Source organism: Dysgonomonas sp. 520, from assembly GCF_010501095.1.
Lineage (GTDB): Bacteria > Bacteroidota > Bacteroidia > Bacteroidales > Dysgonomonadaceae > QVMP01.
Map to the genome: position 1 here is coordinate 57,672 of NZ_QVMP01000006.1, position 57,671 is coordinate 115,342.

Genomic DNA, 57,671 nt, shown 5'->3' on the forward strand with positions numbered 1-57,671 from the left:
GCCCTACACCAATTGATTTCGGATCAATTTTAACCAACTCGGCCAAAGGGTCCATCAGTCGTCTGCCGATGGAGACAGCTCCACGCACAGTTACATCATAGTCGGGAAATTCTTCACGGGCAACTTTTGAGGCTGAATAGACGGATGCTCCGTTTTCGCTGACAACAAATACCTGAACCTCTTTTTCGTATCTCAGGTTTGTGATGAAATTTTCCGTTTCACGGCTAGCCGTACCGTTTCCGATGGCAATAGCATCAATATTGTATGTGGAAACAAGTTTCACTATCTTATTCCCTGCTTTTACATATTCGTTTTGAGGGGGATGAGGATAGATTGTTTCGTTGTGAAGCAAATTTCCCTGAGCGTCGAGGCATACAATCTTGCAGCCGGTTCTGTAACTGGGGTCAACGCCCAAAACCCGCTTTTGACCTAAAGGTGCAGCCAATAGCAATTGCCGTAGGTTTTCCATGAAAACACGAATTGCTTCTTCATCTGCCTTTTCTTTCGAAAGGGCAGCAAATTCGGTTTCGATAGATGGCTTCAACAGGCGTTTGTAGCTGTCTTTTATAGCATCTGCCACATATCCGATAGCTTCGGCATTGCCGTTTTTAAGGAAACGTTTGTCCAATCTGTCCAGAGCATCGTCTTCGTCAGGCGAAATACTCACCCGAAGAAATCCTTCGGCTTCACCACGACGCATAGCCAATAATCTGTGTGAAGAACAGCGGCTCAACTTTTCCGACAGATCGAAGTAGTCACGGTATTTATCACCCTCTTCTTCTTTACCCTTCACCACCTTAGATGTAATAATGGCTTCACGCTCAAACAGGTTACGGATCGAGTTTCTTGCATGTTCGTCTTCGTTTACCCATTCGGCTATAATATCGCAAGCGCCTGCCAAGGCTTCGTTAATATCTTTTACATCACCCTTTACAAAAGGTAATGCTTTCGATTCTACATCAAAGTTTTGTTGAGTCATAAGGAGTTTAGCCAAATCTTCCAGACCTTTTTTACGTGCTATTTCGGCACGAGTCTGGCGTTTGGGTTTATATGGCAGGTATATGTCTTCCAACTCGGTAGAATCCCAACAACCCTCTATTCTCGATTTTAATTCCGGAGTTAATTTTTCCTGATCTTCTATTGATTTTAAAATAGTCTGCTTCCTTTTCTGAAGCTCTTTAAACTTGTCATTTTGCTCCTTAATAGCAGCAATCTGTACCTCGTCCAGACCACCCGTAACTTCCTTCCGGTATCGGCTGATGAAAGGAATTGTGGCTCCATCTTCCAGAAGTGCAATTGTTTTTTCAATTTGTGTCTCCCTGATATTAAGTGCTGATGAAATTAGTCTTGAGATAGTCATAATTTGTAAAAAATAAAGAAATTGAAAGAAATAAATAATGCGAATCAGTAATTGAAAAATGTTGGTTTAGATTAGTCGTTGTTCGGGTGGAGTAGAACCCCACCCCCTACAATAAAATTTATTGATGTAGGGGCAGGCCTCTGGTCTGCCCGAAAGTAGGGGCGTAAATTTTTACGCCCGAATATCAGGGCGAATGTTTATTCGCCCCTACAATCGTTATTATTGAAAATAAAAGAACATTTTTGCGAATACTGATTGGCATAATATAATATGTTCCGTTTTATAATTTGGTTTGATTTTTTATTAGCCAAAGCAACGAAGAGGTCTGTGCCCCCCTTTGATGAGGCAAATATATGTTATAAATAATTAATCACATAATCATTTTTGAAGTCATTGTGATATTTTTGTATTTCAGAATATAGTTAGTTGTTATATTGAAGTAACAGATGCTTCGTTTTACTCAGCATGACAAAAATAAATAATCATATATCTCCATTATGAATCTATTCAAAAAAATATTGCTTTTCTTATTTGGGATTTTCCTGATTGCTTTCGGAAACAGGGAAGCGATAGATACGCTTGTTAATGGTGGTGCCGAAAATAAGGATACAGAACCGACAAATTCCGTTGAAAATGGGGAAGGGGTGAAGCAAGAACCTATTTCATCAAACGAAAGTAGTAATGGTGGGGAAACAACTGTGGAACCGGATAAAACAGAAGACGCAACTGCAACCGAATAATTGAATGTTGTATAAAACACAGACTCGAAAACTGTTTCATGCCCACATAAAAATAAAGTTTCCTATCTATTACGGAGATGAATTGTTTGACGAATTGTATGCCATTCTGGAAGAAACAGACAGGCTTTATAATTCATATTCCGATTGGTCGTATATTCGCCGGATAAATGAAAATGCGGGAGAGTTTGTTGAGGTTGACGATGAAACAACTGATATTCTGAGGCGGGTTGCCATCATATCTGATTTCTTTGATGGAGAATTAGATATAACGATAATGCCTCTTATCAGGCTGTGGGGTTTTTATAGAAACGAGCAAGTGATAGTTCCGGATGAAAAAGACATTCGGGTTGTGAAAAAACTTGTTGACTATAAGCAGATTGAAATAGATAAAGGAAAAGTTAGGGTAGGGAAGAATCAGGAGATAATAACGGGAGCTTTTGTCAAGGCGTATGCTGTGGATAAAATGATTGTGCGAATGCAGGAAATAGGCATTTCCGATGCGATAGTAAATGCAGGAGGAAGCACCATAAAGGCTCTGGCAAACGAAAATCATCCCTTTTGGACTATCGCTGTGAAAGATCCGGAGAATCTAAAAGGGCTATTTACATTAAAATTGTCCAATAAATGTTTTTCTACTTCGGCACAAAATAAGACATTTGTAGAGATAAATGGTGAACGATACGGGCACATTCTCAGTCCCCGGACGGGGTTTCCGTCAACAAACATACAAGTGGGGATTATTTCGGACGATTGTTTTACGGGAGATTTGATTTCCACCGGATTATTCAACCTTGTGGGCGACGAGTTTGTGGATAAGATGAAACATTTATCAGATATGTTTAATATCGAGGGTTTTATGATAGACAAGAACAATAATATATTTTTTTCGGAAAAGTTTAAACAATACATAATTGAGGATGCTTTATGATGCATATCTTTTCGGCTAAAAGCAAGACTAAAAAGGAGAAAATCACGGATTTGAAAGATGCTCCTGTTTTTTATATACCAATGTTGCAAAATATTGGCACTCCGGCTACACCAATAGTAAAAGTTGGCGACACGATAAAGAGGTTTCAACTGATAGGAGAGGCAACCGGGCATTGTTCGGCAAACATTCATTCTCCAATATCCGGAGTGGTGATTGATATATGTCCGCACCCTTTGGCTGATGGAACGGTGGTTGAGACAATAATTGTTGAGAATGATTATCTCAATACGGAAATAATGCTGGGTGCAGAAAAAGACGTTGATTTGAAGAAAATGTCTTCCGAAGAAATATTGTCTGCCATAAAAGATTGTGGCATTGTTGGGGAAGGTGGCGCTCAGTTTCCTACGCACAACAAATACGACATAAAGGATAAGGAGATAGACACTTTCATCATAAACGGAACAGAATGTGAGCCGTTCTTGACAGCCGATTATGCCCTGATGAACGAGTTTCCCAACTTGTTGTTTACGGGTATTAAAATGATTAATAAAGTGCTGAAAGCGAAGGAAGTTGTCATCACGGTTGAAGCTCAGAATAAAGATATTATGGATAGTTTCAATTATCTGATGAACAAGCCAGAGTACAGCAATTATAAAGTGATGATTTTTCCGGATAAATATCCGCAGGGAGGTGAATTGCAGTTGATAAAATCTGTGACGGGGAAAGAACTGGGCAAGGGAAAACTTCCGTCCAGTATTGGATTGATAGTTAGCAATGTGGGAACCGTGATTGCGGTTTATAAAGCTATCGTAAACCGTAAACCTTTGGTGGAAAGGGTGGTAACTGTTTCGGGCGACTTTCTGCAAGGTGCGGGCAATTATAACATAAAAATAGGGACTCCCGTTCAGCATATTATTAAAGAACTGAAGTTGGATTCGGATATTGAAAATAAGGGGATTGTTTTAGGTGGCCCTATGATGGGAAAGGCTGTGAGCAGTATGCTGGCTCCTGTTACTAAAGGGTCTTCGGGCGTATTGACTTTTAAGAAGAAGGAAGTAAGCCGAAACAATTGTATAATGTGCGGATATTGTGCCGATGTGTGCCCCATGCACTTGATGCCAATGAAGTTTGAGCAGCTCTTTCGCAGGGGGAAATATTCGTCTTTGGCTGGTTTCAGCATATCGGAATGTATAGAATGTGCTGCCTGCGAATACATTTGCCCGAGCAATGTGTCGTTGATGGAAAGTATAAAAGAAGGAAAATCACAATTAAAGAATTTGAAATAAGGTCGCAGGCCTATTTTATTACTTTGGTAAATAAAACAACCTTAACAGGTTATAATTTAGTAATATATCATTAAATTTTATTTGTTACTTAATGGAGACAGTTCAAACAAAAATATATTCACCGTTTGTAAGAGCAAAGGATAGTACTAGAAAAGTAATGGGAGGTGTTGTTATCTCCCTGATACCCTGCATCGTATTTTCTTATCTGGCTTTTGGGTATATCCCCTTGTTGGTTATACTGGTAGCTGTTGGTAGTGCTGTTGCAGCCGAATTTCTTTTTTCGGCGTTTTTCCTCAATAAGAAAGATTCAGTTAAAGACGGTTCTGCTATTGTTACGGGTGTGCTTTTGGCTTTAACTCTTGCTCCGTTTACTCCACTTTACGTAGTGGCTTTTGGCGGTGCCATGGCAGTTATTTTCGGTAAGCTGATATGGGGCGGATTGGGGCGTAATCCTCTTAATCCGGCTCTTGTGGGACGAGAATTTATGACCGTGTTTTTTCCTGCCATAATGACCTCCGGCGCAATTTGGTTCGACAAAAGCCAGATGAATTATATCGCCATAAAGCCTTTCAGTTGGTTTGGTGAAAGTCCTTTTATAGAATACCTGAATACATTGTTTTTCAAGGCATCGGGCGCCGTTGGCGAATACTCTGTCATATTCATCATTCTGGGAGGGGTATTCCTTCTCGTAAGGAGGCGCATTTCGTGGCACATCCCGTTTGCATTGCTGGTGACATTCTTTGTCTTAATACAGATATTTTCGGGTTTTGATCCTAAATATTCTTTAGGCGGATTGTTGTTGGGAACGATATTCATGGCAACAGATATGCCATCCAGTGCTACCACAAATAACGGAAAGTTATTTTATGGGGCGATGATCGCCGTAGTCGCTATCATCTGCATACTGAATGGCATCAGGTATGAGTATATGTCGTATTCCATCTTGTTGGTCAATGCATTCAACCGACCTATCAGCGATAGCTTCCTGCCCAGAGTATGGGGGCAAAAGATTGACTATAAAAAACGTCTTATCCGGTCGGGCATTCTGGTGGTTGCTATAATAGCATCAACTTACCTCGTCATACTGTTACATAATCTGGATGCGATAAGATATCTTCTATTCGCCTATATTCTTGGAACGATAATCTATTTTGTAATTAGGGGATATGATTCGAAAAAATCTTGAACAGAACATTCAAGAACTAAAGTAATCAGCAGAAATGCTGGTTTTGTCATCCTGAATGAAACGAAGGATCTGTGTGTTGTCAGTAGATTCTTCACTACATTCAGAATGACAAATTATATTTAAGATTTTCCTTACAATTCAATAAACAAGTCTTTGCTGTCTTTACGCACTTTCTTAAGATGAACGAGAGAGTCGGTTTCTTCATCCCTGTATCCCAGAGGGAGTAGTAAGACCGATGTCAGGTCTTTTTCTGACAGATTTAGTATTTTATTCAAAACAACATGATCAAAACCCTCAACAGGAGTTGAATCAACCCCTAACCGGGCAGCAGCGATGGAAGCGTAAGCCATAGCTATATAAACCTGACGGGATGTCCAGGCTACTTTTTGTTCGTCGGTCATGTCTATGATGCCTTGAAAACGAGCTCTGTAAGTTGCCAGGCTGTCTAACGGAACTTGTCTGACCTCAGAGATATGTTCAACATATTCGTCTACGGTTTCGTCCGTAACTTTTGTATAAGCGGCAAATACAAGTAGTCGTGAACAGCCGTCTAGCATCAATTGACGGGGAGCAGCCTCTTGTTCTATTTTTTTTATTAACTTCTTATCCTTTATCACAAACACCTTGAATGCCTGCAAACCCATTGATGTGGGTGCCAGCCTTATAGTTTCCAGTATTTTATCAATGTTTTCCTGAGATACTTCATCTCCGTTCATACGTTTTGTGGCATATCGCCAATTCAAACTTTCTAATAAACTCATAATAAATCGATATAATGTTAATACAAAAAAACCGCCGACCAATAAGGCAAGCGGTTCTAGCTTTTTGTCCAATTGTTTGATTAAGCCGGATGAATTGCTTCAGAAGGGCACACATCAGCGCAAGTTCCACAATCAGTACATGTATCTGGATCTATAACATAGATTTCTCCTTCCGAGATTGCACTTACAGGACACTCATCAAGACAGCTACCGCATGCGATACAGTCTTCATTAATTACATAAGCCATAATTCAAATAAATTTATTGTTAACACTGAACTTTGATCGTACAAATATATATAAGTTTTCAAATATGCCAAAACAGTATTTGTTAGATATTATTAATATCCCGATAGCGTTTATCTATCAAGGGTATCACAAGATTCTCATATTGAGAGCCAAACTGTTAATTAAAAGGAAAATTATTTCAGCCTAATTTTGAATACATCTAATTAACAACCTTACACATCAAAAGGTTCATTGCAATATTACAATATCATCCGAAAAGGTTATTACAAGCCGGATGGCTGAATTAGTATTAAATAATTTTTACAAAACGGAAAAACTAAATAACTTTGAGGCGCCCAAATGTATTTTTGTTGTAAAATTAAATCTTATCCTGATCAGTGTGAGGGATATAAATACCAAATAAGAGTTGACCACTAAATAAACATAATATCAAATGACTAATTTATCTATGAAAAAATTGAAAAGCTTAGCTTTTGTTGGATTGCTGACGCTCTCTTTGTCGGCGCAAAACAAAGTCCCGTTGTATCTGGATGAATCGAAGCCCATTGAAGACAGGATAGAGGACGCATTGAAGAGAATGACTCTGGAAGAAAAAGTAGCGATGTGTCATGCTCAATCGAAATTTAGTTCGGCAGGCGTATCTCGTCTCGGTATTCCCGATAACTGGATGACCGATGGACCTCACGGTATCCGTCCCGAAGTATTGTGGGATGAATGGAATCAGGCCGGATGGACAAACGATTCGTGTATTGCTTTTCCTGCCTTGACGTGTCTGGCTGCAACTTGGAATCCCGAAATGTCGATGCTTTACGGTAAGGCGATAGGGGAGGAAGCTCGTTACAGAAACAAGAATGTTTTGTTGGGACCCGGTGTAAATATCTATCGAACTCCTCTCAACGGACGTAACTTCGAATATATGGGTGAAGACCCTCATTTGGCATCCCGTATGGTGGTTCCTTATATACATGGAGTGCAAAGCAATGGAGTTGCCGCCTGCGTTAAGCACTATGCCCTGAATAATCAGGAGGTTTACAGGCATAGCATAAATGTAAACCTGAGCGACCGTGCCTTGCGTGAAATATATCTGCCGGCTTTTAAGGCTGCTGTTCAGGAAGGAAAAGCATGGGCGATAATGGGAGCATATAACTTGTATAAAGGACAGCATTGTTGTCACAATCAGTATCTTTTGAATGACATTCTGCGTGATGAGTGGAAATTTGACGGAGTGGTTGTTTCCGATTGGGGTGGTGTTTACGACACGGAACAATCTGCTTATAATGGATTGGACATGGAGTTTGGTACATGGACGGATGGTCTGACAGAGGGAAAAAGTTTTGCTTACAATAACTATTTTCTGGCCGATCCTTTTCTGGCTCAGTTGCGCACAGGAAAAATAGCGGAAAGTGTTGTCGATAACAAAGTTCGCAATATCCTGCGTCTTACATTCAGAACAAATATGAATAGCAAACGGCCTTGGGGTTCGTTCGGAACAGAAGAACATGCTCTTGTGGGACGGAAGATAGCCGAAGAAGGTATTGTCTTGCTCCAGAACAAAGGAAATGTACTTCCTATTGATTTGAATAAAACGAAAAAAATACTTGTTGTTGGCGAAAATGCCATTAAAGTGATGGTTGTTGGCGGGGGTAGTTCGTCGCTAAAAGCAAAACACGAGATTTCTCCGCTGGATGGTATAAAGAAACGGGTAGGTTCTTCTGTCGATGTGGTATATGCCAGAGGTTATGCGGGCGAAAAATCTAAAGCTCAGGACGGACTGGCAACAGGACAAGATATATTTGACGATAGAGCGGAATCTGTATTAATATCAGAAGCCTGTGAAGCCGCAAAAACGGCTGATGCAGTGATATTTGTGGGAGGTTTGAATAAAAATAACGGACAAGATTGCGAAAGCCATGACCGTTCGGAATTAGGTTTGCCTTACGGACAAGATAAAGTAATCAGCGCACTGAGCAAAGTGAATAAGAATCTGGTGGTGGTTATTATCTCAGGAAATGCTGTTGCCATGCCTTGGGTGAAAGAAGTTCCTTCCATCTTGCAAAGTTGGTATTTAGGGTCTGAAGCCGGAAACGCTATCGCTTCCATCCTTGTCGGAGATGCCAATCCATCAGGAAAACTGCCATTTACATTTGCCGAAAAATTGAATGATTATGGGGCACATGCTTTGGGTGAATATCCCGGCGAAAAAGGAAATGTGACATATAATGAAGATATTTTTGTGGGTTACCGTTGGACTGAAAAACAAAAAATAAAGCCGTTGTTTTCGTTCGGACATGGTTTGAGTTACACCGAGTTTGCTTACGGAAAGGCTTCAATTTCGTCAAAAAATATGGGCGAGAAAGATATTCTGACAGTTACGGTTCCTGTGAAAAATATCGGTCAGTTGACGGGAAAAGAGGTTGTGCAATTGTATATCGGCGATGAGAAATGCTCCGTGCCTCGTCCTGTGAAAGAACTAAAAGCATTTGAGAAAATCAGCCTGAAAGCAGGGCAAGAAAAAAATGTAGAGTTTAAGATTTCGATTGACGATCTGAAATTTTATGATGAGAATAAAAAAGAATGGGTTGCCGAAAATGGCAAGTTTAAGGCTTATGTTGGGGCATCGTCAACCGATATCAAGTCTGTTCTCGATTTTGAATTAAAATAAAATATAAACTCTACTAATATTCGAGTTATCTGTTTTTATTTCATATAATAATCTCTATTTTTGTGTTATATGAATAGTCAGACTATTGCTAATATACGACTGCTGAATCAGCAACTATCTGGAACACAGTTGACAACTCCTCGCGAAATTGTTTCATGGATGGGGGCGATGCAGGCGCAAGATTTTAATATGGTAAAGTGGGCAATCGGTGTGCGATTGCCCGACTCTACCGAAAAACAGGTGGAAGAATCTCTGAACAAAGGAGAGATAATACGCACTCACATTATGCGTCCTACATGGCATGTTGTTGCTGCCGAAGATATTGGCTGGATAATGGATTTGACCTCTAGGTGTGTGAAAACGCTATTGAAACCGTCTGATAAAGTGCTCGAACTGACAGCGCCGCTTTTATCTCAATGCGATAAGATTATAGAAAAAGCCCTTTCGGGAAATAATCATCTGACACGTCAGGAAATTGGCGAAAAGTTAGTTTCCGGGGGTGTTCAGCTCGACAATCGCAGGCTAAATCATATAATGTATCATGCCGAACTGAACAAACTGGTTTGCAGTGGTATACTAAAAGGTAAAAAGCGAACCTATGCTTTGTTTGATGAACGAGTTAAACAATCGAGGAACTTAGTAGAAGACGAAGCATTAAGAGAATTGGCTTTCAGGTTTTTTTCGAGTCATGCTCCGGCAACTCTGAATGATTTTAAATGGTGGTCGGGTTTATCCATGACGCAAGTAAGACAGGCTGCAGAATTGGTAAAAGATGATTTTGCAGGGGAAACAATAAACGGTCAGGTCTATTTGTTTAATAATACGACGGTTGTGCAAAATCCGGATGACGATTCTATTCTGCTACTGCCCGCTTTTGATGAATATACGGTCAGTTATAAAGACCGGAAAGATATTTTTACGTTCGGGCATTACTCGAAGGTTATAAGCAATAACGGGCTTTTCAAACCCATTATAGTTCATAACGGACAGGTAGTGGGCATGTGGAAAAAACTTTCAGGAAAAAAAGATGTTACTTTCTGTTTCGATTTTTTCGAAAAACGAGAAAAACATATTCATAAGCTGGCCGAAAAACATTCCGGCTTATATAAAACATTTCTGTCAAATTAAATATCCAATACTCAAGAATTTATGAAAAAGAGTTTAATTATTATCAGTTTATTAACTATCATGATGTATTCGTGCGACAGTAAGAAGGCTTCGGACAATCCTTTCCTTACTGAATTTTCAACACCCAATGGTGTGCCTCCGTTCGACCTGATAAAAGTGGAGCACTATATGCCTGCTTTTGAAGAAGGAATAAAACAGCAAACAGAGGAAATCAATGCAATAGCGGATAATAAGGAAGCACCAACTTTCGAAAACACTTTGGTTGCAATGGAAGAGTCTGGGAAATTATTAGATCGGGTTTCTTCTGTTTTTTATGCAATGATGGGTGCTCAGTCCGATTCAACATTACAGGCAATAGCCAAAGAAGTTAGTCCGAAACTCTCGGAACATGAAGATAATATTTATCTGAACGAGAAACTTTTTGCCCGTATAAAAGCCGTACATGATGATACAACTCGTACCGACTATACGACAGAGCAAAAACGTTTGATCGAAAAATATTACAAAAATTTCGTTCGTTCGGGTATTTTGCTCGATGGCTCTCAGAAAGACCGTATGAGAGAGATAAATAAAGAACTTGGTTTGCTTACTCTCAGCTTTGGTAATAACCTGTTGGCTGAAACGGAAGATTTTAAACTGGTCATTGAAGATGAGAAAGATCTGGCAGGCTTGCCAAAAGATGTGATTGCTGTTGCAGCCGAAGCCGCCAATGCAAACGGGCAGGAAGGAAAATGGATATTTACGCTTCAAAAACCAAGTTGGATGCCATTTTTGCAATATGCAGAAAACAGAGATTTGAGGGAGAAACTTTATAAGGCGATGTACAATAGGGGTGATAATGGCAATGAAAACGATAATAAGAAGAATATCAGCCAGATTGTAAATCTTCGTCTCGAAAAAGCGAATCTTCTTGGTTATAAAACTCATGCCGATTTTGTTTTGGAAGAAACAATGGCAAAAAACTCCGAAAATGTATTTAAACTGTTGAATCGTATATGGGAATATGCTCTACCTCAGGCAAAGGCGGAAGCTGCCGAGCTTCAAAAACTGATAGACCGTGAAGGTGGCAATTTCAAACTTGAATCGTGGGATTGGTGGTATTATACCGAAAAACTTCGTCAAGAGAAATATGCTTTGAACGAAGATGAGTTGAAGCCCTATTTCATGATAGATAATGTTCGCGATGGACTATTTACGGTCGTAAATAAACTTTATGGACTGACGCTTACCGAAATTACAGATATACCTGTCTATCAGAAAGATGTGAAAGTGTATAAAGTGTCGGACGGTGACGGATCGTATATCGGGACAATATACCTTGATTATTTTGCCCGTCAGGGAAAACGACCCGGAGCATGGATGAGCAGTTTCAGAGATCAGAGTATCAGCAATGGAGAATTTATTACTCCGGTCATATATAATGTAGGAAACTTTACGGTGCCTTCAGGCTCTGAACCATCATTGTTGTCTTTGGACGAAGTAACTACAATGTTCCATGAGTTTGGTCATGGTTTGCATGGACTGTTGTCGAAATGTACATACCCAACACTGTCGGGAACTTCGGTATCTCGTGACTTTGTGGAACTGCCATCTCAGGTTTTGGAGCATTGGGCGTTACATCCTGAAGTGTTGAAGCTGTATGCAAAACACTATAAAACAGGCGAAGTGATTCCTCAGGAACTTGTTTCAAAAATACAGAAAGCTGCTAATTTTAATCAAGGCTTCTCGACAACAGAATTTGTTGCGGCTGCACTTTTGGATATGAATTGGTATACGATTGAGAAACGAGGCGACATTGATGTGCGCAAATTTGAGAAAGATGTTTTGGATAAAATCGGACTTATACCGGAGATTATCGTAAGATATCGCAGTACATATTTCTCGCACATATTCAATGGTGGATATTCGGCCGGATATTACAGCTATATGTGGTCTGAGGTTTTAGATTCGGATGCTTTCCAAGCGTTTGAAGAAAAAGGAATCTTTGATCAGGCAACGGCAAAATCGTTCAGGGAGAATGTTCTTTCGAAAGGAAATACGGACGATCCGATGACTCTGTATGTTAAATTTAGAGGAGCAGAGCCAAATCCTGTTTATATGTTGAAAAACAGAGGGTTTGTAAAGTAAGTCAACCCTGATTATCATAAAGTAAGAAAGCCTGCATAATTGCAGGCTTTCTTGTTTCTACTGTGCACGCGGCGAGATTCGAACTCGCACATCCCAACGGACACTACCTTCTGAGAGTAGCGTGTCTACCAATTCCACCACGCGTGCTTAATCTCTCTTATTTGAAAAAGGACAGGCAAAGATAAATATTTTTTTCGCCCGAAGCAATCAGTTTTTTTATTTATTTCAACTGAAATCTTTCGGATACTGAATCCATGATTCCAAACAATTCCTCTTGCGTATTTGCCCGAAGCATTGCTACACGAGTCTGTTTAAAATCGGGAATACCTTTAAAAATATTACTTGCCGCTAAATGCCTGCGGCTGTGAATGATTCCACCACGTTCGCCAGCTTGCTCGATGTTGTTGCAAATCATTTGCTTCAATATATCCAGATACCAGATGAATGGCTTGTTCGGCAGTTGTTCGTTTGTTGCTAGAAAATGCTTCACATCTTCAAATATCCAAGGGTTTCCGATACTCCAACGTCCTATCATCACGGCATCCACGCCTGTTTCTTCGAATCGTTGCCTGCATATTTCCGGACTCGTAACATCCCCGTTTCCTATTACCGGGATGTGCATCCGTGTATTCTTCTTTACCTCTGCTATCAACGACCAATCGGCTTCGCCTGTATACATTTGCGCCCGTGTTCGTCCGTGAATTGTTAATGCTTGAATACCTGTGTCTTGCAAACGTTCGGCCAGTTCCACTATTATCTTGGAATCGTTGTCCCAACCCAATCTGGTTTTCACAGTAACCGGAATATTCACCGCTTTCACAACCTCTCTTGTGATTTCTACCATCAGATCGGGCGTTCGCATCATTCCCGATCCGGCTCCTTTTCCGGCTACTTTTTTCACCGGGCAGCCAAAATTAATATCCAGAATATCGGGTTTTGCCTCTTCGCATATTTTAGCAGCTTCCACCATAGCCGAAACCTCTCTGCCATATATTTGCATGGCAACAGGGCGTTCACGCTGATCTATTTCCAGTTTCTTTTGGGTTTTATTGACATGGCGGATAAGAGCATCGCTGGATATAAATTCAGTATAAACCATATCTGCACCAAACTGCTTACAAAGCAACCTGAAACCGACATCAGTCACATCTTCCATAGGAGCCAGAAACACAGGGTTTTGCCCGAACTCAATATTTCCTATTTTCATTAAATCCCTTTCTTGTGGTAGGCTAATAATCCCTCGACGGGAGATTTCAATATTCGGGAGATGGTTAATCCGTATTCTTCGGCAACATCTTTCAGAAAATCCTGATAAAAATAAGATATAGAACCCGTAAATGCCAGATTCAAGTCTCTGTAATTATCATATTTCACGATGTTATATTCGAAAAACTCCCTGAAGCAATCTTTTATCAGTTTGTTTATTTTTGGAACATCCTTATTTTCTAAAAGAAAAGGAGAAACATTTGCCAGAAAACGGATGGGCAAAGGTTGCCTGTATACCTTATCCATAACGGTTTCTATGTTCATATTATAAGCCAGAAGAAATCTATCCACTACATCTTCGGGCATTTGCTTTTTAAAGCACGCCCTTATAAAATACTTACCCAAAGCCGAACCTCCGCCCAAGTCGTCAAGCACATATCCTAACGACGGAACTGTGTCTATAATCTTTTCTCCGTCAAAGAGGCAAGAACTTGAGCCTGTTCCTAAAATACAGGCAATGCCTTCTTGCGAGCCAAACAAAGCACGGGCAGCAGCAACCAGATCGCTATCCACCTCTATCGAATCGCACTTCACGCTCAATGATATTGCCCTGCGGATATCTCCTTTCTTGTCAAATTCACATCCTGCACCATAAAAATAAACATGGTTTATTTTATACTCCCTGATTTCACTCATCAAGGACATTTCTATCTCGTAGGCAATGGAATCGATGGAATGGTAATAAGGATTTAGCCCTTTTGTTTCCACATGCTTCACTACTTCCCATTTTTCATTCACCAGACACCAATCTGTTTTGGTTGATCCGCTATCAGCTAATAATATCATAAGTAAGTGTTTTTTTCTTTTTCAAAGTAAAACAAAAAAGCGTAACAAAATACCTTGTTACGCCTTAATTATTTACGAGTATTTATATTTTTGTTTACTCGCTGTGATACAATGCTGTTATTATCAGTTGTTTAAGTGGTTGTTGTTAAGCAAGACTTATTGATTTGTCCAAATACACATCTTGTATGGCGTGCAATAGCTCAATACCATCTTTTATAGGTTTCTGAAATGCTTTTCGCCCGGAGATTAAACCCATGCCACCCGCATGTTTGATCACCACAGCCGTATATACGGCTTCTTTCAGGTCGGATGCTCCGTGCGATTCACCTCCTGAATTGATTAACCCGACACGTCCCATATAACCATTGGCTACTTGATAGCGACACAGGTCGATAGGGTGATCGCTGGTTAAATCGGAATAGACACGAGAATCCGTTTTACTGTAATTCAGAGCCGTGAATCCGCCATTGTTGACAGGCAGTTTTTGTTTTACTTGTATGTTCGAGAAGATACTTGGCAGAGTCTCCCAAAATTTGTTCGATTTTTGTTATCATAATACAATTTCTTTGGATTATTTATAATTAATCTAAACAAAAAAGTATTACAAAAAGTTCTCAAAATCATCTTTATTAATCAAATATCTAAGATTCTTTAACAAAGTATAGAATCCTAAAACGTAACTAAAAGTTATAAATATAAAATTTTTTCTTATCTTTGCTAGCCTCTGTTGACAAAAAGTTCAGAATAAGTATTAATATCAATCAAAGAGTAACCAGATATGCTACATGAATTTACATTATCTCGCGGTAGGGCGATGATTAATTTCACTCTAAAATATTGTGATACAAAACAAAAACTTCTAAGTAGTTACGGATTTAAAAGGGCAGTTGAGGCTTTTGTTAAAAGTTTGAAACGGGATGAAGTAATTATTTATGACCACTATGTTAAAGCATTTAAAACAGAAGAAGACTTTATAGAGTCTATTATCGAATCGTTTAAACTCCTCACTGTCTTCAATGTAGAAGAAGTGATAGCGGTGGATAACAAATATTCTGTATTTTTCGAAGACAAAGACTTGTTTATAGAGTTGATCGACCTGATGGGATTGTTCTGGAAAAAGCTGGAACGTTATACCATTGTGCGAAACAGCAGACTGGGACAAGGTTTACAGAATGTGCGCTTCATTCAGGCTAATGACATGTTCAATGAGCTTGTTTTGTCAACATGGAGAAGAATACAAGACACTGTGAATGGGTACGAGCAAAGGGTTTACAGGCAAATGACTGCCGGCGCAAACGCTAGTTTAACGCTTAATGATGTTAGTTGGAACTGTCCCATAGAATATAAAGGCCTGGCAGAAATACCGTTCATCAGCACGGTTGTTATCCAGCCTCCTTTCATATCTTACACAAAAAAGAATACACGGGATGGTATATTCCGTGAGCATCAGCAAAATCCACTTGAAAATATCGTACTGAACGAAGACGATTGGTTTGTATTTCCTGCAAAAGTGGGAAGCATGCTGACATTTGTCTATTTCCACAAAGACTTCATGGTACATGGAGTTGGATTGGCAAACTTGTTCGAGTTGGCGAAGGAAAGTGAATATATCGGAAAAAAACCGGATATTATATATGTATTTGGATATCCTGACGGAGCCGAAGAAAAACGCACATTCTACTACAAGGATAAAAAGAATGACATTTTGATTGGCTATGCCAACTATTGTGATGATATAGACTATTTCGGATATATGAAAAAAATGTTGCTGACGTTGCATAATGTTAAGCAAATAGAACATCGCAATTTGCCTATACATGGGGCGATGGTGAATATTGTTCTGAAAAACGGAAAAGAGTCTAATATTGTGATAATGGGTGATAGTGGAGCCGGAAAATCAGAAAGTCTGGAGGCCTTCCGTTCGTTGAATGCCAGCTACATCCGTCACATGAGGGTTATCTTCGACGATATGGGATTCCTGAAAAAGGAAGAAGATGGGTCGATAACAGGTTACGGAACCGAGATCGGAGCATTTGTTCGTATTGACGACCTTGATCCTGCTTATGCGTATGAACAATTGGATAGGGGTATCTATACCAATCCGGACAGAATAAACGCCCGTGTAACAATTCCGATATCTACGTACGAAGTCATAATGAAAGGTTACAAGGTAGATTTGATGCTTTATGCTAATAATTATACGGAGTCGGATAAGAAGATTGTGTTCTATGATGATTTGGATGAAGCGATCAATATTTTTGAAGATGGAGCACGTAAGGCAAAAGGAACAACAACGGAGAAAGGTTTGGTGAAATCTTATTTCGCAAATCCGTTTGGTCCGGTTCAAGAACAAGCCGAAACAGAAGTTCTGGTGCGTGAGTTCTTCTCCGATATGAAAAAAGATGGTGTGAAAATAGGTGAGATACATACATCGCTTGCCATTGAAGGTAAAGCGAAAGACGGACCACATGAGGCCGCCGTTGAATTGTTCTCATTGATAAATGAATAATAATCAGGACATACTATAAAAAGCGAAAACGGTTTCAGTGTTAACTGAAACCGTTTTTATTTTGAAAACATTACTCTAATCGGGCAATGTTTGTCAGGTATTTCTATTGTGGATATTCTTCAGGATTATCTTTTTCAACACAAAGGGTTTTACCCTCACTTATAGAATATAAATTGTTTCGATTACTTCTTATGGTATTGATACTTAAAAGATAGGTTTGGGTATATTCGCCGTTTTGGAAATATACATCATCGAAAAATTCTATCTCATGTGTTAAGTCTTCTATAATGATTTTTTTAGATGATTCTCCCGGACCGATGTCACCTAAGTCGGCAATTTTTTTTAATGTATTGTTTGGTGGTACTCTATAACCGGCAACAACATTGTAAAATGTTGCTATTTTTGAGGTGTTTTTTATTTGAAAACTCGTATGTTTCTCATCATCACTTGAGCAACCCACAAACAATGTGGCTATTAAAATAAGAGATAGTAGTTTTTTCATAATAGCTTATGACCAGAATAAATAATGTTATGATTAACTTTTAATTGAAGAATAAACACAAAAGTAAGAAAAAATTAGTGAAAATAAGAAAATTACTTATTGTAGCTGTTTTTTTGTTTTTCGTGTTTCAGGTTTTCAGCAACATTTATCAATTATTACTATCTTAGCATGTTTATCTAATGAAAAAGTTTACATAGATTGGCTTTGTACGCTTCTCTGTGTTGGCGTTATTTGATTGATAATGAGAGAAAAACTTGTAATAACTATCATAGAACAACCTCTTTGGGGAAATATTATCCAACCTGTGTGGGTGAGGGAAGAAGCATCAGATTCGTTAACCATTCTGGAAATTGCAGACGAAAAGTCTTCCTATTTTTCATCACTGAGTGCCGTTCAGCAGGAAATTGTAGTCTTGGCCGAAAAGTATTCCGTGAAATCGTTGATGAAAAGCTACTCGAAAGACAAAACAGTGACAGATTTTCAGAAGAATGTGTCGGATAAGACTATTGAACTTTACATTCGCCCTACCATTGAGAAATATCAATTACAGATAATCGACAGGCTTCCTCAATCGGGATTGGATGTTTATTATCGTGAAGGTGGGGTGAAGAAACGTACTCTCTTCGATTATAATAAAATAGAAACATCTCAAAATCATGCTTTAGCAATATTCAATTTCAGAAGAGACGAATCGGTAGGCTTGCGTTATTTTATTTCTGTGAAATGGAAACATGAAGAAATTGAACTGAACGGAAAGTTTTCGGTCATGATATGCAATGATCCTGCGGTTGTTGTGGTAGATGATAAGTTGCTTGTATTTAAAGATATAGATGCGAAAAAACTACTTCCTTTTTTTTCAAAGGAATATGTAAGTGTTCCAAAAGCATCGGAAAAGGCATATATTGAAAAGTTTGTTGCAAATTGTGTCAAAAATAATGTGGTAAATGCACAAGGGATTGATATACAGGAAATAGAACCGAAGAGTAAAGCACTTTTGTCTTTGACCAACGGTTGGGATATGTTGCCTGTTCTAAACCTTGATTTCATGTACGAGGATAAAGCATATCCATTTGATGCAACCGAAAAGAAGATAGTGGAACCTGTTGAAAAAAATGGAGAAATCTCCCTGATTTGGTTTCATCGTAACAGGGAGTGGGAAAATTCGCGGGTTAGGCTTTTGGAGGAGAATGGACTTAAGAAGGTCGGGATAAATGGATTTCGCGTCAACAAACCGGATGAGGATGAAAATATAGATTTGTTGATTGATTGGATTCGCTCGCATCAAGATATCTTATCGCATTTTACTTTTTCGCAAAATGTGGATGACAAGAAATATTTTCTGGGAGAAATTTCGGTTGATAATATTCTGGACGAAAAGCAAGACTGGTTTGACATACGCAGTGAGGCGGTTTTTGGAGAATTCAGAATACCGTTTGTTCGTTTTAAAAACCATATACTGAACGATATACGCGAATATGTTCTTCCCGATGGCAGTATTGCTATATTGCCTGCCGAGTGGTTTACCCGTTATCACGAGCTGATGTTTTTCGGCAAGAAAATTGGGGATGATATTCGTCTCCAAAAGTATCATTATCAACTGGTTGATTTGTTAAATATTGATGCTCATAAACAAGTGTCGGATTTTCACCTGAAAGAGTTATTACCTGTTCCTGACGGTGTGAATGCTACTTTGCGACAGTATCAACGCAAAGGCTTTTCGTGGTTGATGCATTTGATGGAAAATGGCTTTGGAGGTTGCCTTGCCGATGACATGGGATTAGGAAAAACATTGCAAACTATTGCTTTGTTGCAATATGTTCATCTGCAGAGAAAAAAAGCGAATACGGGGAAGAAAATAAACCCGACAGGACAATTATCTTTTTTCGAGGAAGACAATCTGGAGCAGAATACCTCAAAAGACTACCCGCCATCGCTGGTTGTTATGCCAACTTCTTTGCTGCATAACTGGCAAAACGAGCTGAAACGTTTCACGCCCAATCAGAAGGTGTATTTGTATTCGGGCGATAAGCGAATGAAAAGCAAGGATTTGGATAAGTTTTTCCGTATGTTTGATGTCATTCTTACTACTTACGGAACTTTGCGAATAGACATAGATATGCTGGAAAGATGCACCTTTCATCATTTTGTTTTGGACGAAAGCCAGTATGTAAAAAATCCTAATTCGATGACATACAAGGCGGTGAAGCGTATCAATGCGATGCACAAACTCGCGTTGACGGGTACGCCCATCGAAAATTCTCTTTCCGATTTGTGGGCGCAATTCAATATCGTGAATGAGGGGATGCTAGGCACTCAATCGGCTTTTCAGAAGACTTATATAAACCCGATAAACAGGAATAATAAAGAGAAAGAAGAGATATTGCTGAAAATAATCCAGCCGTTTATCTTGCGAAGGACAAAAAGCGAAGTCGCACCTGAATTACCTCCTCTGACCGAAGAAACTATTTATTGCGACATGAGCGAACAGCAGCAAAAATGTTACAATCACGAGAAAAATAAGATAAGGAACAACCTGATGATTGGCGATCAATTGGCAGACTCTTCAAAATTTGCATTCATCACTTTGCAGGGGTTGACAAGGTTGCGTTTGTTGGCTAATCATCCGGGGTTGCTGGAACCCTCATATACCGAAGATTCGGGCAAGTTTGAACAAGTGGTTATGTATCTGGAAACCTTGCGAAGCAGTAATCATAAGGTTTTGGTGTTCTCGTCGTTTGTCAAGCATTTGCGTTTGTTTTCCCGTTATTTTGACGAAAAAGATTGGAAATATGCGTGGCTGACCGGAGAAACTAATGTTCAGGACAGGGAAAAAGAAATAGACCGGTATATGAGAAACGAAGATGTCAACTGTTTTTTCATTTCCCTTAAAGCGGGTGGGGTGGGGCTCAACCTCACGGCAGCCGATTATGTGTTCATCCTCGATCCCTGGTGGAATCCTGCGGCAGAGATGCAGGCTATAAGCCGTTCGCACAGGATAGGACAAAATAAAAATGTGATTGTATACCGTTTTATATCGTCGGGCAGTATAGAAGAAAAAATCCGCCAGTTGCAGGAAAGTAAATCCAAGCTGGCGGAAACCTTTATTTCATCGTCCAACCCCCTGAGCAATATGAGCAAGGAAGAAATAGAACGGCTGATCAGTTAATAATGCCAATCAGTAGTTGTGTTTGTTATAGCAAAAACGTTGGTTTAAATTCAACAACATGCTGCGCGTAATCAAAGATTACTTGCATTCCTCTTGAGTCGCCTTCGCTCCTCGATTGTTGTTTCTGAGTGCAACGAAGAATCTGAACATTCTAAAAACAGATCCTTCACTCTGTTCAGGAAGACAAAAAGACATTAAAATTTACTTTTGACACACATCCGATATTATTGACATGAGGGCGTAAGATTTTACGCCCCTACTTTCGGGCAGACTAGAAGCCTGCCCCTACAACAATACCCTATTTGATTGTAGGGGTGGGTGTTGACTAAAATCCAACACTTTTCAACTACTAATTCACATTAATATTATTCGGTAGGCCACAATGACTTATCGTACCTGACGCTATCGCCTTCTGCCTCTTCGATGGGAAGCGTTGAGAATGATATCAATTTAGAGCCTTTTTCCAGAGCCTTCACTGAGTTTGCATATCCGGCGGGAATAACCAGAACTTGGCTTTTTTCTGCACTAAGCATTGTTCTTTCCGGTTTCGCATCGGGGGATGGATTATCCCAATCGTCCACTTTTACGTAAGAGACAAGGAATGAGCCTTGTATACAATAGAAATTCTTGACATCCTTTCTGTGTCCATGCCATGCACGGGTATCGTCTTCGGTTGAATTCTCAATTATATAGAATCTGTTAATATTGTCAAACTTAAAATCATTGACAAAAGAGAGCGTACCTCTGTTATCGGAGAAGACACCTCCTTCAATTATTTTTGGTTCCATTTTTTATTAGTTTAAATTTTATGAGATATATCAAAACTAAAGGTGTTATTATCACTAGCATTATCAAATATTCATTCATTGTTTCGTATAAATAAATTGTAGCGAGCGACGCAATCCCCTGCACAATGCCATAGCAAAGAGATACTACACGGTGGTCTATCTTCTGCTCGTTGCTAAGGATTTGATAGAAGTGTAGCCTGTGAGGTTTGAATATATTTTGTTTTAGATACAGCCTATGCAGAATAGTACAAACAGAATCTACACCATATACAACCAGAAAGAGAAGCCATATAATAGAATTTGTTATCAACATTAATTTTATCATTAAATAGATAATCCAAAAAGCCATGGATATGCTGCCGATGTCTCCGGCAAAGCATTTAGCCTTTTTCCTGTAATTGAAAAACAGGAATACCACGCAAGCCAATATAGGAAATATAAGAAAATCGTAATCTTCAAATTCAATGACATATTTGTTGACCGCTATGAACGAAAGCATTACTACTATCGAGTATATTCCGGTAATGCCGTTTATACCGTCCATAAAATTGTATGCATTGATGATGCCGACAGCAAATATATAGGCTATCAGGATAAGCCACCAAGGCTGGGATTGAAGCAATCCTAAATCGTAAAAGCTAATACTGATCGCAATAAACTGAACCAGCGCCCTTAATTTGTTGGGCAGGCTTTTTATGTCGTCGTAAAAACTTATAAAACTAACCATAGTTATCCCCGTGAAGAACAGATAACCGGTGTTTAAGTGTAGTGCAAAGTATATAAGAGCAGCAAACCAGAATATGATACCACCACCTCGTAAGGTTATGGCTGTATGCGAACTTCTTTCGTTTGGTTTATCAACAATGTTGTATTTATCTGCAATTTTAAAATAGATTAGTATCAAAACAGTTAGTATGCAAACAACAGCTATATAAATCATGATTTAGTTTCTTTTCTTGAACGATTTTATTGTTTTTATAATTCCATCTGAAGATGTAACCGGCAGTTTCTCAACACCGATACTCTCTTTTATTTTTTTGTTGCTGACTACATAATTCTCCGTCAGTTTATTTAATCTGAAAGTATTTAAAGGCAAATGCAAGATGTCGCCTACCTTGGCTCCTGCGCTAACCAATGACTTCGATATATTCCATATTCTGGGTTTACGATCGAGAGCTTTGCATATCAATCTTATCAACTCATTGGTTGATAAAGGCTCGTCGTCTGCAATATTATAAATACCGGTTTCGATGTCTTTATCAATTACCCGGTCAATGAAGAAACTAAGGTTGTCGATAGACGTAAATGACCGTTTATTGTCAAATGCTCCAAGAGGATAGGGGATACCCTTCTCAATGAAGCTGTAAAGTAAATTCAGATTTCCTTTGTTTCCAGGACCATGAATCATGCAAGGCCTGAAGATATATACATATTTGTCTTTTGGTAGATGTTGCAGAATATAGTTTTCGGCTGCAATTTTGCTTTCTCCGTAAGGCCCAACAGGATTGGGTATAATATCCTCGGTTAAAATATCGCTTACAACAACATCAGCGGCAGCTTTTACTGAACTGAAAAAAATAAATTTACGGGCATTTGAGTTTAAATACCAATCATATATTTTTTGAGTCAAGCCTGTGTTTATATCAAAATAAATCTGGGATTCGGTTTGGTTTTTCGTATCATGAGCCTTACCTGCCAGATGAATGATGGCATCAATATCGGGAAGTTTATCCAACTCATCCCATTTGTAGGTTTTTTCAACCCCGTCTTTAGCCGGAGTGACAATGTCTAATCCGTATATTGAATGTTTATTTTTCAGGCTGTTAACCAAATTGCCACCAACAAATCCGTGTATACCGGTTATAAGTATATTCATATTTTATTCAGAGTTTTAGTTAAGGATAAAGTTTGCCAAATCAACATATTGCTGAGTAACTACATCTTTAGAATATTCAGCCTTTACTATGTCAACTCCGCTTTTACCCATTTTTCTTAGATCTTCTTTTTTTGTATTTTTAAGGATATTTGCCATTTTTTCAATTTTTGTAGGGAAATCATTTTCTGTAATTAAGAATGCACAGTTTTTATCCTCCAGAAAGTTTGTTATAGGGGTATTTTTACTTGAACAAACCATCAAAGGACGTTCACAGGCCATAATTGTATATACTTTGGATGGAAATCCATCTTGGTCTGTTTTGGGTGACATAAATATAAATTGAATGTCAGAATATGCTATCATTGCGGGGATAAGATTCCGTGGCTGATATGGAAGTATATGAAGTTTATCCAACTGATTTGCAGTGATTTCCTTTTCAATATATTCTTTCATAACACCTTCTCCTATCACAAAAAACTCGATATCTTCATCTTTCAACGATTTTGCAAGTTCGATTAACGGAATCCAATCTTGAGCAAAACCAATGTTTCCGGCATACATCAATTTTAGAGATGTCGATTTTTTGAATATTTTATCGTCCAAATCAAGATTGTCTGTATCTAAGGGTTTGTACAAATCTGTATCTACAAAATTGGGGATAATTTTCAGTTTCGATTTGTCTTTAAACCTATCAATTATCGTATCATAAAATATTTGGTCAATTGTTGTTACAGCCTCAGATTTGTTATAAACAAATCTCTCCAGATTTTTCAATTGTTTAATAATGAAAGAAGATTTCATTTCTTTCTCTTTAATTAATAAATCGGGATAGATTTCCTGAACATTATAGATAACCTTTGCTTTTTTTAATTTTCCTAAAAGTATGTTTATTGCACCAATAGTTATAGGAGGGGATGGAGATAGAATAATATCAACATTTTTTTCTCTCAAACCTAAAAAGAAGGCGATAATATGCCAGTAAATGAATCCAATGAGACGTAAAACAGTGCTTTTAAACTTCTTTTGGGTTACGTGTTTTACCCTAATATTGTGATACATACTTTCATAATATAACCCTCCGTATCGTGAACGAAGAGGTTGCTTTGCCAGTTCTGATTTAACCAGGTTATATTGAGGAATGGTTGTTATCACAACAACTTCATAACCCTCGCTTTGAAATTTCAAAGCAATATCATTGAAAAGATATGCTGTTGAAACTCCATCGGGACTGAATACAATGGTATGAATTAATATTTTTTTTCTCATACAAAATACTATCAATAATTTATAAGTCACAATGTTGTGATAGAAATGTAAAGTATTATGTTATTCAGTGTTTTGTTATCTTTTATCATTCGCTCCAAACCACACGTTTAATATAGTCGGTATATGATAGAATAATCCTAACAACCTTATCGCTAACGTTAGGCATACTGTAATCGGCAATAGGTCGGAAATTGCGTTTTTCTCCGGTTTCTTGATATTGCAATTGAACCAAACCTTGCAAAACACGCTCAGGATTCAATCCAACCATCATCACAGAGGCCTCTTCCATAGCTTCGGGGCGTTCGTGAGCTTCCCGAATATTTAAAGCTCTGAAATTGAGTATAGAGGATTCCTCGCTGATTGTTCCGCTATCGGACAATACAGCTTTCGAGTTCATTTGCAATGCAATATAATCGCTCAAACCCATAGGTTTCATCAGGTTCACGTTTTTGTGAAACTGAATATTGTGCCTTTCAATCATCTTGCGGGTTCGGGGATGAGTTGAGACGATAACAGGAAGGTTATATTTCTCAGAAATCGTGTTCAATATTTCAACCAAATTGAAGAAGTTCTTTTCGGATGCAATGTTTTCTTCCCGGTGAGCAGAAATGACAAAATAGTTATCTTTTTTCAGATTAAGCTGCTCAAGTATTTCCGATTTTTTTACTTTAGGCATGTATTCGTTTAACACCTCATACATAGGACTTCCCGTTTTGATGACTCTGTCGGGACGCAATCCTTCGGCTAGGAGGTATTCTCTTGCTATATCGCTATACGTGAGATTTATGTCGGCGGTGTGGTCTACAATTCTGCGGTTGCTTTCTTCCGGCACACGTTGGTCGAAACAACGGTTTCCAGCTTCCATATGAAAGATTGGAATATGTCGTTTTTTTGCAGCGATGGCGCAGAGGCACGAGTTGGTATCTCCCAATACAAGAAAAGCTTCGGGTTTTACTTCTTCCAATACTGCATCAATATTGATGAGTATTTGTCCGGCAGTTTCAGTTGCATTTCTGCCTGCCGCATTCAGAAAATAGTCTGGTTTTCTTAGTTCCAGATCTTCAAAAAAGACCTCATTCAATTCATAATCATAATTCTGTCCGGTATGTACCAGTATGTGTTCTATTGCCTCAGATTGATCTAATTTTTTCAGAACACACGAAAGTCTTATTATTTCGGGCCGAGTGCCGACCACAGTCATTACTTTTAGCTTTTCCATTAGTTTATAAGTTGTAAATATCTTACTTACTATTCTCTAGGTATAATTAAACCTTGAAAAAGAATGTATCAGGTCTTTCCTGATCAAAAATTTCATTAACCCACATAACTGTAACCATGTCTGTATCGCCCAGGTTTTCAATGTTATGGGTATAGCCAACAGGAATGTCAACAACTTCAAGTTTGTCTCCCGATACGAAATATTCAATAATTTTGTCGGAGTCAATTTGCCGAAAACGGATAACACCCTTACCACTTACTACCAGAAATTTTTCATTTTTAGTGTGGTGCCAATGATTCCCTTTAGTGATGTGAGGTTTAGAAATGTTAATAGACACTTGGCCTCTGTCGGTCGATTTCAGGAATTCGGTAAAAGAGCCCCTTTCGTCGATATTCATCTTCAAAGGGTAACTGAACTGATCGGTGGGCAGATAGCTTAGGTATGTTGAATATAGCTTTTTTGTGAAAGCGTCAGCTAAGTCTGGAACCTGAAGGTTTATTCTGCTTTCTTTGAATTGATGAAGTAAATCTACAATTTCGCCAAGTTTAATTTTATGAAGAGGGGTTACCTCTTCGTATCTATTTTGCGACCCTATTTGTTTTTCGGTTAGTTTCAGTTTTTCAATAAATGATGCTACCACATCATCTATATAAACAAGGCTCATCTCAACATTCGGATCATTTACTTTTATTGGCAGATCGTTTGCTATATTATTACAGAAAGTTGCAACTGCACTGTTGTAGTTGGGACGGCACCATTTTCCAAATACGTTTGGAAGACGGTATACATACACTTGTGCTTTTGTGTCCAAGCTGTATGCAAACATCAGCTCTTCACCTGCTTTTTTACTTTGACCGTAAGGATTGTCTAGTGCCGCCTGTGTGGATGAAGTGATAAGTACAGGTGCTTTGTTGCCATATTTCTTTAGCGCTTCTAATAGCTGAGATGTAAAGCCAAAATTACCAGACATAAAGTCTTCAGTGTTTTCAGGCCTGTTCACACCTGCCAGATGGAAGATAAATTGGCATTCTTTGGCATATTCATCTAGCAATGCGGGATCTGTATCAATATCATATTTCATCAAATCGGTATAGCCTTGGTTATGAAGCTCGACAATGAGATTTTTCCCTACAAAGCCATTTGATCCGGTGACAAGAATTTTCATTTTTGGAGTGTTTCGTTAACTATATCCAACTTAAGTAATAATTTCTTCATGCCATCAACATCAAGCCTGGCTGTGTTGTGTGAATGATAATCTTCTATTTCGGATATTTCTTCTTGTCCTTCGCTAAAATACTTATCATAGTTCAAGTCCCTGTTATCGGCAGGTATACGATAATAATCGCCCATATCTATGGCTTTAGCCATTTCTTCTCTGGTTACGAGTGTTTCGTAGAGTTTTTCCCCGTGCCTTGTTCCTATGACCCTTATTTTCGAGTCCGATTTATATAGATCAACGACCGCTTTAGCCAATACATCTATGGTTGCGGCGGGAGCTTTTTGCACAAAGAGGTCTCCGTTTTTTCCATGTTCAAAGGCGTAGAGAACAAGATCAACGGCATCGTCCAATGTCATCATGAACCGGGTCATGTTAGGGTCTGTCAAGGTCAGGTCTTTTCCTGCGTGCAACTGGTCAATGAATAAGGGTATAACAGAACCTCTGCTAGCCATAACGTTTCCGTATCGGGTGCAGCAAATGGTTGTATTGGAGCCTTCCAGAGAGCGAGCTTCGGCTATGGCTACTTTTTCCATCATGGCTTTACTTATTCCCATTGCATTAATAGGGTAGGCTGCTTTATCGGTGGAAAGTACTACTACATTTTTCACTCCATGTTCAACGGCTGAATCCAATACATTTTGGGTTCCCAAAACATTTGTCCTGACTGCCTCTATCGGAAAAAATTCGCAAGAAGGCACTTGTTTTAAAGCTGCGGCATGAAAAATATAATCAACTCCCCTCATGGCATTGTTTAGGCTTTGTTTATTTCTAACATCGCCAATGTAGAATTTCACTTTTGGACTTTGTAATGAATGACGCATGTCATCTTGTTTTTTTTCATCACGGGAAAAAATACGGATTTCTTTAATGTCTGTATCTAAAAATCTCTTTAACACAGCATTGCCAAAGGAACCTGTTCCTCCGGTAATTAACAATACCTTATTCTCAAAAAGACTCATTTAAATTAATTTTTATTCGTTATACAATCTTTCAATTTCCTTCCAAATTTCTTTTTCATTAAAGTTTTCACAAACAAAATTTCTCCCATTAAACCCAAAGTTAACCCTTCTATCTTTATTTAATATTAGTTGTTCAATTTTATCTTTTATATCTAATGCGTCATGATCTACAAAGTATCCGGTTTGTCCTTCAATTATAGAATCAATACAACCCGTGGCACGGGTGGTTATGACAGGTATTTCCATCGCAGAAGCCTCAAGTATTGATGTCGGAAATCCTTCTCTGTAAGAAGGTAAGACAAAAATATCCATAAGTGAATAATAGGCTGCTATTTCTTCGTTAGGAACATAATTGGTATGTATTATGGCTGAGCTGTCGTTTATTTCCTTAATTGTGTTGATAGGCAAAGAATCTCTATCTTCAAACATGCCAACCAATAGCAATACAAGGTTATCATATTTCTTTCTTAACATTTTAAATGCGTCGATAAACTCTATGATACCTTTGTCTCTCACTAGTCGTCCAGTATATCCTATAACAAGGCTACCTTCTGAAATGTTGTATTTTGTTTTTATTTTTTTAACAAGCAATTCTTCGATGTTATTTTTATTGAATCTTTCCAAATTTATGCCATTGCATGTCCCTTTTTTTAATACAATTTGTTTTTGAGGAGGATTTAGCTTATCTCTTAAACTTATTTTAGAAACAGAGGGACTTACATTTATAATTTTCGTTGCCAATCGAGCAGTTAAACGATCTATGTTTATCATTAAAAATCGTTTCAACCCCGAAGTTGTTTCATATACCAAGCCATGCCTAAAGTATATTCTTTGAGGTACCTTCGTCAAATAAGCAGCTATCATAGACACTAGGGCTCCTTTGGGTGTATGCCCCATAACTATATCTATATTATTTTGTTTTATATATTTTGTAATATAATAAACAGATTTCAGGTCATCTATTATAGATATCTTTCGCAAGATAGGTATTTCTTTGTAAGTAAACCTTAATTTTTGTGATAAATTTTTTAATTCAGAGGATGGACTGCATATTATGTGCATATTATATCCTTTCTGATGAAAATATTTCAGTTGATCACCTAAAAAGTAAGGAATTACAAAGTATATATTTACTACATGGAGTATATTCATCTTCAAAATAAAAATTTAAGCCATAAATGTATTAAAACTTTCTGTCATAAGAAATGAAAATGTTTTATACAATATATTTATTCGCTATATTATTAATATCGTACGGTTTAGATCTGTTTCGGTATTTTGATTAAATTGACAAGAATTCACATAGTTTTTTTGCCGACACTGTCCATGTCAATTCTTCGTGAGCATATTTATATGCTTTATCTTCAAGCTGTTTTATGTTAGTCGGATTTGTATATAGGTTTAGTATATTTGTGGCAATTTCGTTCGCATCAGGATTTACAATAATACCTGTATTTTCGGGAACTTGCTCCGATAAAGCACCAACATTAGTTACTATTACGGTTTTTCCGCAAGTAAAAGCCATTGGTATTACTCCGGATTGACTAGCATCAATATAAGGAAGAACTAAAAAGTCATGTTCAGATATCAAGTCCGGAATTTCAGAGTCATCTATCCATCGATTTTGAATATTAATATAATTCTTTAAATCAGCTATCTTTTGTTGATATTTATTGAGATCTCCCCTTCCTGCAATGGTTAACGATATTCTTTTATCTTGGTTGTTTATGATCGAGAAAGCATCTAAAAGTAAGTCTATGCCTTTGTATTTCTCAATTCTTCCGAAGAATAATATTTTATAAGATAGTTGATTGTTCGTTCTGTCAATATTATAATCAATGCAAGCATGAGGTATAATACAGATGTCTTTTTCTTTTTTTTTGAAATGTTTCATTGTATGTTCTAGGAAAAATTTACTTAGAATAATAACTTTTCCAGACTTTTTCATACATGCCCAAGTCACAAATTTTATAAAGATTGATTTTTCTCCTTCATGTAAGATCGGATCATGCAAAGTTGAAACGATTTTCCTTTTAGAAAAAAAAAGATATATAAAGGGGTTGAATAAAGATATCATTGGAGCATAAATGGAATTGGGCGAAAATTCTTTTATTTGATTAATTATTTTCCAGTATTTGATGAAGTTGAAAAAAGAAATGATAAAACTCAATTTAGAGGTATAGGTATTGATTCTGTATATTTCAACAGATTCGTTTTCCTTTCCAAATTGTATCCAATCTTGAATATTATCACATTGATTTGATACAATAATCTGCAATTTTACTTTGCCTAACAACGCTTTAGCCATTTCAAACGAATAAAGTGGGCCGGCTCCTTGTCTGCCCAAATATAGCATAGTTAATTTTTTCATGAGATAGATCTTTTATCTTTAATATGCATTAAAAAGGAAAAGGGTAAAAGTGTTATACTCCAAAGAGGAAGAGAATTTCTACTCAACCCGGAAGATAAACAAAAAGAGAACCTCCAATAGTTTAATATCGCTTTTATCTTCTGAGTAAAAGGTATTTTGTGATGAAAAAACTCCTTATAATAAAGAGTCGAATATTGTGGATTATCCATCCTGATTTTAAGGATCTTTGCGGTTAAACCGTCCGGAAGATATTCACAAATATATATGCCTTTGTTTATATATAACATTTTATATTTCTCAGACATTCGATTTATGGTCAGGGCTTCGGGACAGAAAAATTCGGATGGTATATCCGGAAACTTAAATTTTCTGATTATTTCAGTTAAATATACTTCAGCCTTATCTCCTTTTACGTTGTATTTATATCTGAAATCGAATATGTTGCAATATAGTTGATCCACAGATGGTTTTCCTCCAACACAAGATAAGTCTGAATATATGTTATTAAATATTAATCCACAATAATCTGTATTATGTTTTGCCGTCTCATGAAGTTCGTTTATTGTTTCGATTGCATCTTTAGTTAAATAATCATCACTGTCGACAATAAAAAACAGATTTCCTCTGGCTTCATCTACTCCTCTGTTTATAGCCCTATGTTTTCCTCCGTTTTTTTGTTTGAAATATCTTATTCCAATTTTGTTTTCGGCTACAAATGAGGAGATTAACTGCTCAGTGTTGTCTGTGCTACCATCATCAACAATAAGCCACTCAAAGTCTTTGAACGTTTGATTTACTAAAGACTCATATAATCGCTTTAGTGTATAAGATCTGTTATATGTCGGGGTAAATATTGTTATTTTATTATTCATTAAAGTATAAATATTTTGTATGCTTTTATTAGAAATACAGGAATAAATATTATCGACAACTTCAGGTATCTGTATTTCCAGTCACTGCAATACACAAATGGATAAATTATTAATATTGGCGCAAGAAATTCTGATAAGTAAGAAAATCTTACTGCGAATTGAGTTGTAAATAAGATTAGATATAGGGTGTTTATCATCAAGTACATATTGAGAATCTGAATGTAAAATACATCTTTGTTTTTTTTATAGATTACAAAATATATTCCTATCAATATTGGAATGATGCTAAATGTGAAGTATGTAAACCAATTACCTGATATTGTATTTGTGGCATCGATATAACTTGTAGCTCTACTACTTAACAGACCTCCTAAAGAAATTATGCTACTAATTCCTGAATCAATGCCAACGATAGCTAAAAGGAGGAAAAAAGACCAGATATAGAGAAGTATCTTTGTTGTTTTTACATACTTGGATGCAATAAAAGCTAAGGTTGGGGCTAACATGGATAAGTGAGTTGCACAAGAAAGTATGAAAAGAATGAAATAGCCTTTACTTTTTTTATAATACATAGCTAGTCCTAAAAGAAAAATAGAGGCAGCCATTCCGCTCCTTATTCCATTTATACCATATAAGAAAAAATTAGGAGAGATAAAAAATATCAATAAGGCAAATATTACATATTTATGAAATATTTTATAGAATGAGATTGCTGCAATAATATTATATACAACTGAGCAAAAAAGCAGGAACACAAAAAAATCAAAACTTCGAGAAAATATAAAGATAAAAAAATCGAATAGAAAATCTCTGGAAAAATAGAATTTATTGACTCTGGCAGTTCCATAAAACGTTTCGTAATACATCTTTGTGTCATAGCCGATATTAACTTCTCTTGCTGCTATGTAAATAGTCGTATAGATGACAAATAGTGCAGCTATGAAAATAGATGGGATATAGCTTTGAGACTTATCTTTGCTAGTATATGTAATAAGAATGGCACACGGAGTTAACAAAAGAACTCCTAATAGGACATAATAATATGATTGTATGAAATACAACTCTTCCATATCGATTTATCTTTTAATTGAAAAAAGAAATAAACTTTCCAGATTAATCATACAGGCTATTGCTCTTTGGCTTGCTTTCAGATGTTTGTAATTGAGAGGGTATAACTTTTTTTGTTTCATTTGTTTGGTGATATCAAGAATTATATCTTCCGGATATTTTTCTCTGATAAGTCTTAGACAAATGGAAAGGCTCAACTGTTCTGTTTTTCTTGATATAGCTTTAAATATGGGTGCGTTTTCAGGTTCGGATTTAATTCTTTTTTGTAAATGACTTATTACTACAATTAAATCGTTCAATAACTTTGCTCTATGTTCAATCGATTTGTTTTGAGTCGTAGAATTACTCCTTTCCAAATAGTTGTAAACAATAATATCAAGATATTTTACTCTTTTAGCGTATGATAATAGTTGGGGAATAAACTCTTCATCTTCCTGAAAAATACCCTCTATTAATCTTAGATTATGTTTGTCAATCAGTTCTTTTTTGAATATATATAAGCACATAGCTCCTACAATGACAAATTTACACATAAAATCGGCACCAGTCATTATACCGGGATGTTCGGAGTAATATTTTTTCTCTTGAATTATTGTCCCGGATTCGTCTACTTTGTTAAAGTTGAATGAAGCAACGTCAAGGTCGTCTTTTTTTATAAGAGATAATAACTTTATTAGAGAGTTTGGCTCCAGATAATCATCCGAATCTACACACATAACGTATTCTCCTCTGGCTATATCAAAACCCATATTGCGGGCACTACTTTGTCCTCCATTTTCTTTTTTTATAAGAATTATGTTGGGATTATCCATTGTTAATTTTTCTACGATATCAGCGCCTTTGTCTGTAGACCCGTCATCAATGACGATAATCTCATAATCATTGGCCTTTAAGCCTTGAGTCAATATGCTGTTCAAACATTTTGCAATATATTTTTCGGTATTGTACATTGCTATGATAATAGATAATAACATGTTCTTTTTATAAATATAAATTTAATTTTTCAAACTGAGAATCGGCACTCTCTTTCACACCAGCATCAATCGCAACATGGTTTTCCTTAATTTGTTTTTCTACATCTTCAACATTGAGATTGCTCATCTTTGCTATTGAACAAGAAGAACCTTGATATCCTAAGTCATTTAATACGTTTGTTGTTTTGTTACTATATATGATAGGATATATGTTTTGAGAGAATAATATGCTTAATATGAGGGAATGAAAGCGTGCGCAAAACATATATTCTATACTGGCATACTTAAAGAGAAAAGAGTCTATATCTCCATTATAAAAATTAAGTTCTACTTCAGATTGAAATTCAGGTTCTATTTTATTGAATATGATGTTAGCTGTATCTTCATCTCCTTCTCCTTGACAAAAAGAAAACAGATGGATTGAATAGCCTTTCTTTAGAAAATGCAAGATGATTTCGACTTGTTTATCAATATACGCATCTTTTTCCGGTTTATTTATAGAAGAGTTTATAGTGTGGTTTTTATCTAGTCCTATAACGGAAAAGCCAATAGATTTAGACTTTTTGTTTACTTTGTATCTATCCGTATTAAGCGAAAAGACAATATCATGTGCATATCTGATCGTAGGAATATCCTTGAATAATTCGTAAGAGTATTTTTCTCTGAAACAGACATCGGTAGAATTGCTGAATATAGAAATATATTCTTCTTTATAAGACGGATCTGTATATGGACCGAAGTTTGAACCTAATATAAATAAATTGGAATTTGGATATACTTTTTTGAAGGTTTTATAATATTCAATATCAGCATAAGCCGGAAGTTTTTTAGGCTGAATGAAAACTGATCCACCTATTGAAATTAACATTGACGTTTCTTTAGATTGACTTTGCATTAGTCTTTCTAATTTGCTCTTTACTAATTGCTTATATAATGAAGAGGATAGTTTTCTTGCTAATAGAAATTTGATTCTGGAAAACAAATTTGATTTTTCTTTATTTGTTTCTATTGTGACGTTTTGGTTTTTTGAGAATATGTCTTTATATTTTGAATCAAGGTTATCAACAATCAGAACAAATCTGACATCGGGGTACTTCTCGAATAATATTTTTAGAAATAGATCATCCCCAAGATTTAGATTCATGTATGCTTTTGTTAGTATACTGTGGTTCATATGCTTTATTTTAGAAATCTGTTTTTTATTTTAAATAATATTCCTTGAATGGTATCCCTTTCATCTTTACACAGTCCTACAAAATAGACAAAGATAAAAAAAACAGGGATTGATATGGCGAATGTCAATATAAAACGATATCGAAAATCGAACGTCTGCGTAATAACCCAACAAGTTAGGGAAGAAGCCACTATGGGTAATATTTCTTTGAAAAGAACCCTATTCAAGAAATCTTTTATCGACAGTTCTGCCAACTTGTTTAATAGTATAACACGAAAGCCACATGCCAATATTTCGATGAATATGAAACTCATCAAAACAAAGTCGGGAGAATATCCTAATCTCAGAATGACGTATGCAATTGGCAGATTAAATAGGGTCAGGCTTCCCACTATTAATTGATATACTTTCACTTTACCTGTTGCTTGTATTGCTGATTGCAATCCTATTGTCAACTGGTTGATAAGAATACTGATCAATACTAATATGCAGAAAGATTCTGTGTATTCGGGTACAACTTTTAACCATAGTTTCAAGATAGTATCGGCTTCGAATAAGAATGGTATGGAGATAAAGCACATCAGAAAAAAACAAAATTTACTGGCCGACATTGACAAGAAGAGCATTTTCTTTCTGTCTCCGGCTCCTTCCGATTTCATTATCTGCGGATTGGTAACTTGCATCATTGTAGCCGAAAAAAATGTGAATTGTCCGGCAAGTTGATATGCTACGGAATAAGCCGCATTAATAACAGTGCCCAGAAACATGTTTAAGATAACCGATATCCCTTGGTTACGAGCCACACCACTTAGTGCGCCAAATGTGTTCCAACTGGCAAAGGAGGCTTGCTCTTTCATTGACCTTAGGTTGTAGTATTTCTTCAGCGATGCTTTTGCCTCATCGTATTTTCGAGTGGTATAAGTCGCCTTTACTAAGGTGATAAGAATAGTAACAATAGCTAATAAGATGCTATAATATATGAGTTTGTCTTGAGCGATAAATTGAAGTGATAAAGCAATAAGTAGCTTTAATATAACCTCGGTCAGTGATATTATTGCTACAAATAGCATATTTTCCCGGGCATTTATTACTGCATCAAAAGGTACGGAGAGTATTGTGAAAAATGTGGAAATTATAACAAACTGAAACAATATATTTGCCGCATTTATCCGTTGAGGATCAATTTGTAATTTGTTGTTCAACAGGTATGAACCGGCAGTTTCGAATAAAATGACCAATATTATTCCGATTAAGATGTGTAGGAAGATACTATTTACGAAAACTTCCCTTGTTTTTTCAATGTTGCCACTACCCAGACTCACCGAGATGTATCTTTGAGTTGAAGTGGTCATCGCTGCATTCAGGAATGATAGAAGACCAATAACTCCCCCTATAACGTTAAACAGTCCGAAGTCTTCTACACCAAGGACTAACATCAACACCCGAGTGGTGTATAATGTTATTACTATAGAGAATACGGCTTTTGTGTAAATAAAAAACGTATTCATCATTATCCTATGGCTTGCCTGCATATCTATTTAACAAATTTACAATATTCGTTACCCCATAACTATTATTTAGCATTATGTTCGTTTTGTAAAGGAATACTGCTCTATATTGACAAAATACAAAGCAAAATTCGCGCAAAGGTACAAAAAAGCAAAGACTTTATTGAAACTATATTACCTTATTTTCCTTTATTAGGCTAAAGTGTCTGACATGTAGGGCAATAATAGATGGAACCGCCCATGTATGGCTCTTTGACAATTGTGTTGCCACAATTTGGACAGGGTTTGTTGACTGTCTTTTTCGACAATATGGTAGAATAACGCCCGAAATTGCCATAAAAATCTTTTTCGGTATCTCTTCCTCCTTTTTCGGTCATGCTTCGGAGTGTGACCTTGAGACTATGGAAAAGGTCTTCTTTCGCTAAATCCGTGATGGTCGATATCTTCTTTTTAGGGTGGATGCCGGCATTGAAAAGTATATCCTGCAATACGCCATTGCCAAGGCCGGGTATTCTCTGTTCGGTTGCCAATAAGGCTTTTATCGACATATCTTTCTTTACGCTATTAAATATGCCATTGAAAAAAGAGAAGTCGAAATCATCTTGCAATGGAGAAATGCTGTTCAGGCTTCCTCGATAGTAGGGATTGTCAAATTGGCCTTTGTATGCGAATATTGCCCCATACATGGCCACAGTGAATACGAGGAAACTCCGGTCTTTGAAAACGACAATCAATTGATGTTTTTTAGGATGTTCCTCAAAGGCCGGATAATATTTAATGTTTGTTCCGTCTCCGATTGCTATTGTGACGTTTTCGTCGCACAAAATATCTACGTATGCCCCGTGCCCCCGACATCCGGTTATTATTCTGTCTTTCAACAGGTCGTTGTATTTTGCCGGATCGCCATTATACCATGCAAATTTGTGCGGGCTGCTAGCTTGTATAACTTCAGATATTTGTTTTCCAACAAGGATAGAATCGGCTTGAATACCGATGGTTTTCGATTCAGGAATTTCTAACATTGTAATTTATGTTTTTAATGTAACAACATTCAAAAAAGAATAACTTAAACATACAAAATAATTGAAGACAAATCTCTATGTTTTGTTAAAAAAATATGGATATTAAATACTTTTAATCCCTTTTTCGTTGATTATCAACAAAACTACATATAACTTTGTGTCTCGAACTTGTTCGTGTTAAAAAAACTTTATTTGAAAACTACTCAGACTATTAATATATTAACGAAAGATTGTTTTATATCATTCTAGTAAAACTAAACAGATAATTAAAATATCAACAAATGAAAAGAAAATTACTCTCATTGATGCTTGTTGTAGGTAGTGTATCGTATACATCAGCTCAGGTGTTTGACTTCAATTCTCAAAATGTGGCAAATGTAGCGGATGAGGATAGCAAAGTAAGTTCGGAAGAGGCTTCGAAAACGAAATCGGCAGCTGTATCTTTTCAGGCAGCAGCAGATTTTCAGGCTCAAGGAAAAAAAATTGTTCAAACAAGAGCAACTAATGCCACACTGAAGGCTTCATATATGCGTCCTCAAGGTTTCTTTTATTACGGAAGATCGCTAAGCAATCATTATCTGGGCAAGGAGTACAGCCGTATTCTTGGATATCCGTATGTGGAAACCCAGTGGAGAAATACATCCGAAGGCGCAACCGCATTTCAGTGGACGATGCCTCATGCCTCGGGCAGTGGAGATGTTTATACATCAACATCGGAAAATCCATCGGCAACATACGTCCCAACATTATACAACCTGCCTACATTGGAAGCCAAGAAAGATGATGCTTCTAACTATTACAAATGGGGAGGTGCTTATTCCAAATTTGTAGGTGGAGGAACACCAGCGGCAGATGGAAGAATATACGGTGCTGCCAATTATGATTACAGGGAAGGTATGTGGAAGCTCGACTATATGGAAGACGGTGTGAAAAAAGGCTATATATATGGTAAGAGGGAAGACAAGAAAGTTGAGTCTGTTCTCAATTTCTTCGAAAAACCGGCTACGAAATATGTCTTGTTAGGAGGTAATAACAATGGTGTATGGGTTTGGGCATGGTTGAGTGTTTTCTCAGCCCCCGGTGACACAGAGTTTAAAATGACTATCCATAAAGTAGGAGAGCGGGACGACTACGAAAGATATCATTCGTTAGGTGTTTTAGCCGAAGCTACATGTAAGGCTAGCGAGGTGACCGGAAATGCGGAATCTGGCTATTTGATGTCCTTCTCTAACTTTACGGGGGCAGCCGTTATGGGTAGCGGAGCGGGTGCTTATTTGGAAATTGAAGACAATATAATGATAGAATTGGAAGGATTCAACAAAGATGGCGTTGATTTTTGTATCGATGCTCAAACAGTAAATACTACTACCGAGGCCAATGCCTACATTAAGGCGAAAGACAAGGAAGGCAACTGGATATGGGACTATTATATTGATGACGAGCAAACAGGTTCGCAGGCAAAAACAGCCTTAAGCATAAATATGAATGTGCTTTATACATACATGCATCCGGAGAAGCCTGTCATTGATTTCCCGTTACGATCGGGTGGTAGCCAAACTATCGAGATCAGCGCGTCTAATGCTTCGTTAAATAACTGGGAAATTAAAAGTATACCCGATTGGATAACATATTCGTTGGAAGACGTTAAGAGTGGAGGTGACTACGCAGGGATTACAAAATTAACAATAACGGCTTTGCCTTTACCCGATGAAAAGAATGGGCGTCACGACGATTTTGTGGCCTATTTTCCGGGTAGCACAATGACTATTAGAATAGGTCAGGGCGATGAGGTGAGCGGTATTGAAGATGAGGTGTTAATGTCAGAATTCAAGGCTGTATATAAAGGCGGTAATTTTGAGTTGTCGTACCCGACAGATTATACATCAGTGTATTTGTATGGTGTTAATGGACAACAAATAGCTAAATATTCGTTGACGGGAGATGGCGTGACTAGCATTCCTTCCGAAGATCTGAACGGTGGGTTGTATATGTTCCGTTTTGTATCAGGAAAAGGTATTTCAACCACAGTAAAGGCAATGAAGTAAGAAAATATTGGTTTACTACAATAAAACAGTTGGCTTAAATTCAACAAGATGCTGCGCGTAATCAAAGATTACTTGCATTCCTTTTGTCCAAAGCCGCAAAAGGAATCAAAAAGGCTTTTTGTGACTAAGGCTTCTTGCCGACCCTCTATATAGCTTAATAAGCTGAACAAAAAATAACTCGCACCGAGAAACTGTAAAATTAGAATGGTCTGGTAATGCTCAAACAGCTTTTTGTTCTTATCGCTTATCTGCGCTGTGTGGGTACCCCGTCAATCAGCCAAATGTCACGTTTACACCCGTTAGGCGAAACGGCATCTGCTTCGTAGGCGGGGACACGTTAAGCGAAACAAGGCGTAAAATTGAAAGCTGTTTGAGCGAAGCGAGTTTTTTCAATTTAGCCAGTGAGCTTGTAACGGGTCGCCGAGAAGCTAAGCCTTGACTTTTTGGTTCGTTTTGTGTCAAGACAAAATGAACGTTTTAAGTAGCGAGAGCAGAAGCAAAATTTGTTTTGATTATGCCGAGTCACGACAACCAACGGTCACAGGAGCGAAGCGTATGTAAAACGACTAATTTAATTGTACATTTATCAATTACCCGACAATAAAAAGATCAAAATATGCTGCATCAAGGCATCTCTTTCTGTTTCGGATTTGAGGGATTCGAACGGAAAGCCTAATACGCATGTCTTATATTTACCTTTAAAGGCAATTCCGGCACTGATATTATTCTCTGAATACCGGAAAATTGTAAATGCGTTATTTCCAACAGGTTCTATTCCATCGGGCGATTCCACAACATAATTTTTCGGGTTTGGGCGATTGTAAAAGGTATAATCACCTTTTATCTCAAACGGAGATGTCACGCTTTTCACTTCTCCCGTCACAGAGGCCTGCCCCACCCTCCATTTATATTTCAATACATCTTGCGCAAAATTCTGATCCGTTTTCTGTGGCTTGACATTATCCCACAAGTCGGTGCCGACGAATGCGCCGCTAACAAAGATATTTCCTCCTTGTTTGCAATAGTCCGTTATTTTTTTCTGCAATTTTTTAGGAAATGTCTTGAACTCTGCCGGCTTAACACCTCGCCCCATCAATGTTTGTTTTTGTTTTCCCAAGATTAAATCTACAACCTTATAGCTGTTCATATCAACCGCCCCCGACATCACCGACTTGCTGCTACACGATGTATAAGAATACCCTAACTTCGATATAGATTTTCCGTGCAGATACGGATAGTCGAAGCTATTCCCTGCAACAACCATCGTTTCATAATTTGCATTACTTGCCCCGAATCCGGGAGCATCGTCGTCCATCCAGGGAACGGTTCGCCGATATTCGTATTGACTTCCGATATAGCTGATATCTTCTTTGTAAGGAACGCCGTGATCGAGCATGTCGCTGAAACCTGCAATACTATCACCTTCAAAACCAGCAGGCGCACTTATCCGCTCAAAACCATTTACAATCAGCACCGTACCTCTGTCAACCGACGATTTATACGCAGATAGAATTTCAGACGGAAAACTTTCCCCTCCGTCATTCACAGCCGCTACCATGTAACTATATTGTATATCTTTCTGTTGTCTGTTTCTGAAAGATGGACTATCGACCAAAACTCCGTTATCAAAACCACCATCACCGAGACGGGTATAGACCATATACTTTCGAGCTTTTGCTGTGAATTCTAGCGGATCTTCGACGGGTTTCCATTTCAATTCCACTTCATCGTCCGAAACAAATTCGATCTGAAAATCGGATACGGGCAATGGTTGAACCACATATTCCTGCCCATATTGTGCCGAGAGAAACCGCAATATTCCTTTATATACCGACCTGCTCACCGTAAAGCGAAAACGAGGGTCTAAACCGTACTTCATATCCGCAAAATTCTGGTGAGACAGCAACTCTAATAACATGGCAGGAACTTCCGGAACACGAGCTTCGTAATACGATTTATTCCACTTTCCTCGTCGCGACCAATTGGGTTCATACATTTTCCGTATGTCATCAACTATCTGTGTTTGTACAATATCCGTCAAGTCATGAGAAAGATATCTGGACGAACCGTTTTCAAATTTCTCATTGTTTTTAGCCGTGCAATAGATACCCAACGTCCCTATTATCGAGTCGTTCATTGTAGTTCCGGCATCGGAGTGAAATGCAAACGACATATCCACAGGAATGTTTAAACCTTGAGTTTTCGGAGCAACACTCGATCCTCCCGAAATATAGTTGACCCATAACGGACGACTCTGATAATCATCCATATAGTCGTTCTTACCTTCATTCAGGCTGTAAACACTATCGGGAAATCCTGCCCATTGCAACCAATAGCGGGACGCTTCCGTAAAACGAGGATAACGGCTTATTTCTGCCTGATAATCAATCTCCGGTATTACAATATTTTGTATTGTATCTGATTTGTCCGAACTCTTTTTGTTTTCAAGAACCTCCCGGCTGGGTTTTCTGGCAATGTTGCCATATCCTCCCCCAATTTTCACGGCATCTGCTGTTAAAATCCGATTCTCTTCCGCAGACAGATTACTCAACGTTATTTTACAATCATCAGAAATACCTTTTTCAAAAGAAAATTTTCCTAGATAAATCCACGTTCCTCCACCCATTTTTTGGTTCACCCTGAATCGGGTCTGGCCTCCTTTGTGATGTACTGTATACAAGGCATCATCAGTGCTTTTGGGCAAAGTTTTGTACGACACATACACCCCATATTCTCCTGCCTCGGGGAGTTCGGGCATCCATTCCGTCCACGACTCCTTATCTGCATCCGTCACTGTTTCTATCTGCCTGTATGTGCCATCATTAAAAGGGTTTTCAAAATCCTCATATTGCTCTTTCAGATAGGCAAAACCCTGCTCCTTTCCCGTTTTCCAATTCTTGCCCCGTTCTTTGTATTTCGAATTCCCCTTGTTCCTGTCATTGTCTACAATCACCTCATTCAGCTGATAATCACGCTCTCGAGGAAGAAGAACATTCGCCCCTGCATTTTCCAACATGGGCACGAGAAATGGCAAAACATAACTCTGAGTGTATAAATCTTCAACCGTCTGAAACATCCGTGCCCTTTGCCACTCCCAGCGAGCCAACTTTTGTTCGTAATACCAGCCATGACTTTGCCACATGGCTATGTGCCTGTTATCTAATCCTTTTTCAGGAACAAACGATCTTGATATGTTAGTTACGAGTGGTTTATCTACTTTATTCTCAAATCTACCGTTTTTGTTTTTCAACGGAATGTAATCTTCTATCAAACGTTTATTGGCATACAATTTGACAGAATAATCTTTCATATTTTTCGGAAGCAACACTTTTAACTGAGCATATATTTCCTTCACATTTTCTTCCCGAAAAGGTATGTACGCACAATTATCATTAGCATAAAGCCGAATCGTCTTTTTCTCAATTTTTGCAGATTCTATTTTGATTTTTCCTATCGCAAGACTCTTTTGTGCGTATTTGGTCAGATAATTACCCACACTTTCCGTATACTTTTTATCGACTGAGCCTTGACCAAAAGTATAGACACTCGACAATAGACAAAAGATTAGAATTAATCCGATATTTACTTTTTTCATAAACTAAACGACTGATATTGTGCATTACAAATCTAACAAAAAAAAAGCGATTCGAAATATCGAATCGCTTTTCTATATGGTCTGAAACCTGTTTCCTGATTATTCTGCGCTTTCTGCAGGAGTTTCCTCTGTTGCAGGAGCTTCTTCTGCAGGTGCAGCCTCTTCTTCAGCTTTAGCTGCGGCAGCTTCTGCTTTCTTTTGAGCAACAGCCTCTGCTTTAGCTTTATTTACAGCTTTTTCGGCTTCTAAACGAGCTTTTGCATCAGCAGCAGCTTTTTCTGCATTCTTACCTTTCTCTGTTTCCAATGCTTTTTCTTTCTGATCTTTCCATGCTTGGAATTTTGTTTCTGCATCAGCTTCTGTGAAAGCACCTTTTTTAACCCCACCCAACAAGTGTTTCATCATTAAAACACCTTCGCCGGAAAGGATATTACGAACAGTGTCAGTTGGTTGCGCACCTACTTGCATCCAATACAAAGCTCTGTCGAAATTTAAAACTATTGTAGCAGGATTAGTGTTTGGATTGTATGAACCAACCTTCTCAATAAATTTACCATCACGTGGAGCTCTGCTATCTGCGATAACGATTTGATAATAAGGATAATCTTTACGACCTCTTCTTTGTAAACGGATCTTAGTTGCCATTTGTTTTAATTGTTAATTTTAATTAGTACATAATTGTTATTAGCGGGCACAAAGATATGAATTGTTTTCGAGTCTGCAAGTATTTATATTCTTTTTATTTATGCAAATCAGTAATTGAAATTAGTTCAATTACATTAGTCGTTTTACATACGCTTCGCTCCTGTGACCGTTGGTTGTCGTGACTCGGCATAATCAAAACAAATTTTGCTTCTGCTCTCGCTACTTAAAACGTTCTTTTTCATTCGATGTCCATCGTAGAAAATCGAAATAACATTTTGTAGGGGCAGGCTTTTAGTCTGCCCGAAGGTAGGAGTGTGTTGAATATACCCGATTGAAAAAGATTGCAATGTTCTGTATTATGGTATTGCAAATGTTAAAATCGCACCAAAAATAGTAAAATCGGTAAATAATGTAATAGAAATGGGGAGTTTTTAACTAAAATTTTGTTGTTAATAGTAAAAACTAGGTATCTTTGTATCGCTGTTGATGTAAAGCTACACAAAGACTAGAATACTTGATTTAATTTACTGTTGACGATGAATGTATATACTATATTGAAGTATGTAAATAAATTTAAACACCCCAGACTCAAACTTTTAGGAATCTATTTATTTCACATATTCGGACGACGTTACATAGGGATATTTTTCGACCCGGTGTTGGGTTGCAATATCAGGTGCAAAATGTGTCACTTCAGTGACGAGGAGCAACGCAAAAAAATGAAAGGGGTGATGACGCTGGATGAAATGACAAAATTTGGTAATGCCTTCTTTCACCGTGCTTTGAAACTGCAAATCGGTTGTGGTGCAGAACCTACTCTACATAAAGACCTGCCAAAATTGATTGCACTGGGCAAAGAGAAAAAAGTTCCTTGGGTTTCGATAACTACAAATGCCAATTTGCTTTCGGATAAGATGTTAACCGATTGCCTGGAAGCGGGGTTGGACGAAATAACCATCTCCTTGCATGGCGTGAAGAAAGAAACGTATGAATTTATGATGGATAAGGCTAGTCACGATGTATTTCTGGATGTATTGTACAGAATGTCGGAGGCCAAGAAGAAGTATAATTTTTCAATCCGTATCAATTATACAATAAACGAAGACAATGTAGACGAGTTGGCCAATTTCTTCGATGTGTATGGTAATATAGATTTCGACGTTATACAGCTAAGGCCCATAGCCAATTTTGGAAATACGACTTATCATAATTTCAGTTATGCCCGTTTGATAGAAAAGTATGACGAAACCATTCAGAAGGTAAAGGATGAAGCCATAAAGCGTAATATAAGATGTCTGGTTTCGAGTAAAGAACAAATGTTGGCTCCGGACAATAAGAACAGCAATAGTGTTATTTATGAAGGAGTTTACTATTATTTCGACCCTAAGTTGCCTTGGCGTGGCGATTTTGATCTGGGCAATGAAACATTCGAAAGTTATTGCCGAAGAAAGGGGATTGGTTGGAGGCTCTTCAAAAGTATTTTTCAAAGCAAAAGAAAAATGAATAAGAAAAAGCGGCAACTGAATTACGAAATCAGTTAAAGATAACACAAGAACGTGGTGAATTTTCAAACACCACGTTTTTTGTTTAATTTTGTGTTCTTCCTCAAATCGTATATAACTATGGATATCAAAATGAATTGATAGTTCAATGAACTTCAAATTCCTTACCGTTATCCAGATCTAACCGGCCGTTTTTTTTATTATCGGTCTTGTTTCAGCCTGTCAGCCATTGCTTTAGCCAACTCTATACAAGCATTGTATGTATCTTCGTGCATAGATTGTTTCATTTCGACGGGAGTACCCACAACCTCAAACTTCGAATCTTCTGCAAATTGAGCCAACCGTTTTACGGCTGCCCCCGCCCATGTGAACGAACCGAAATAACCGAAACAGCGGTTTTTCATATCCCGGCTTTCTACTTTCGACAGCAGATATTCGACATTGGGAAACAACTTGTTGTTGTATGTTGGCGAACCAACTATCAAACCTTTATATTTGAATATATCTCGCAAGATGTATGAGTGCGAACTTTTAGAAACGTTGTGTATGATCACATCTTTTATGCCTTGCACGGCCAACTCGTGAGCTATGGTTTCGGCCATTTGCTCCGTGTTTCCGTACATGCTGCCATAGGCGATAACCACGCCTTCGTCTCCTTGATAACGGCTCAATTTATCGTAAAGAGAAACCACTTTGTTTATTTGCTCGGGTATTGTCCATATAGGTCCGTGAGTGGAGCAGATATATTTGATTTCCAGACTGCTGAGCTTTTCCAGAGCTTTTTGCACTGGCGATCCGAATTTGCCGACAACGTTTGAATAGTAACGGACCATTTCGTCGTAAAATCTTTCGGGGCGCAACTGGGTGTCGGTTATTCCGCCGTCAATGGTTCCGAAAGTACCGAAAGCATCGCCCGAGAAGATAATTTTATCGGATGTTTCGTAAGTCATCATTGTTTCAGGCCAATGCACCATAGGCGTCAGGTAGAAAACCAGATTATGCTTTCCCAGAGATAGTTGATCGCCATCTTCAATAACCTTTACCCCGTCTTTGATGTCGAAAAATCCTTGAACCATATCGGCAGTTCTTTTGTTTCCCACTATCTGAACATCAGGGTATTTGGTTCTTAATAATGCCAAGGAACCAGAGTGATCCGGCTCCATGTGGTTTATGATCAGGTAATCTAAAGGTTTTCCGTCAAGAGCAATTTCAAGTTTTTTCAGGAAAACGTCTGAATAGCATATATCTACGGTGTCGAATAAAGCATTTTTTTCGTCCCTTATCAGGTAAGAGTTGTATGACACACCCTCAGGCAGAGGCCATAGGCTTTCGAACAGTTCTTTTGTTCTGTCGTTAACTCCCAGATAAAATAAGTCTTCTTTAATCTGAATGGGTTTGAGCATAATATTTTAGAATTTGTATTTTAAAATAAGAAACCGTCTAGGCTTTTTCGTTTTATTCAATTTTGTCATCCTGAGAGTATCCAAGGATCTGTTTTTTTAGATGTTTCACTACGTTCAACATGACAAAAACTCAAAAATTAAGTATAATTTAAAAAGTCTAGATGACTTCTAAGAGTATATTCTTTCAGTCAACAGTTATCAGCGAAAACTTATCACTCGTAACTTGTAACTGTCTGTAAGACGAAGTAACTTGTAACTACTTAGATCTTTCTTTTCTTCGCAAAGCGTTCCATACCAACCATATTCCCCACAAGATGAACGGAATACTGAGCATTTGCCCCATGTCCATGCCAAAGGTGGCACGCATGTGAATTTCGAACGGTTCTTGCACATTTTTCAGGTATTCAAGTAAGAATCTGGACAGAAAAATACCGATAAGTCCGATACCTAGTAATAAACCCTGTTTACTTTTAGCCGAGGTTTTCCAATACAGGAACATGGTGAGGCAAAAAATAGAGAAATATATAAGGGCTTCATATATTTGAGTCGGGTGGCTCGGTGCGGAAAATAGAGGTTCGGCACCACGTTGCCATGCCGGAATATTGGTTATAAAACGAAATGCCCAGGGCAGGTCTGTTGCATGCCCGTATATTTCGTGGTTTGTAAGATTGCCTATACGTATAAATGTTCCCGTCAATGCAGCCGCTATGATCAACCTGTCGAGTACCCAAATCATGCTTTGCTTGGTTTTGCGATGATAAAAGTATACGCCTGCAACTATCCCGATTGCGCCGCCATGACTGGCCAGTCCGCCTTCCCATATCTTAAACAATTCGATCGGGTTGGACAGGTAATACCCCGGATTGTAGAACAGGCAATGCCCTAATCGGGCGCCAACAATCACTCCTACAACAACATACCAGAAAAGAGTATTGAACCACTTTTCGGGCATTTTTTCGTGTTTATATATTTTTTCGACCAGCAAAACGGCACACAATAAGCCAATGGCCCAACAAAGGCCATACCATACAATAGGTTTGCTGCCTAACGAAAATATTTCAGGATCTACAGTCCAGGTTATGTATGAAAGCATATTCTAGTAAAAAATAAGTTAAAAAAAATCGCAACTTTGTAATAATTAATTGGCAAACTTACATAAAAATTGCGACTTTTGAATACTTAAAAATAAAATCGAATATTTGTTATGGTTGTTTTTGATAGGAAGCATCGAGAGCCATTATTTCCTTTTTTTCAAATATACTCAAATCCTTTTTCAGATAAGGCGATGTAATAGTTGCTGCATCCAATATACTGTGAAAGAGGAAATCGGATGAATAATTTTTTCTGTGATTCATTATTAGCCCGGAATATTTGTCAGGATACTTTTCTTTATATTTTGCAGACATCCACACAAAACTTGCCGGGTAATGTATTGGTGGTGAGTCTGATGCGTGCAGCCATATGTCATTCTCCCCTAAAGATTCGCCGTGATCAGACAAGTAGATCATAATCGTATTTGTATCTTCCATCTCTTTGATCAGGTTGAACAGAAAATAGTCTGTGTATACGATTGTGTTGTCGTATGAATTTATCATTTCTTCCGGAGTATTGGAAGTGATAATCTTACTTTTTATTATGGGTTGAAATTTTGCGGTTTGATCTGTAAAGTGTGAATTATACCACCAATGAGAGCCGATGGTGTGAAGAATAACCAGCTTTTTTGATGCTTTTGTTCCCATCCTGTTCTTAAAGTGAGGTATTAGAGATTCATCCAGCCATTTATCAAAGACATAAGAGGATTTATTTATTGAGCTAAATAGAAGGGTATCACACTCGTGCATAAAATATACGTAGGAATACGCTGACTCTTGATTGGCAAGCCATGAGGTTTCAAAGCCACAGGCGTTGAATATGTCTATAAAAGATCGTTCTTTGTAGGCTAGTTGCGGAGAAACGCTATCAGCACGGGTCAGGATATCTGGCAAACTTTTGTTGGTATAGGTATGGGGTGTGTATATGTTGGGTAATGATATGATATCATTGCGTGTAGACAGCAATGGGGTAGTATTCCTTTGATAGCCATTCATTGGCAGGTGGTCGGCTCGGAGAGATTCTCCGATAACAAACACTACATTTAGACTGTCGGTATTGCAAAAGCTATTTGCCGAAAGACTGGGCCTGTCTTCCGAAATGATGCTTCTTTCATTGCAATATGATTTGGTTACAAAATAAATATTAAACGGGATGTGGTTGGCTATCAGTCTTTCTATACTCTTGGTGTTGATGAAAAAGATGAAAAAGATTAAACTTATACAGAATATAATATACGAATATTTAATCTTTTCAATTCTTTTGAAACGATAAAATACCAGAACGATGGATAATGCCAAAGACAATATTATGGTAAGGATTAGAGGGACAGAAATCAAATCGGAAGACGTTTCCCAATCGTTGTGTAGGGTGGCGTCCAATATCATGACTGTCAGAGTTGTGTTCATTGTCCAGGCATAAAAACCTAAAACAGAGCACAACAATATCAGTGAAGGATAGATCAGGGCAAAAACATACCTGTTTAGGGCAATAACAGATACGAATGATAAAGATCCAACCAATATCAAGGCGCATTGACCGGCAACATAAACAACATCCTTTGCATTATGTATGGGGTATGTATTGAAATCCAATACCACAAAAATGGTTATCAATAAAGTAGATAACAATACAAGTATTATAAAATTGACAGGCAATTTTTCTGTTGCAAATTTCATTGTAATATTCCTTTTTTGCGGCCAATAAGAAATGGGGTATACCTATTTATGAATGTTATTACGGGGATAAATAGTATCATTGCAAGTATCAGGTAACACAGATTATATTCTATATTATTATCTAAAATATCGAGAGGTAACTTCAGTATGAATACATGGATAGCTTTTATAAAGGCATAAACCAAAAGATGAAAACCTAAAATAATGATAGTATTTCGTCCGTAGAAATTGAATATTCTTGAAGCTGGTAATATGGAAGATAAAGTCAAAATAAAAATTGCACCACACAAGGCATTCAATATGAATAAGATATAATTATTGAAATTTAACTTATAGACCATTATATATTCATCGTTAGCGTTAGCATTCATTAATATGATGATCAGAATGAAGGAGATGGCAACTATAACCAGCTTTATGTAAATAGATTGATTTAAAATATACTTATTAAGCAAATCTTTTTTTCGCATTATATAGCCGATGTTTATGAAGAGTATACAAAACAAAGCAACGTCGCCCCCCCCAAGGCAAACGGAAAGGGATAGTCTCTTTGACTAAAATTCCAATAATGAATAAAATACAAGAGGTCAGTATAGTGTATTTTGGTAGATATTTTAAAATTAAAAAAAAGATGATTTCGCAAACAAACAGGCAGGGCAAAAACCAAATAGGAAAATTGAAGCCTAAGAATTCTTTTGACGCGGGGGCATAAAAAATGCCAACAATATATTTTAACAGATTTTCATCTCCATCTGTTTCATTACCAAAGTTTCTCCCTACAATTACATAATAAATGTATGATATTATCGCAAAAAAGAAAAACGGAACAATTAAATGTCTGAATTTATGTTTTACAAATGCTATAAAATTATCTTGTTTCAAGGAGAATAATATTCCGGTACATATAAAAAAAAGAGACAAATGGAATGAATTTGAAAATAACCTTAAGTCGTACGTAACAGATAGGTGAGTTAACATCACAAGCACGATAGCCATTGTCTTTGTTGTATTTATATAATATAATTCGTTTTTACCCGAATTTTGACTATGTTTTTTCATGGCTTCAAAAATACAACAAATCTCAAGATTACAATTTTAGCGATCTCAAAAAATATAACATAATAGTCAAAAATTATAAAAAAAGCATTCTTTTTTGCCTCTAAAAATAATGTTTTATAATATCTTTTATTTGTTAAATAATTCATTTACCTTTATATCGTAAGTATAACAAAATGTATTTCAAACGGTGCAAATATTTAAAATCTTGATTATAAATTGCATTTAACAACCAAACATTTTTAATTCGGAACAGCGATGAGTTACTTAAAATTTGATAAAACAAGAATGGTCAACCTCGAATATTCTCTGAACAGGGAAATTTTGAGAACTAATAGAAGGGGGGCATACCATTGTACAACTCTTGTTGAATGCAATACCCGTAAGCAGCATGGATTGTTGGTGATGCCTGTACCCAATCTGGACGAGTCGAATCATGTATTGCTTTCATCTTTCGACGAAACGGTTATTCAACGAGGAGCAGAATTTAATTTAGGTATACATAAATATGATGGAGAGCATTATAGTCCTCTAGGGCATAAGTATATTCGTGAGTTTGATTGCGAATCGTGCCCGAAGACTATATATCGTATCGGGGGCGTTATTTTGTCGAAAGAAAAATTGTTTTCGTTGGAAGAAAACAATATCCTTATCCGATATACTTTGCTGGAGGCACATTCTCCTACAACCTTGAGATTCAGACCGTTTTTGGCTTTCAGGAGTATCAATGAGTTGACACACGAAAACGGTAAGGCTAATTTGTCTTACCAGGAAATAGAAAACGGTATCAGTACATGTATGTATGACGGTTACCCTAATCTTTATATGCAATTCAGTAAACCCAATTCGTTCAACTATAACCCGTTGTGGAATAAAGGGATTGAATATAGCAAGGATATGGAGCTGGGTTTTGAATATAAGGAAGACTTGTACGTTCCCGGATATTTTGAGGTGCCCATAGAAAAAGGAGAAACTATTGTTTTTTCGGCAAGCGATAAACCCGTAAAGACCGGTAGGTTGGTAAAGCAGTTTGATGAAGAGATAGAGCGGCGTACTCCCCGTTCTTCGTTCTACAATTGTTTGAAAAATTCGGCGCATCAGTTCTATATACGCCCAACCAAAAGCGAGTTGTATCTGCTCAGGGGCTATCCTTGGTTTGGAGTTGAGGCGCGCGACCAATTTATGTCTTTGCCGGGACTTACAATGTCTATCGGCAGGAATGAGGCATTTGAAGAAGTGATAAATACGGCGAGAACGCCTATTTACCAATTTCTGGAAAACAGACCCGTTACCGGCCTGCTGAAAGGTTTGGACAAACCCGACGTATTGCTATGGGTGATCTGGGCAATAAAAAAGTTTTTCTTGACAAATAAAGATACCTGCCTGTCTAAATACAGCGATCTGGTGAAAGATATAATGCGTTTTATAATGGAAAACAAGCATCCGAATTTGCATCTGGAAGGGAATAACCTGCTCTGGTGCAATGGAAAAGATATATCGGCCAGTTGGATGGATACAACATTCATGGGTAGGCTGATTACACCTCGCACAGGTTTCCTTGTAGAAGTAAATGCCTTGTGGTATAACGCATTGATGGTGCTTCGCGAATTTATGGAACATGACAATGATGATGAACAACAAATTCGCGAAATTGTTACATTTACAGAGACTGTAAGAGATTCTTTCCTCGATACATTTGTGAATAACGCAGGATATTTGTTCGACTACGTGGATGGCACGTTGCCCGATTGGCAGGTCAGACCCAACATGGTTATCGCCATTGCAATGGATTATTCACCTTTGACCCGGAGGCAAAGCAAATCTGTATTGGATATGGTTACGAAAGAACTCCTTACACCAAAGGGAATACGTACGCTGTCGCCAAAGAGCGAAGGCTACCAGCCATATTTTGAAGGAAGCCAGCACAACAGGGATTACGCATATTCGAACGGAACGGCATGGCCTTTTTTGTTAGGACATTTTTTTGAAGCATATATAAAAATACATCAAAGAAGCGGCATTTCTTTCATCGAAAGAATGCTGATTACCATCGAAGAAGAAATGGCAAATAATTGTATTGGTTCTTTATCGCAACTTTACGACGGAAATCCGCCTTATACAGGCCGGGCAGCATTTTCTTACGCTCCAAGTGTGGCCGGAGTGTTGAGGGCGATGCAGCTAAAAGACAAACTGGAAGAAGAGTTAGATAATGAATAAACAATTAAGAAAATAAATATTCTGTATCAATGAAAGCATTAATGTTTGGGTGGGAGTTTCCACCTCATATACTGGGAGGTTTGGGCACGGCCAGTTATGGCTTGACCAAAGGCATGGCTAAACAGCCCGACATGGACATAACTTTTGTTATACCAAGACCTTGGGGAGACGAAGACCAAAGTTTCCTGAAGGTGATTGGAACATGTAATGTGCCGGTGGTGAGATACGATGTCCCGTTGGAAAAAGTGAAAGCAAAATTTTCCAAATATGTGGATCCGCAAGAGTATTATGATTTTAGAGATCACATTTATGCGGATTTTCGCTATATCAAAACAAATGAATTTGGGTGTATCGAGTTTTCGGGAAGATATCCTGACAATTTGTTGCAGGAAATCAATAACTATTCAATTGTTGCCGGAGTAATAGCCCGTACATACAACTATGACATAATACATTCGCACGATTGGCTGACATATCCTGCCGGTATACATGCGAAGAATATATTGGGCAAACCTTTGGTGGTTCATGTTCATGCAACGGACTACGACCGTAGCCGGGGAAAGGTGAATCCTCAGGTGTATGGGATAGAAAAGGACGGAATGGATAATGCAGACCACATTATATGTGTGAGCGACCTGACCCGCAAGACGGTTATAGAGAAATACCATCAAGACCCAAGAAAGGTTTCCACGGTGCATAATGCAGTGGAGCCGTTAAGTCCCGAAATAATGGCTATTAAACCGGAAAAAAGGACTAAAGACAAGATTGTTACCTTCTTGGGGCGTATAACCATGCAGAAGGGACCCGAATATTTTGTGGAAACAGCCGAAAAGGTTATCAAAAGAACAAAGAACATTCGTTTTGTGATGGCCGGAAGCGGAGATATGATGGAGCAGATGGTATATCTGGTAGCGTCGAAAGGTATGTCGGACAGGTTTCACTTTCCGGGATTTATGAAAGGGAAACAGGTGTACGAAATGTTGAAGCGCAGCGATGTGTATGTGATGCCTTCCGTATCGGAACCGTTTGGCATATCGCCGCTGGAGGCGATGCAGTGCGGCATTCCCTCAATCATATCGAAGCAATCGGGCTGCGCCGAAATTTTGGATAAGGCTATAAAGTTGGATTATTGGGATACGGAGGCTATGGCTGATGCTATTTATTCAATTTGCACTTATCCGGCAATGGCCGATTTTTTGCAAAAAGAAGGTAAGCACGAGGTTGATAATATAAAGTGGGAAGACGCCGGACTGAAAGTCCGTAAGATTTACGATGAACTCTGTTTTTAATCAAAATAAAGAAATATTTTAAATTATGAAGACAATTTGTTTTTGTTTCAAGATACACCAACCGTTTCGACTGAAAAGGTACCGGTTCTTCAATATCGGAGGCGACCATTATTACTATGACGATTTTTCGAATGAAGATATACTTCAACAAATCGCATATTCTTCTTATATACCGGCCAACAGGATGTTGCTGGAAATGATAAAAAACTCAGACGGAAAGTTTAAAGTGGCTTTTTCGGTTTCCGGTATCGCCCTAGAGCAGATGGAAATGTATACTCCGGAAGTTATTGACGGACTTAAAGAGCTGGCTAAGACGGGATGTGTTGAGTTTTTGTCGGAGCCATACGCACATTCGCTGGCATCGTTGTTCGATGTCGAAGGATTCAGGCAACAGGTTGAGCAGCATACCCGAAAAATAAAGGAGCTTTTTGAACAAGAGCCAAAAGTCTTCTGTAATACAGAATTGTTGTATTCGGATGAGATAGCAAGCCTTGTCGCCGATATGGGTTATGAGGCAATGATTACGGAAGGAGCCAAACGCACGTTAGGTTGGAAGAGTCCCAATTATCTGTACAGGTCTACGGTGGAGCCAAACCTCAAGTTGCTGTTGAGGAATGCGAAGTTGAGCGACGACATATCGTTCCGTTTTTCAGACTATTCGTGGAATGAGTATCCATTAACCGCCGATAAATATATCGACTGGATAGCCTCTACGCCCGACGAAGAACAGTTGTTCAACTTGTTTATGAGTTACGAAACATTTGGCATGCATCAGCATGTGCAGTCCGGAATCTTCGAATTTATGAAGGCTTTGCAAGGCTTTGCGTATGAGCATGACATCAGTTTTTCTACACCAAGTGAGGTGTTGAAAAAATATAAACCCGTGGGAATCATCTCGGTGACTCACCCTATCTCTTGGGCCGATGAAGAAAGAGACACATCGGCATGGTTGGGTAATATATTGCAGCAAGAGGCTGTGAATAAGTTGTACGAATTGTCCGAAAGGGTAGAACTAAGCCAGACCCGCAGAATAAAACAAGATTGGCTCTATCTGCAATCGTGCGACCATTTCTATTATATGGGAACAAAAAAGCCCTTGCCTTACAGTCCGTATTCGTCTCCTTACGAGGCATTCAACAATTATATGAATATATTGGGCGACTTTAGGGAAAGGGTTGAGGCCGAATTTCCGAGTTCGATAGAAAATGAAGAACTTAGCGCACTTTTGAAGCAGATTCACGATCAGGAAAAAGAAATAGATAAACTGGAAAATGAGATTCATGCCTTAAGGGAAAAAAGTTACAGGAAGAAAAAAGTCTGATTCAAATAGTTATTTTCGGAAGCTCTCTTTTATCAAAAAGGGAGCTTTTTGTTGTATGTCTGCCGAAAAATGTTATTTTTGCATATAAACTAATCTCAACGAATAAACAGAAAACTCTATGACCGCTTTTTTTTCAAGTATGGAATCGCCCGAACGTGTATATTGGTACATTGCAATTGGAGCCAGTATTGTTTTTGTATTGCTCACGATAGCTTCTTTTTTTGGAGGAGACTCGGACGTCGATGTCGAAACACAGGTTGGTGAAGCGGAAAGTCCGTTTCATTTGTTTTCTTTACGAAATATAATTAACTTCTTGCTAGGGTTTGGATGGACGGGTGTTGTATTTTATGGCAACATAGAAAATCAGATAATATTAGGATTATTAGCCATTCTGGTGGGTGCATTGTTTGTTGCGGTTTTCTTCATGACAATGCGTTCTTTCCTTAAGTTGACGGAAAACAATACATTCAGCTTGGAGCAGGCGGTTGGAAAAACCGGAAATGTATACCTTAAAATTCCACCGCAGAAAACCGGAAAAGGGAAAGTCCTGATCAGTGTAAAAGGTTCTGTCAGAGAGTTGGAGGCTGTTACGGAAGATGAGTCGGCAATAGAAACGGGAAGAACTGTTGAGGTTGTAGCGGTAGAGGGGTCTGCACTGATTGTGAAAAGAGTATAAAAAACAAAACTAAATAATATTTATAATTAACATTTACTATGGAACAAGGAATTATTCTTCTTATCGGGATATTGGCTGTTGTTTTGGTCGTTCTGATATTATTTCTGGCATCACGGTACAAGCGTTGTCCGTCTGATAAAATATTAGTTGTATATGGAAAAACAGGAGGCTCGTCGGCCAAGTGTGTGCATGGAGGAGGAGCGTTTATCTGGCCGGTTATTCAGGATTATTCGTTTCTCGACCTGAAGCCTATTTCCATTGAGGCAAACCTGAAAAGTGCTTTGAGTAGACAGAATATACGTGTGGATGTTCCTTGTCGTTTTACGATAGCAATTTCGACAGAAAAAGATACAATGAATGCTGCGGCTGAACGTTTGTTGGGATTGGTTCCCGGGCAAATTCAGGATTTGGCACAGGATATCCTTTTCGGACAGTTGCGTCTTGTTATCGCAACAATGACTATTGAGGAAATCAACTCGGACAGGGATAAATTTCTCGATAATATTTCGATAAATGTTGATACCGAATTGCGTAAAATAGGTCTTAAGCTGATAAACGTAAACGTAACCGACATCAATGACGAATCGGGTTATATCGATGCTCTTGGAAAAGAAGCTGCCGCAAAAGCCATAAACGAAGCCAAGGTAAGCGTTGCCGAGCAGGAAAAAATGGGAGAAACCGGTAAGGCTTTGGCAGACAGAGAGCGTGATGTTCAAATTGCTGAAACCAACAGAGATAGGGATGTTAAAATTGCCAATACTCAGAAAGACAGGGAGGTAAGTATTGCTCAGGCTGCAAGAGATGAGTCTATCGGTAAGGCGGAAGCTGCCAGAGACACCCGTGTGAAAACTTCGGAAGCCAACGCAACCGCCATACAGGGAGAGAATGAGGCGAAAATCACTATCGCAAATTCTGACGCCGCACGTCGTGAAAGAGAAGCTGAGGCTATGCGCCTAGCCATAAGTGCCGAAAAAGTGCAACAAGCGAAAGCTCTGGAAGAAGCATACCAAGCAGAACAAAAAGCCGAGCTTGCCCGTTCCGAAAGGGAACGTTCAACTCAGATTGCCAACGTGGTTGTTCCTGCCGAAATTGATAAGCAAAAAGCCATAATTGACGCTCAGGCTGAGGCAGAAAAAGTAAGAGTGCAGGCGAAAGGGGAGGCAGATGCCATTTTTGCGAAGATGGATGCCGAAGCCCGTGGTTTGTATGAAATATTGACAAAACAAGCCGAAGGTTATAAAGAAATGGTAGCCGCCGCAGGTGGAAGTGCAACAGACGCTTATCAGTTGTTGTTGATCGAAAAACTTCCCGAATTGGTTAAAACCCAGGTTGAAGCAATCAAGAACATCAAGATTGATAAAATCACTGTTTGGGATTCACAGAACGGAGGTGGCGCAAACGGTAGCGACAAAACCTCTACGGCCAACTTTGTTTCGGGTTTGATGAAAAGCGTGCCCCCACTGAACGATTTGTTCAATATGGCGGGAATGAATCTGCCCTCGTACCTGAAAGGAAATGAGGTGAAAGATGCTGACGCAGAAGATGTAACGGATAACAAAAAGAAATAAGAAATATCACTTGTAATATGCTTGAAACCAACCGGATTCTTTCGGTTGGTTTCGTCGTTTAAAGGAGGCAGAAAAATGATTGGTTTAGAATATACAAATCATAATTGTAGGGGTGGGGTTCTACTCTACCCGAAGGCAGTTAATATATAAAGAACCTATTTCGACTATAAGCGTCTTTATTTTAATATTTTTAACGACGAAATAAAGGAATTCAGATTTAACATTCATATTTTTGTCATGCGAATAAAGTAATATCAAAAAAAGGTCTTAGACCTGTTTTTTTATTTGGAAAGCAAAGAAGTCATCTAGACTTTTTAAATTATACTTAATTTTTGAGTTTTTGTCATGTTGAACGTAGTGAAACATCTAAAAAACAGATCCTTCGATACTCTCAGGATGACAAAATTGAATAAAACGAAAAAGTCTAGACGGTTTCAAAATAAGCCTAGTGTAGGTTATAACTCGAAAATATATCATTAACTATTATTGATTACTTAATTACAAAATAGATTTTTATGGCTCAGGTTGACATAAGAGAATTAAATGAACGGATAGAGAAACAAAGTTCGTTCGTTAATATGATTACCATGGGAATGGACAAGGTTATTGTAGGAC

45 protein-coding genes, 1 tRNA gene and 1 pseudogene (2 of these 47 cut by a window edge) are annotated in these 57,671 nt (G+C 37.9%); 17 read left to right on the forward strand and 30 right to left on the reverse strand.

The genetic code is table 11. The features are described from left to right. Window positions 1–1,360, reverse strand: partial view of a Tex family protein gene (locus D0T56_RS04580; RefSeq protein ID WP_163318957.1) — the 5' portion only. The gene continues 767 nt to the left of window position 1, outside the view; 1,360 of the gene's 2,127 nt are visible here — the first part of the coding sequence; its start codon is at window positions 1,358–1,360; the stop codon falls past the left edge of the window. A gap of 497 nt (window positions 1,361–1,857) precedes the next feature. Between D0T56_RS04580 and D0T56_RS04585 the strand changes: the two genes are divergently transcribed. From D0T56_RS04585 to D0T56_RS04600, 4 genes are all read left to right on the forward strand, one after another. Further along, a complete protein-coding gene (locus D0T56_RS04585) occupies window positions 1,858–2,100 on the forward strand; it encodes a hypothetical protein (protein ID WP_163318958.1) in 243 nt (80 codons plus the stop codon). Between the two features lie 4 nt (window positions 2,101–2,104). Next, a complete protein-coding gene (locus tag D0T56_RS04590) occupies window positions 2,105–3,028 on the forward strand; it encodes an FAD:protein FMN transferase (protein WP_163318959.1) in 924 nt (307 codons plus the stop codon). Further along, window positions 3,025–4,314 carry an electron transport complex subunit RsxC gene (gene rsxC / locus D0T56_RS04595; RefSeq protein WP_163318960.1) on the forward strand — a complete coding sequence of 430 codons (1,290 nt, stop codon included), beginning with the start codon at window positions 3,025–3,027 and terminating at the stop codon, window positions 4,312–4,314. The genes D0T56_RS04590 and rsxC overlap by 4 nt, the downstream gene beginning before the upstream one ends. A 91-nt stretch (window positions 4,315–4,405) precedes the next feature. Beyond that, the gene (locus tag D0T56_RS04600) at window positions 4,406–5,500 is read left to right on the forward strand and encodes an RnfABCDGE type electron transport complex subunit D (protein WP_163318961.1); all 1,095 of its coding nucleotides are present in this window, start codon (window positions 4,406–4,408) and stop codon (window positions 5,498–5,500) included. A 131-nt stretch (window positions 5,501–5,631) separates the two neighbouring features. Here the strand turns inward: D0T56_RS04600 and D0T56_RS04605 are convergent, their stop codons facing one another. Further along, on the reverse strand, window positions 5,632–6,261 hold the full coding sequence (locus tag D0T56_RS04605) for a nitroreductase family protein (RefSeq protein WP_163318962.1): 630 nt from the start codon (window positions 6,259–6,261) through the stop codon (window positions 5,632–5,634). An 80-nt stretch (window positions 6,262–6,341) separates the two neighbouring features. Next, window positions 6,342–6,509: a DUF362 domain-containing protein gene (locus tag D0T56_RS04610; protein WP_163318963.1), complete on the reverse strand. Its 168-nt coding sequence runs from the start codon at window positions 6,507–6,509 to the stop codon at window positions 6,342–6,344. Window positions 6,510–6,957: 448 nt separating this feature from the next. On the opposite strand from D0T56_RS04610, the gene D0T56_RS04615 reads away from it, so the two are divergent. From D0T56_RS04615 to D0T56_RS04625, 3 genes are all read left to right on the forward strand, one after another. After that, window positions 6,958–9,171: a glycoside hydrolase family 3 C-terminal domain-containing protein gene (locus tag D0T56_RS04615; protein ID WP_221412333.1), complete on the forward strand. Its 2,214-nt coding sequence runs from the start codon at window positions 6,958–6,960 to the stop codon at window positions 9,169–9,171. A 69-nt stretch (window positions 9,172–9,240) separates the two neighbouring features. Next, window positions 9,241–10,299 carry a winged helix DNA-binding domain-containing protein gene (locus D0T56_RS04620; protein ID WP_163318965.1) on the forward strand — a complete coding sequence of 353 codons (1,059 nt, stop codon included), beginning with the start codon at window positions 9,241–9,243 and terminating at the stop codon, window positions 10,297–10,299. A gap of 21 nt (window positions 10,300–10,320) precedes the next feature. Then, window positions 10,321–12,426: a M3 family metallopeptidase gene (locus D0T56_RS04625; RefSeq protein ID WP_163318966.1), complete on the forward strand. Its 2,106-nt coding sequence runs from the start codon at window positions 10,321–10,323 to the stop codon at window positions 12,424–12,426. Between the two features lie 63 nt (window positions 12,427–12,489). Here D0T56_RS04625 and D0T56_RS04630 read toward each other — a convergent pair. The 4 genes and pseudogenes from D0T56_RS04630 to D0T56_RS04645 form a co-directional block, all read right to left on the reverse strand. Next, window positions 12,490–12,573: transfer RNA gene (locus tag D0T56_RS04630), tRNA-Leu, on the reverse strand. 73 nt (window positions 12,574–12,646) lie between these two features. Further along, window positions 12,647–13,633, reverse strand: coding sequence for a tRNA dihydrouridine synthase DusB (dusB, locus tag D0T56_RS04635; RefSeq protein WP_163318967.1), 987 nt, complete (start codon window positions 13,631–13,633; stop codon window positions 12,647–12,649). Beyond that, complete coding sequence (locus D0T56_RS04640) at window positions 13,633–14,478, reverse strand: ATPase (RefSeq protein ID WP_163318968.1); 846 nt, start codon at window positions 14,476–14,478, stop codon at window positions 13,633–13,635. Before D0T56_RS04640 ends, dusB begins: the two co-directional genes overlap by 1 nt. A gap of 145 nt (window positions 14,479–14,623) precedes the next feature. After that, window positions 14,624–14,971, reverse strand: a pseudogene (locus D0T56_RS04645) (fructose-bisphosphate aldolase); the annotation flags it as partial. Between the two features lie 285 nt (window positions 14,972–15,256). Between D0T56_RS04645 and D0T56_RS04650 the strand changes: the two are divergent. Then, on the forward strand, window positions 15,257–16,987 hold the full coding sequence (locus D0T56_RS04650) for a phosphoenolpyruvate carboxykinase (RefSeq protein WP_163318969.1): 1,731 nt from the start codon (window positions 15,257–15,259) through the stop codon (window positions 16,985–16,987). Window positions 16,988–17,090: 103 nt separating this feature from the next. On the opposite strand, the gene D0T56_RS04655 is transcribed toward D0T56_RS04650, so the two are convergent. Next, the gene (locus tag D0T56_RS04655) at window positions 17,091–17,489 is read right to left on the reverse strand and encodes a hypothetical protein (RefSeq protein ID WP_163318970.1); all 399 of its coding nucleotides are present in this window, start codon (window positions 17,487–17,489) and stop codon (window positions 17,091–17,093) included. 241 nt (window positions 17,490–17,730) lie between these two features. On the opposite strand from D0T56_RS04655, the gene D0T56_RS04660 reads away from it, so the two are divergent. Next, entirely contained in the window at window positions 17,731–20,655 is a 2,925-nt protein-coding gene (locus D0T56_RS04660; RefSeq protein WP_163318971.1) for a DEAD/DEAH box helicase, read from the forward strand. Between the two features lie 365 nt (window positions 20,656–21,020). Here D0T56_RS04660 and D0T56_RS04665 read toward each other — a convergent pair whose 3' ends face one another. The 15 genes from D0T56_RS04665 to D0T56_RS04735 all read right to left on the reverse strand — a co-directional run bounded on the left by D0T56_RS04665 (window position 21,021) and on the right by D0T56_RS04735 (window position 36,971). Further along, window positions 21,021–21,443: a WxcM-like domain-containing protein gene (locus D0T56_RS04665; protein ID WP_163318972.1), complete on the reverse strand. Its 423-nt coding sequence runs from the start codon at window positions 21,441–21,443 to the stop codon at window positions 21,021–21,023. Further along, complete coding sequence (locus D0T56_RS04670) at window positions 21,424–22,383, reverse strand: glycosyltransferase family 4 protein (RefSeq protein WP_163318973.1); 960 nt, start codon at window positions 22,381–22,383, stop codon at window positions 21,424–21,426. The genes D0T56_RS04665 and D0T56_RS04670 overlap by 20 nt, the downstream gene beginning before the upstream one ends. Window positions 22,384–22,386: 3 nt before the next feature. Further along, window positions 22,387–23,319, reverse strand: a complete 933-nt coding sequence (locus D0T56_RS04675; protein ID WP_163318974.1) for an NAD-dependent epimerase/dehydratase family protein — start codon at window positions 23,317–23,319, stop codon at window positions 22,387–22,389. Between the two features lie 15 nt (window positions 23,320–23,334). Further along, entirely contained in the window at window positions 23,335–24,585 is a 1,251-nt protein-coding gene (locus D0T56_RS04680) for a glycosyltransferase family 4 protein (protein WP_163318975.1), read from the reverse strand. 85 nt (window positions 24,586–24,670) lie between these two features. Further along, window positions 24,671–25,804, reverse strand: coding sequence for a non-hydrolyzing UDP-N-acetylglucosamine 2-epimerase (gene wecB / locus D0T56_RS04685; RefSeq protein ID WP_163318976.1), 1,134 nt, complete (start codon window positions 25,802–25,804; stop codon window positions 24,671–24,673). A gap of 46 nt (window positions 25,805–25,850) precedes the next feature. Further along, the gene (locus D0T56_RS04690) at window positions 25,851–26,969 is read right to left on the reverse strand and encodes a capsular polysaccharide biosynthesis protein CapF (RefSeq protein WP_163318977.1); all 1,119 of its coding nucleotides are present in this window, start codon (window positions 26,967–26,969) and stop codon (window positions 25,851–25,853) included. Beyond that, the gene (locus D0T56_RS04695; RefSeq protein ID WP_163318978.1) at window positions 26,966–27,982 is read right to left on the reverse strand and encodes a nucleoside-diphosphate sugar epimerase/dehydratase; all 1,017 of its coding nucleotides are present in this window, start codon (window positions 27,980–27,982) and stop codon (window positions 26,966–26,968) included. Before D0T56_RS04695 ends, D0T56_RS04690 begins: the two co-directional genes overlap by 4 nt. A 12-nt stretch (window positions 27,983–27,994) precedes the next feature. Beyond that, on the reverse strand, window positions 27,995–29,134 hold the full coding sequence (locus D0T56_RS04700) for a glycosyltransferase family 4 protein (RefSeq protein ID WP_163318979.1): 1,140 nt from the start codon (window positions 29,132–29,134) through the stop codon (window positions 27,995–27,997). Between the two features lie 130 nt (window positions 29,135–29,264). Next, complete coding sequence (locus tag D0T56_RS04705; RefSeq protein WP_163318980.1) at window positions 29,265–30,353, reverse strand: glycosyltransferase family 4 protein; 1,089 nt, start codon at window positions 30,351–30,353, stop codon at window positions 29,265–29,267. Continuing rightward, window positions 30,350–31,225, reverse strand: coding sequence for a glycosyltransferase family A protein (locus D0T56_RS04710; RefSeq protein ID WP_163318981.1), 876 nt, complete (start codon window positions 31,223–31,225; stop codon window positions 30,350–30,352). The genes D0T56_RS04705 and D0T56_RS04710 overlap by 4 nt, the downstream gene beginning before the upstream one ends. After that, on the reverse strand, window positions 31,225–32,295 hold the full coding sequence (locus D0T56_RS04715; RefSeq protein WP_163318982.1) for an EpsG family protein: 1,071 nt from the start codon (window positions 32,293–32,295) through the stop codon (window positions 31,225–31,227). The genes D0T56_RS04710 and D0T56_RS04715 overlap by 1 nt, the downstream gene beginning before the upstream one ends. Before the next feature lie 6 nt (window positions 32,296–32,301). After that, a complete protein-coding gene (locus tag D0T56_RS04720) occupies window positions 32,302–33,267 on the reverse strand; it encodes a glycosyltransferase (RefSeq protein ID WP_163318983.1) in 966 nt (321 codons plus the stop codon). A gap of 7 nt (window positions 33,268–33,274) precedes the next feature. Then, window positions 33,275–34,411 (reverse strand): polysaccharide pyruvyl transferase family protein, encoded by a 1,137-nt coding sequence (locus D0T56_RS04725; protein WP_163318984.1) that lies wholly within the window; start codon window positions 34,409–34,411, stop codon window positions 33,275–33,277. A gap of 35 nt (window positions 34,412–34,446) precedes the next feature. Then, window positions 34,447–35,952, reverse strand: coding sequence for an MATE family efflux transporter (locus tag D0T56_RS04730; RefSeq protein WP_255491043.1), 1,506 nt, complete (start codon window positions 35,950–35,952; stop codon window positions 34,447–34,449). 194 nt (window positions 35,953–36,146) lie between these two features. Beyond that, window positions 36,147–36,971: an endonuclease VIII gene (locus D0T56_RS04735; protein ID WP_163318986.1), complete on the reverse strand. Its 825-nt coding sequence runs from the start codon at window positions 36,969–36,971 to the stop codon at window positions 36,147–36,149. 281 nt (window positions 36,972–37,252) lie between these two features. On the opposite strand from D0T56_RS04735, the gene D0T56_RS04740 reads away from it, so the two are divergent. Next, a complete protein-coding gene (locus D0T56_RS04740) occupies window positions 37,253–39,016 on the forward strand; it encodes a hypothetical protein (protein WP_163318987.1) in 1,764 nt (587 codons plus the stop codon). A 586-nt stretch (window positions 39,017–39,602) separates the two neighbouring features. Here the strand turns inward: D0T56_RS04740 and D0T56_RS04745 are convergent. Then, a complete protein-coding gene (locus D0T56_RS04745) occupies window positions 39,603–42,611 on the reverse strand; it encodes a xanthan lyase (protein WP_163318988.1) in 3,009 nt (1,002 codons plus the stop codon). 99 nt (window positions 42,612–42,710) lie between these two features. Beyond that, window positions 42,711–43,256 (reverse strand): 30S ribosomal protein S16, encoded by a 546-nt coding sequence (locus D0T56_RS04750; protein WP_163318989.1) that lies wholly within the window; start codon window positions 43,254–43,256, stop codon window positions 42,711–42,713. Between the two features lie 536 nt (window positions 43,257–43,792). On the opposite strand from D0T56_RS04750, the gene D0T56_RS04755 reads away from it, so the two are divergent. After that, a complete protein-coding gene (locus D0T56_RS04755; protein WP_163318990.1) occupies window positions 43,793–44,797 on the forward strand; it encodes a radical SAM protein in 1,005 nt (334 codons plus the stop codon). A gap of 161 nt (window positions 44,798–44,958) precedes the next feature. On the opposite strand, the gene D0T56_RS04760 is transcribed toward D0T56_RS04755, so the two are convergent. The 5 genes from D0T56_RS04760 to D0T56_RS16880 all read right to left on the reverse strand — a co-directional run bounded on the left by D0T56_RS04760 (window position 44,959) and on the right by D0T56_RS16880 (window position 49,988). Beyond that, the gene (locus D0T56_RS04760) at window positions 44,959–46,161 is read right to left on the reverse strand and encodes an FprA family A-type flavoprotein (protein ID WP_163318991.1); all 1,203 of its coding nucleotides are present in this window, start codon (window positions 46,159–46,161) and stop codon (window positions 44,959–44,961) included. 256 nt (window positions 46,162–46,417) lie between these two features. Beyond that, window positions 46,418–47,254, reverse strand: a complete 837-nt coding sequence (lgt, locus tag D0T56_RS04765; protein WP_163318992.1) for a prolipoprotein diacylglyceryl transferase — start codon at window positions 47,252–47,254, stop codon at window positions 46,418–46,420. 109 nt (window positions 47,255–47,363) lie between these two features. Beyond that, a complete protein-coding gene (locus D0T56_RS04770; RefSeq protein ID WP_163318993.1) occupies window positions 47,364–48,929 on the reverse strand; it encodes a phosphoethanolamine transferase in 1,566 nt (521 codons plus the stop codon). Continuing rightward, a complete protein-coding gene (locus tag D0T56_RS04775) occupies window positions 48,926–49,399 on the reverse strand; it encodes a hypothetical protein (RefSeq protein WP_163318994.1) in 474 nt (157 codons plus the stop codon). The genes D0T56_RS04770 and D0T56_RS04775 overlap by 4 nt, the downstream gene beginning before the upstream one ends. Further along, on the reverse strand, window positions 49,377–49,988 hold the full coding sequence (locus tag D0T56_RS16880) for an acyltransferase family protein (RefSeq protein WP_163318995.1): 612 nt from the start codon (window positions 49,986–49,988) through the stop codon (window positions 49,377–49,379). The genes D0T56_RS04775 and D0T56_RS16880 overlap by 23 nt, the downstream gene beginning before the upstream one ends. A gap of 255 nt (window positions 49,989–50,243) precedes the next feature. Here D0T56_RS16880 and D0T56_RS04785 point away from each other — a divergent pair, with 255 nt between their 5' ends. From D0T56_RS04785 to D0T56_RS04810, 6 genes are all read left to right on the forward strand, one after another. Continuing rightward, window positions 50,244–52,202 carry a glycogen debranching enzyme N-terminal domain-containing protein gene (locus tag D0T56_RS04785; RefSeq protein ID WP_163318996.1) on the forward strand — a complete coding sequence of 653 codons (1,959 nt, stop codon included), beginning with the start codon at window positions 50,244–50,246 and terminating at the stop codon, window positions 52,200–52,202. A gap of 29 nt (window positions 52,203–52,231) precedes the next feature. Next, complete coding sequence (locus D0T56_RS04790; protein WP_163318997.1) at window positions 52,232–53,491, forward strand: glycosyltransferase family 4 protein; 1,260 nt, start codon at window positions 52,232–52,234, stop codon at window positions 53,489–53,491. Window positions 53,492–53,516: 25 nt separating this feature from the next. After that, window positions 53,517–54,812: a glycoside hydrolase family 57 protein gene (locus tag D0T56_RS04795; RefSeq protein WP_163318998.1), complete on the forward strand. Its 1,296-nt coding sequence runs from the start codon at window positions 53,517–53,519 to the stop codon at window positions 54,810–54,812. A gap of 118 nt (window positions 54,813–54,930) precedes the next feature. Beyond that, on the forward strand, window positions 54,931–55,488 hold the full coding sequence (locus tag D0T56_RS04800) for an NfeD family protein (protein WP_255491046.1): 558 nt from the start codon (window positions 54,931–54,933) through the stop codon (window positions 55,486–55,488). Between the two features lie 38 nt (window positions 55,489–55,526). After that, window positions 55,527–57,056, forward strand: coding sequence for a flotillin family protein (locus D0T56_RS04805; RefSeq protein ID WP_163318999.1), 1,530 nt, complete (start codon window positions 55,527–55,529; stop codon window positions 57,054–57,056). A gap of 515 nt (window positions 57,057–57,571) precedes the next feature. Then, window positions 57,572–57,671 carry the 5' portion of a MoxR family ATPase gene (locus D0T56_RS04810; protein WP_163319000.1) on the forward strand. Its footprint extends 893 nt past the window's final position, so the window shows 100 of its 993 coding nt (coding positions 1–100); its start codon is at window positions 57,572–57,574; its stop codon lies beyond the right edge, outside the window.

What these genes read in the sequence shown, in the direction of transcription:
- D0T56_RS04670 (WP_163318973.1), bottom strand. Translation starts at nt 22,383, where the DNA reads ATGATTTATATAGCTGTTGTTTGCATACTAACTGTTTTGATACTAATC.
- D0T56_RS16880 (WP_163318995.1), bottom strand. Translation starts at nt 49,988, where the DNA reads ATGAAAAAACATAGTCAAAATTCGGGTAAAAACGAATTATATTATATA.
- D0T56_RS04625 (WP_163318966.1), top strand. Translation starts at nt 10,321, where the DNA reads ATGAAAAAGAGTTTAATTATTATCAGTTTATTAACTATCATGATGTAT.
- lgt (WP_163318992.1), bottom strand. Translation starts at nt 47,254, where the DNA reads ATGCTTTCATACATAACCTGGACTGTAGATCCTGAAATATTTTCGTTA.
- dusB (WP_163318967.1), bottom strand. Translation starts at nt 13,633, where the DNA reads ATGAAAATAGGAAATATTGAGTTCGGGCAAAACCCTGTGTTTCTGGCT.
- D0T56_RS04665 (WP_163318972.1), bottom strand. Translation starts at nt 21,443, where the DNA reads ATGGAACCAAAAATAATTGAAGGAGGTGTCTTCTCCGATAACAGAGGT.
- D0T56_RS04690 (WP_163318977.1), bottom strand. Translation starts at nt 26,969, where the DNA reads ATGAAAATTCTTGTCACCGGATCAAATGGCTTTGTAGGGAAAAATCTC.
- wecB (WP_163318976.1), bottom strand. Translation starts at nt 25,804, where the DNA reads ATGGAAAAGCTAAAAGTAATGACTGTGGTCGGCACTCGGCCCGAAATA.
- D0T56_RS04785 (WP_163318996.1), top strand. Translation starts at nt 50,244, where the DNA reads ATGAGTTACTTAAAATTTGATAAAACAAGAATGGTCAACCTCGAATAT.
- D0T56_RS04710 (WP_163318981.1), bottom strand. Translation starts at nt 31,225, where the DNA reads ATGAATAATAAAATAACAATATTTACCCCGACATATAACAGATCTTAT.
- D0T56_RS04590 (WP_163318959.1), top strand. Translation starts at nt 2,105, where the DNA reads ATGTTGTATAAAACACAGACTCGAAAACTGTTTCATGCCCACATAAAA.
- D0T56_RS04700 (WP_163318979.1), bottom strand. Translation starts at nt 29,134, where the DNA reads ATGAATATACTCCATGTAGTAAATATATACTTTGTAATTCCTTACTTT.
- D0T56_RS04650 (WP_163318969.1), top strand. Translation starts at nt 15,257, where the DNA reads ATGCTACATGAATTTACATTATCTCGCGGTAGGGCGATGATTAATTTC.
- D0T56_RS04705 (WP_163318980.1), bottom strand. Translation starts at nt 30,353, where the DNA reads ATGAAAAAATTAACTATGCTATATTTGGGCAGACAAGGAGCCGGCCCA.
- D0T56_RS04750 (WP_163318989.1), bottom strand. Translation starts at nt 43,256, where the DNA reads ATGGCAACTAAGATCCGTTTACAAAGAAGAGGTCGTAAAGATTATCCT.
- D0T56_RS04615 (WP_221412333.1), top strand. Translation starts at nt 6,958, where the DNA reads ATGAAAAAATTGAAAAGCTTAGCTTTTGTTGGATTGCTGACGCTCTCT.
- D0T56_RS04675 (WP_163318974.1), bottom strand. Translation starts at nt 23,319, where the DNA reads ATGAATATACTTATAACCGGTATACACGGATTTGTTGGTGGCAATTTG.
- D0T56_RS04800 (WP_255491046.1), top strand. Translation starts at nt 54,931, where the DNA reads ATGACCGCTTTTTTTTCAAGTATGGAATCGCCCGAACGTGTATATTGG.
- D0T56_RS04775 (WP_163318994.1), bottom strand. Translation starts at nt 49,399, where the DNA reads ATGCGAAAAAAAGATTTGCTTAATAAGTATATTTTAAATCAATCTATT.
- D0T56_RS04660 (WP_163318971.1), top strand. Translation starts at nt 17,731, where the DNA reads ATGAGAGAAAAACTTGTAATAACTATCATAGAACAACCTCTTTGGGGA.
- D0T56_RS04600 (WP_163318961.1), top strand. Translation starts at nt 4,406, where the DNA reads ATGGAGACAGTTCAAACAAAAATATATTCACCGTTTGTAAGAGCAAAG.
- rsxC (WP_163318960.1), top strand. Translation starts at nt 3,025, where the DNA reads ATGATGCATATCTTTTCGGCTAAAAGCAAGACTAAAAAGGAGAAAATC.
- D0T56_RS04790 (WP_163318997.1), top strand. Translation starts at nt 52,232, where the DNA reads ATGAAAGCATTAATGTTTGGGTGGGAGTTTCCACCTCATATACTGGGA.
- D0T56_RS04755 (WP_163318990.1), top strand. Translation starts at nt 43,793, where the DNA reads ATGAATGTATATACTATATTGAAGTATGTAAATAAATTTAAACACCCC.
- D0T56_RS04680 (WP_163318975.1), bottom strand. Translation starts at nt 24,585, where the DNA reads ATGAGAAAAAAAATATTAATTCATACCATTGTATTCAGTCCCGATGGA.
- D0T56_RS04715 (WP_163318982.1), bottom strand. Translation starts at nt 32,295, where the DNA reads ATGGAAGAGTTGTATTTCATACAATCATATTATTATGTCCTATTAGGA.
- D0T56_RS04795 (WP_163318998.1), top strand. Translation starts at nt 53,517, where the DNA reads ATGAAGACAATTTGTTTTTGTTTCAAGATACACCAACCGTTTCGACTG.
- D0T56_RS04760 (WP_163318991.1), bottom strand. Translation starts at nt 46,161, where the DNA reads ATGCTCAAACCCATTCAGATTAAAGAAGACTTATTTTATCTGGGAGTT.
- D0T56_RS04740 (WP_163318987.1), top strand. Translation starts at nt 37,253, where the DNA reads ATGAAAAGAAAATTACTCTCATTGATGCTTGTTGTAGGTAGTGTATCG.
- D0T56_RS04620 (WP_163318965.1), top strand. Translation starts at nt 9,241, where the DNA reads ATGAATAGTCAGACTATTGCTAATATACGACTGCTGAATCAGCAACTA.
- D0T56_RS04805 (WP_163318999.1), top strand. Translation starts at nt 55,527, where the DNA reads ATGGAACAAGGAATTATTCTTCTTATCGGGATATTGGCTGTTGTTTTG.
- D0T56_RS04605 (WP_163318962.1), bottom strand. Translation starts at nt 6,261, where the DNA reads ATGAGTTTATTAGAAAGTTTGAATTGGCGATATGCCACAAAACGTATG.
- D0T56_RS04730 (WP_255491043.1), bottom strand. Translation starts at nt 35,952, where the DNA reads ATGATGAATACGTTTTTTATTTACACAAAAGCCGTATTCTCTATAGTA.
- D0T56_RS04610 (WP_163318963.1), bottom strand. Translation starts at nt 6,509, where the DNA reads ATGGCTTATGTAATTAATGAAGACTGTATCGCATGCGGTAGCTGTCTT.
- D0T56_RS04655 (WP_163318970.1), bottom strand. Translation starts at nt 17,489, where the DNA reads ATGAAAAAACTACTATCTCTTATTTTAATAGCCACATTGTTTGTGGGT.
- D0T56_RS04735 (WP_163318986.1), bottom strand. Translation starts at nt 36,971, where the DNA reads ATGTTAGAAATTCCTGAATCGAAAACCATCGGTATTCAAGCCGATTCT.
- D0T56_RS04640 (WP_163318968.1), bottom strand. Translation starts at nt 14,478, where the DNA reads ATGATATTATTAGCTGATAGCGGATCAACCAAAACAGATTGGTGTCTG.
- D0T56_RS04695 (WP_163318978.1), bottom strand. Translation starts at nt 27,982, where the DNA reads ATGAGTCTTTTTGAGAATAAGGTATTGTTAATTACCGGAGGAACAGGT.
- D0T56_RS04725 (WP_163318984.1), bottom strand. Translation starts at nt 34,411, where the DNA reads ATGAATCTAAATCTTGGGGATGATCTATTTCTAAAAATATTATTCGAG.
- D0T56_RS04720 (WP_163318983.1), bottom strand. Translation starts at nt 33,267, where the DNA reads ATGTTATTATCTATTATCATAGCAATGTACAATACCGAAAAATATATT.
- D0T56_RS04585 (WP_163318958.1), top strand. Translation starts at nt 1,858, where the DNA reads ATGAATCTATTCAAAAAAATATTGCTTTTCTTATTTGGGATTTTCCTG.
- D0T56_RS04770 (WP_163318993.1), bottom strand. Translation starts at nt 48,929, where the DNA reads ATGAAATTTGCAACAGAAAAATTGCCTGTCAATTTTATAATACTTGTA.
- D0T56_RS04745 (WP_163318988.1), bottom strand. Translation starts at nt 42,611, where the DNA reads ATGAAAAAAGTAAATATCGGATTAATTCTAATCTTTTGTCTATTGTCG.